This window comes from Streptomyces sp. NPDC042364, from assembly GCF_056437585.1.
This window is the reverse complement of record NZ_JBWKAJ010000020.1, coordinates 1-56,834: the sequence shown is the minus strand read 5'-3', so window position 1 is coordinate 56,834 and position 56,834 is coordinate 1. Positions and strand designations below refer to the sequence as shown.

At 72.6% G+C, this 56,834-nt stretch carries 49 protein-coding genes and 2 pseudogenes (1 of these 51 running past the window's edge); 28 read left to right on the top strand and 23 right to left on the bottom strand.

Translation table 11 applies throughout. From position 1 onward, the window contains the following. Positions 1-463, top strand: the 3' portion of a protein-coding gene (locus AC067N_RS30755; RefSeq protein ID WP_478682166.1) for an L-threonylcarbamoyladenylate synthase. 158 nt of this gene lie to the left of the window's left edge; only the last 463 of its 621 coding nucleotides appear in the window; the start codon falls outside the window, past its left edge; its stop codon occupies positions 461-463. 16 nt (positions 464-479) lie between these two features. On the opposite strand, the gene AC067N_RS30750 is transcribed toward AC067N_RS30755, so the two are convergent. Next, positions 480-1,571, bottom strand: a complete 1,092-nt coding sequence (locus tag AC067N_RS30750; RefSeq protein ID WP_478682165.1) for a DUF6745 domain-containing protein — start codon at positions 1,569-1,571, stop codon at positions 480-482. A 79-nt stretch (positions 1,572-1,650) separates the two neighbouring features. After that, positions 1,651-1,977 (bottom strand): hypothetical protein, encoded by a 327-nt coding sequence (locus tag AC067N_RS30745; protein ID WP_478682164.1) that lies wholly within the window; start codon positions 1,975-1,977, stop codon positions 1,651-1,653. A 267-nt stretch (positions 1,978-2,244) separates the two neighbouring features. On the opposite strand from AC067N_RS30745, the gene AC067N_RS30740 reads away from it, so the two are divergent. The 5 genes from AC067N_RS30740 (at position 2,245) to AC067N_RS30720 (ending at position 7,601) form a co-directional block, all read left to right on the top strand. Further along, positions 2,245-3,213: an STM4015 family protein gene (locus AC067N_RS30740; RefSeq protein ID WP_478682163.1), complete on the top strand. Its 969-nt coding sequence runs from the start codon at positions 2,245-2,247 to the stop codon at positions 3,211-3,213. A 48-nt stretch (positions 3,214-3,261) separates the two neighbouring features. After that, positions 3,262-4,434, top strand: a complete 1,173-nt coding sequence (locus AC067N_RS30735; protein WP_478682162.1) for an STM4014 family protein — start codon at positions 3,262-3,264, stop codon at positions 4,432-4,434. A 70-nt stretch (positions 4,435-4,504) separates the two neighbouring features. Next, entirely contained in the window at positions 4,505-5,311 is an 807-nt protein-coding gene (locus AC067N_RS30730; RefSeq protein ID WP_478682238.1) for an STM4013/SEN3800 family hydrolase, read from the top strand. Next, on the top strand, positions 5,308-6,648 hold the full coding sequence (locus tag AC067N_RS30725; RefSeq protein WP_478682161.1) for an STM4012 family radical SAM protein: 1,341 nt from the start codon (positions 5,308-5,310) through the stop codon (positions 6,646-6,648). Before AC067N_RS30730 ends, AC067N_RS30725 begins: the two co-directional genes overlap by 4 nt. A gap of 8 nt (positions 6,649-6,656) precedes the next feature. Then, a complete protein-coding gene (locus AC067N_RS30720) occupies positions 6,657-7,601 on the top strand; it encodes an STM4011 family radical SAM protein (RefSeq protein ID WP_478682160.1) in 945 nt (314 codons plus the stop codon). Here the strand turns inward: AC067N_RS30720 and AC067N_RS30715 are convergent. Both AC067N_RS30715 and AC067N_RS30710 read right to left on the bottom strand, forming a co-directional pair. Further along, positions 7,553-8,245, bottom strand: a complete 693-nt coding sequence (locus AC067N_RS30715; RefSeq protein WP_478682159.1) for a response regulator — start codon at positions 8,243-8,245, stop codon at positions 7,553-7,555. The genes AC067N_RS30720 and AC067N_RS30715 overlap by 49 nt on opposite strands. Next, a complete protein-coding gene (locus AC067N_RS30710; protein ID WP_478682158.1) occupies positions 8,242-9,894 on the bottom strand; it encodes a sensor histidine kinase in 1,653 nt (550 codons plus the stop codon). The genes AC067N_RS30715 and AC067N_RS30710 overlap by 4 nt, the downstream gene beginning before the upstream one ends. A gap of 258 nt (positions 9,895-10,152) precedes the next feature. Between AC067N_RS30710 and AC067N_RS30705 the strand changes: the two genes are divergently transcribed. The 3 genes and pseudogenes from AC067N_RS30705 to AC067N_RS30695 all read left to right on the top strand — a co-directional run. After that, a complete protein-coding gene (locus AC067N_RS30705) occupies positions 10,153-11,151 on the top strand; it encodes a Bug family tripartite tricarboxylate transporter substrate binding protein (protein WP_478682237.1) in 999 nt (332 codons plus the stop codon). Then, positions 11,148-11,353: pseudogene (locus AC067N_RS30700) on the top strand (tripartite tricarboxylate transporter TctB family protein); the annotation flags it as partial. The gene AC067N_RS30705 and the pseudogene AC067N_RS30700, both read left to right, overlap by 4 nt. Then, a pseudogene (locus tag AC067N_RS30695) lies at positions 11,352-11,519 on the top strand (tripartite tricarboxylate transporter permease); the annotation flags it as partial. The pseudogenes AC067N_RS30700 and AC067N_RS30695, both read left to right, overlap by 2 nt. A 33-nt stretch (positions 11,520-11,552) precedes the next feature. Here AC067N_RS30695 and AC067N_RS30690 read toward each other — a convergent pair. Next, positions 11,553-12,077, bottom strand: coding sequence for a hypothetical protein (locus AC067N_RS30690; protein ID WP_478682157.1), 525 nt, complete (start codon positions 12,075-12,077; stop codon positions 11,553-11,555). A gap of 343 nt (positions 12,078-12,420) precedes the next feature. Here AC067N_RS30690 and AC067N_RS30685 point away from each other — a divergent pair, with 343 nt between their 5' ends. Further along, complete coding sequence (locus AC067N_RS30685) at positions 12,421-14,337, top strand: AMP-dependent synthetase/ligase (protein ID WP_478682156.1); 1,917 nt, start codon at positions 12,421-12,423, stop codon at positions 14,335-14,337. Between the two features lie 164 nt (positions 14,338-14,501). Next, positions 14,502-15,785, top strand: coding sequence for a DUF4032 domain-containing protein (locus AC067N_RS30680; protein ID WP_478682155.1), 1,284 nt, complete (start codon positions 14,502-14,504; stop codon positions 15,783-15,785). A gap of 3 nt (positions 15,786-15,788) precedes the next feature. Here the strand turns inward: AC067N_RS30680 and AC067N_RS30675 are convergent, their stop codons facing one another. Next, positions 15,789-16,676, bottom strand: coding sequence for a universal stress protein (locus AC067N_RS30675; protein ID WP_478682154.1), 888 nt, complete (start codon positions 16,674-16,676; stop codon positions 15,789-15,791). Positions 16,677-16,734: 58 nt separating this feature from the next. On the opposite strand from AC067N_RS30675, the gene AC067N_RS30670 reads away from it, so the two are divergent. From AC067N_RS30670 to AC067N_RS30645, 6 genes are all read left to right on the top strand, one after another. Then, positions 16,735-17,088 (top strand): VOC family protein, encoded by a 354-nt coding sequence (locus AC067N_RS30670; RefSeq protein ID WP_478682153.1) that lies wholly within the window; start codon positions 16,735-16,737, stop codon positions 17,086-17,088. Positions 17,089-17,188: 100 nt separating this feature from the next. After that, the gene (locus AC067N_RS30665; RefSeq protein ID WP_478682152.1) at positions 17,189-18,865 is read left to right on the top strand and encodes an NAD(P)/FAD-dependent oxidoreductase; all 1,677 of its coding nucleotides are present in this window, start codon (positions 17,189-17,191) and stop codon (positions 18,863-18,865) included. 28 nt (positions 18,866-18,893) lie between these two features. Then, positions 18,894-20,387: an ATP-binding protein gene (locus AC067N_RS30660; protein WP_478682151.1), complete on the top strand. Its 1,494-nt coding sequence runs from the start codon at positions 18,894-18,896 to the stop codon at positions 20,385-20,387. After that, positions 20,384-20,734 (top strand): UBP-type zinc finger domain-containing protein, encoded by a 351-nt coding sequence (locus AC067N_RS30655; protein WP_478682150.1) that lies wholly within the window; start codon positions 20,384-20,386, stop codon positions 20,732-20,734. The genes AC067N_RS30660 and AC067N_RS30655 overlap by 4 nt, the downstream gene beginning before the upstream one ends. Positions 20,735-21,067: 333 nt before the next feature. After that, positions 21,068-22,042 (top strand): threonine ammonia-lyase, encoded by a 975-nt coding sequence (locus tag AC067N_RS30650; RefSeq protein ID WP_478682149.1) that lies wholly within the window; start codon positions 21,068-21,070, stop codon positions 22,040-22,042. 84 nt (positions 22,043-22,126) lie between these two features. Next, positions 22,127-23,350: a 4-hydroxybenzoate 3-monooxygenase gene (locus AC067N_RS30645; protein WP_478682148.1), complete on the top strand. Its 1,224-nt coding sequence runs from the start codon at positions 22,127-22,129 to the stop codon at positions 23,348-23,350. A gap of 20 nt (positions 23,351-23,370) precedes the next feature. On the opposite strand, the gene AC067N_RS30640 is transcribed toward AC067N_RS30645, so the two are convergent. The 4 genes from AC067N_RS30640 to AC067N_RS30625 form a co-directional block, all read right to left on the bottom strand. After that, the gene (locus tag AC067N_RS30640) at positions 23,371-26,577 is read right to left on the bottom strand and encodes an amidohydrolase family protein (RefSeq protein ID WP_478682147.1); all 3,207 of its coding nucleotides are present in this window, start codon (positions 26,575-26,577) and stop codon (positions 23,371-23,373) included. A 65-nt stretch (positions 26,578-26,642) separates the two neighbouring features. Continuing rightward, a complete protein-coding gene (locus AC067N_RS30635) occupies positions 26,643-27,146 on the bottom strand; it encodes a DUF6328 family protein (RefSeq protein ID WP_478682146.1) in 504 nt (167 codons plus the stop codon). A gap of 371 nt (positions 27,147-27,517) precedes the next feature. Continuing rightward, on the bottom strand, positions 27,518-28,339 hold the full coding sequence (locus AC067N_RS30630; RefSeq protein ID WP_478682145.1) for a DUF1206 domain-containing protein: 822 nt from the start codon (positions 28,337-28,339) through the stop codon (positions 27,518-27,520). Beyond that, the gene (locus AC067N_RS30625; protein ID WP_478682144.1) at positions 28,339-28,722 is read right to left on the bottom strand and encodes a hypothetical protein; all 384 of its coding nucleotides are present in this window, start codon (positions 28,720-28,722) and stop codon (positions 28,339-28,341) included. Before AC067N_RS30625 ends, AC067N_RS30630 begins: the two co-directional genes overlap by 1 nt. Before the next feature lie 210 nt (positions 28,723-28,932). Between AC067N_RS30625 and AC067N_RS30620 the strand changes: the two genes are divergently transcribed. From AC067N_RS30620 to AC067N_RS30600, 5 genes are all read left to right on the top strand, one after another. Next, positions 28,933-29,856: a MurR/RpiR family transcriptional regulator gene (locus tag AC067N_RS30620; protein ID WP_478682143.1), complete on the top strand. Its 924-nt coding sequence runs from the start codon at positions 28,933-28,935 to the stop codon at positions 29,854-29,856. A gap of 286 nt (positions 29,857-30,142) precedes the next feature. Next, on the top strand, positions 30,143-30,526 hold the full coding sequence (locus AC067N_RS30615; protein ID WP_478682142.1) for a hypothetical protein: 384 nt from the start codon (positions 30,143-30,145) through the stop codon (positions 30,524-30,526). An 86-nt stretch (positions 30,527-30,612) separates the two neighbouring features. Then, positions 30,613-30,927 (top strand): DUF1232 domain-containing protein, encoded by a 315-nt coding sequence (locus tag AC067N_RS30610; RefSeq protein ID WP_478682141.1) that lies wholly within the window; start codon positions 30,613-30,615, stop codon positions 30,925-30,927. 40 nt (positions 30,928-30,967) lie between these two features. Further along, positions 30,968-32,362 carry a CAP domain-containing protein gene (locus tag AC067N_RS30605; RefSeq protein ID WP_478682140.1) on the top strand — a complete coding sequence of 465 codons (1,395 nt, stop codon included), beginning with the start codon at positions 30,968-30,970 and terminating at the stop codon, positions 32,360-32,362. 131 nt (positions 32,363-32,493) lie between these two features. Then, the gene (locus tag AC067N_RS30600; protein ID WP_478682139.1) at positions 32,494-33,666 is read left to right on the top strand and encodes a serine hydrolase domain-containing protein; all 1,173 of its coding nucleotides are present in this window, start codon (positions 32,494-32,496) and stop codon (positions 33,664-33,666) included. A gap of 50 nt (positions 33,667-33,716) precedes the next feature. Here the strand turns inward: AC067N_RS30600 and AC067N_RS30595 are convergent, their stop codons facing one another. Genes AC067N_RS30595 through AC067N_RS30585 form a run of 3 tightly spaced genes read right to left on the bottom strand, consistent with a single transcriptional unit; the run spans position 33,717 to position 37,766 of the window. Then, a complete protein-coding gene (locus AC067N_RS30595) occupies positions 33,717-36,077 on the bottom strand; it encodes a glycoside hydrolase family 65 protein (protein ID WP_478682138.1) in 2,361 nt (786 codons plus the stop codon). Beyond that, positions 36,074-36,832 (bottom strand): HAD family hydrolase, encoded by a 759-nt coding sequence (locus AC067N_RS30590; RefSeq protein ID WP_478682137.1) that lies wholly within the window; start codon positions 36,830-36,832, stop codon positions 36,074-36,076. Before AC067N_RS30590 ends, AC067N_RS30595 begins: the two co-directional genes overlap by 4 nt. A gap of 55 nt (positions 36,833-36,887) precedes the next feature. Continuing rightward, complete coding sequence (locus AC067N_RS30585; RefSeq protein ID WP_478682236.1) at positions 36,888-37,766, bottom strand: ANTAR domain-containing protein; 879 nt, start codon at positions 37,764-37,766, stop codon at positions 36,888-36,890. 101 nt (positions 37,767-37,867) lie between these two features. On the opposite strand from AC067N_RS30585, the gene AC067N_RS30580 reads away from it, so the two are divergent. After that, entirely contained in the window at positions 37,868-38,560 is a 693-nt protein-coding gene (locus AC067N_RS30580) for a nucleoside/nucleotide kinase family protein (RefSeq protein ID WP_478682136.1), read from the top strand. A 365-nt stretch (positions 38,561-38,925) separates the two neighbouring features. Here the strand turns inward: AC067N_RS30580 and AC067N_RS30575 are convergent, their stop codons facing one another. From AC067N_RS30575 to AC067N_RS30555, 5 genes are all read right to left on the bottom strand, one after another. Further along, positions 38,926-40,644 (bottom strand): hypothetical protein, encoded by a 1,719-nt coding sequence (locus tag AC067N_RS30575; RefSeq protein ID WP_478682135.1) that lies wholly within the window; start codon positions 40,642-40,644, stop codon positions 38,926-38,928. 2 nt (positions 40,645-40,646) lie between these two features. After that, complete coding sequence (locus AC067N_RS30570) at positions 40,647-41,549, bottom strand: carbohydrate ABC transporter permease (RefSeq protein ID WP_478682134.1); 903 nt, start codon at positions 41,547-41,549, stop codon at positions 40,647-40,649. After that, the gene (locus AC067N_RS30565; protein ID WP_478682133.1) at positions 41,546-42,466 is read right to left on the bottom strand and encodes a carbohydrate ABC transporter permease; all 921 of its coding nucleotides are present in this window, start codon (positions 42,464-42,466) and stop codon (positions 41,546-41,548) included. Before AC067N_RS30565 ends, AC067N_RS30570 begins: the two co-directional genes overlap by 4 nt. 124 nt (positions 42,467-42,590) lie before the next feature. Next, positions 42,591-43,913 (bottom strand): extracellular solute-binding protein, encoded by a 1,323-nt coding sequence (locus tag AC067N_RS30560; protein WP_478682132.1) that lies wholly within the window; start codon positions 43,911-43,913, stop codon positions 42,591-42,593. A gap of 275 nt (positions 43,914-44,188) precedes the next feature. Beyond that, positions 44,189-45,310: an ROK family protein gene (locus AC067N_RS30555; RefSeq protein ID WP_478682131.1), complete on the bottom strand. Its 1,122-nt coding sequence runs from the start codon at positions 45,308-45,310 to the stop codon at positions 44,189-44,191. Positions 45,311-45,549: 239 nt separating this feature from the next. Between AC067N_RS30555 and AC067N_RS30550 the strand changes: the two genes are divergently transcribed. Beyond that, positions 45,550-46,461, top strand: coding sequence for an N-acetylglucosamine kinase (locus AC067N_RS30550; RefSeq protein WP_478682130.1), 912 nt, complete (start codon positions 45,550-45,552; stop codon positions 46,459-46,461). Between the two features lie 104 nt (positions 46,462-46,565). Continuing rightward, positions 46,566-48,476: a phosphatase PAP2 family protein gene (locus AC067N_RS30545; protein WP_478682129.1), complete on the top strand. Its 1,911-nt coding sequence runs from the start codon at positions 46,566-46,568 to the stop codon at positions 48,474-48,476. A gap of 56 nt (positions 48,477-48,532) precedes the next feature. On the opposite strand, the gene AC067N_RS30540 is transcribed toward AC067N_RS30545, so the two are convergent. The 4 genes from AC067N_RS30540 to AC067N_RS30525 all read right to left on the bottom strand — a co-directional run bounded on the left by AC067N_RS30540 (position 48,533) and on the right by AC067N_RS30525 (position 53,314). Beyond that, complete coding sequence (locus tag AC067N_RS30540) at positions 48,533-50,920, bottom strand: ATP-binding SpoIIE family protein phosphatase (protein ID WP_478682128.1); 2,388 nt, start codon at positions 50,918-50,920, stop codon at positions 48,533-48,535. Positions 50,921-51,099: 179 nt separating this feature from the next. Next, positions 51,100-51,882 carry a peptidoglycan-binding domain-containing protein gene (locus AC067N_RS30535; protein ID WP_478682127.1) on the bottom strand — a complete coding sequence of 261 codons (783 nt, stop codon included), beginning with the start codon at positions 51,880-51,882 and terminating at the stop codon, positions 51,100-51,102. 173 nt (positions 51,883-52,055) lie between these two features. Next, positions 52,056-52,442, bottom strand: a complete 387-nt coding sequence (locus AC067N_RS30530) for a PPOX class F420-dependent oxidoreductase (protein WP_478682126.1) — start codon at positions 52,440-52,442, stop codon at positions 52,056-52,058. A 236-nt stretch (positions 52,443-52,678) separates the two neighbouring features. Then, positions 52,679-53,314 (bottom strand): HAD family acid phosphatase, encoded by a 636-nt coding sequence (locus tag AC067N_RS30525; RefSeq protein ID WP_478682125.1) that lies wholly within the window; start codon positions 53,312-53,314, stop codon positions 52,679-52,681. A 263-nt stretch (positions 53,315-53,577) separates the two neighbouring features. On the opposite strand from AC067N_RS30525, the gene AC067N_RS30520 reads away from it, so the two are divergent. The 3 genes from AC067N_RS30520 to AC067N_RS30510 all read left to right on the top strand — a co-directional run bounded on the left by AC067N_RS30520 (position 53,578) and on the right by AC067N_RS30510 (position 56,410). Beyond that, on the top strand, positions 53,578-54,417 hold the full coding sequence (locus AC067N_RS30520) for an SAM-dependent methyltransferase (RefSeq protein WP_478682124.1): 840 nt from the start codon (positions 53,578-53,580) through the stop codon (positions 54,415-54,417). An 11-nt stretch (positions 54,418-54,428) separates the two neighbouring features. Then, positions 54,429-54,935 carry a GNAT family N-acetyltransferase gene (locus tag AC067N_RS30515; RefSeq protein WP_478682123.1) on the top strand — a complete coding sequence of 169 codons (507 nt, stop codon included), beginning with the start codon at positions 54,429-54,431 and terminating at the stop codon, positions 54,933-54,935. A 98-nt stretch (positions 54,936-55,033) separates the two neighbouring features. After that, entirely contained in the window at positions 55,034-56,410 is a 1,377-nt protein-coding gene (locus tag AC067N_RS30510) for a S1 family peptidase (RefSeq protein ID WP_478682122.1), read from the top strand. Positions 56,411-56,453: 43 nt separating this feature from the next. Here the strand turns inward: AC067N_RS30510 and AC067N_RS30505 are convergent, their stop codons facing one another. After that, entirely contained in the window at positions 56,454-56,624 is a 171-nt protein-coding gene (locus tag AC067N_RS30505; RefSeq protein WP_478682121.1) for a hypothetical protein, read from the bottom strand. Positions 56,625-56,834 lie beyond the last annotated feature (210 nt).

Below are 56,834 nucleotides of genomic sequence, written 5' to 3'. Positions count from 1 at the left end.
CCGCACGATCCGCCGGCTCGACGACCGCCACCACTTCACCCTCGTGTGCCAGAACTTCGCGCAGCTGGGACAGTTCGTGCACGTCGACAACGACGTGTTCCGCGCCGTCAAGGCGTCGACGCCCGGCAGCTACACGTTCATCCTCCCCGCCACCCGTGAGGTGCCGCGCAAGCTGCTCCACCCGAAGAAGCGAACCGTCGGGGTGCGCATCCCCGACCACAAGGCTGCCCAGGCCCTGCTCGCGGAGCTGGGTGAGCCGCTGGTCTCCAGCACGCTGCTGCTCCCCGACGAGGAGGAGCCGCTGACGCAGGGCTGGGAGATCAAGGAGCGGCTCGACCACCAGGTCGACGCCGTGGTCGACTCCGGGGACTGCGGCACGGAACCCACGACCGTGATCGACTTCTCCAGCGGCGAGGCCGAGATCATCCGCAAGGGGGCGGGCGACACCTCACGGTTCGAGTGACCGGTCCCGGCGGGGCTCAGGTCTGGCGCAGCGGCTCGTACTCCTCGGCGCCGAGTCCGAACGTCCAGGCCACTCCCTCGCGGGCCGTCCGCGTGGTGGGCGGCACCCGGAGCCAGTAGGTGCGGCTCGTGCCGTCGGGCTCCGGGGTGGAGTTGACGACCTCCACCATCACCACGTCCTCGTCGCCGGGCAGTTCTATGCGCCAGAGCACGCCCGTCTCGTCGCGGTGCACCGGCTTCGCCCCGGACTCCTCCAGGTAGCGGTCGTAGCCGTAGTGCTCCAGCATGACGCGGCGCAGCTCGGCGTTCTCCTCCGCGCGGATCCGGGCCGGCGTCAGCGCGGCCAGGGAGTCGAGGAAGTCGCCGGGCACCGGCAGCCCGCGCCAGGCGTGCAGGGCGAAGCCGTCGCGGTAGGCGAGCGCGGGGCCGTCGCCGCGGTCCAGACGGCCCGCCTCGTCCCGGTGCAGCTCGGTGGGGCGCTCGGCGACGACCGCCACGTTCTCGTACGGCCACCACCAGCCCGCCGTACGGGCGACCTCGGCGAGTCCGTCGAGGCCGGGGGCGGAGCCGGCCGCGGGCCCGCTGCTCGTGCCGGTCGCGAGTGAACTCCCCGGGCCGGAGCCGGTGGTGTCGTCGAAGGCGGAGAGCCACGCCGCGTCGTGCTGTCCGAGGACGGCGTCCAGCAGGAGGAGCCGGATGCGGGTCTCCTCCTTGCGGTCGTCCGGGGCCAGTGCCTCGACCACGCCGGTGCGGACGCGGTCCACGAGCGGACGGGTGGTCTCCCACAGGTCCGCGCCGGTCGTCCGCCAGTGGTCGCTCCAGCCCGCCGGCCCCAGACGGGTGTGCAGCAGGTCGCGCGCGGCGGCGACCGGTCGGTTGCGGACGGCGTCACGGACGCTCGCGCCGGGAGCGGTGACCGCCTCGCCGGACTCGTCCGGTGTTCCCGACAGCAGGCGCACCGCCTCCAGCGGTGAGCGGGCCCACACGATCCGCCCGGGCTCCGGCAGCCCGGCCCGCCGGTAGGCGAGCCGCACACCCGCCTCGGTCCGTGCCCTTTCGCCCGGTCCCGTGGCCGCCGCCACCGCCCGCCAACTCGTCCGCTCCGTCACGCCGTTCCTCCTGGTTGTCACGATCTCGATGTCCTGTCCCCCCGGCAGCCGCGGGCCGCGGCTGCCCTGCCGCGTCGGTTCAGTCCGCGACGATCCGCACCGAACCCGGCACGTACTCGCGCTGGCGTACGACCCGGTACCAGCCCTTCGGCAGCGATATGGGCGCGTGCTCCTCGTGGACGACCCGGGCGCCCTCCGGGACGTGCAGCAGCATCGGCCCGAAGGCGTTCGTCTCGCGGATCAGGCGGCCGGGGCCGACGACGGCGTGCGCGTGTCCGGTGACCTCGCCGAGGGCGAGGACGAGCCGGCCCCGCCGGTCGCGCGGTTCCGACGTGGCGTCATGCGCCGTGCCGGGCACGGCGGTCTCCGCCAGCGGCACGATGAGGACGTCTCCTTGCCGGTACATGGGTCTCCCTCCCGTCGGGGCACGAGCTGTGCTCCGGATGGAAAGGACCGTAGAGGCGGCCACTGACAATCGCCCCGGACCGGCGTCCGCCGTCCCCGGTTCGCGGTGCCGGTCCACAGGGAACGGGGTCCGCCGTCCGCTCTGTCAGAGGGGCTTGGTAGAACTCCCCTACCCGACGGCGCCGTGTGCGCTCCGGGGAGCAACGGGGGGATCCGCGCCACGAGCCCGGATCCCGCCCACCGACATGGAACGAAGGGGCGGGCACACATGACCATCGGAAGCCACTTGCGGGAGTTCCACGACCTGCCCGTCGTCCGGTTCCCCGACTCGGTGAAGGGACCGGAGGACACGGGTCGGCTGCCCGCTCCCGGGGAGGTGGCCTGGTCGGTCGCCGTGGACGCGTACGACGCCGAGGAGGAGTGGGAGGACGCGTTCGCGCGGTTCCTCGCCGCGATCGACACCACGAGGGTGCGGGCGCTGGTCGTGGGCGCGTGGAGCGAGGCGTACGACAGCGGGCCCGAGAGAGTGATCGAGGCCCTGGTGGCGGCGAAGGACCGGTTGCCCGCGCTGCGCGCGCTGTTCCTCGGCGACATCGTGATGGAGGAGTGCGAGATCTCCTGGATCAACCAGGGCGATGTGGGTCCGCTGCTCGACGCCTTCACGGAGCTGGAGGAGTTCGGTGTGCGCGGCGGTCAGGGGCTGGTCTTCCCGGCGCTGCGTCATGAGCGGCTGCGGAAGCTGACCGTCGAGACGGGCGGCATGCCCGCCGAGGCGGTGCGGGGCGTGGCGGCGAGTGAGCTGCCGGCCCTCGTCCACCTCGACCTGTGGCTCGGCACGTCCGAGTACGGCGGTGACTCCGAGGTGGCCGACCTGGCGCCCGTCCTCGCGGGTACCCGGCTGCCCGCCCTGAGGCATCTCGCCCTGCGCAACAGCGAGATGCAGGACGAGATCTGCACGGCACTGGCCTCCGCCCCGGTGGTGGCCCGCCTCGAAGTCCTCGACGTGTCGATGGGTGTCCTCACCGACGACGGCGCGACCGCGCTGCTCACCGGACAGCCGCTGACCCACCTCACCACGCTGGACCTGCACCACAACTACCTCAGCGCGGCGATACGCGACCGCCTGCGGGACTCCCTGGAGGCCGAGGGCGTCCAGGTGGACGTCGACCCGGACGACGCGGACTCGGACGAGGACGACGACGGCACGGTCTGGCGCTTCGTCGCGGTCGGCGAGTAGCGGCCGGCGGCACAGGGTTCAGGGGGCGGCGAGGTGAGGGGGGTCGGTGTGTCCGGTCGGACCGGTGCGGGTGCGGGACCGGGCCCGTTCAGGTGGGCGGTCGTCGGCAACGGCGAGAACCGCCGGGTCGGGCTGTTCGTCGCGGCGGCCGAGGCCGCCGGGGTGGGGACGCCGCGGGTCGTCGAGTGGCGGGACGTGCTGCGCGACGGCGGCCACGAGTTCGCCGACGACGAGATCGTCCGGCTGGACTCGCCGGGGGAGAACGCCGAGGTGGACCGGCTGCTGCGGGGCGTCGACGATCCGACGCGGGTGGAGGGCTCGGCCACCTGGTACAGGCGTTTCCTGGACGGGGTCGGGTCGTTGCGGGGCGGCGTGCGACTGGACGATCCGGCGGAGCTGGCGGTGCTGTTCGACAAACGGCTGTGCCACGCCCGGCTCGACGCGGCGGGTGTCCCGGTGCCGCCCTCGCCCACCTCGGGGGGCTGCACGGCGGTGCGCGGCTGGGAGGACGTACGGGCGGTGATGCGGGAGCACGGCATGCCGCGTGTCTTCGTGAAACCCGCGCACGGCTCCTCCGCGTCCGGTGTGCTGGCCGTCGAGTCGTCGGCGAGCGGCCGGATCAGGGCCACCACCTCGGTGGAGGTCGCGGCGGACGGCCGGCCGCGCACCCCGCTCCGGCTGCACAACTCGCTGCGGGTGCGCCGGTACACCGACGAGCGGGAGATCGCCGGCATCGTCGACGCCCTCGCGCCCGACGGGCTGCACATCGAGCGGTGGCTGCCGAAGGCGTCCGCCCAGGGCAGGTCCGCCGATCTCCGCGTGCTGGTCGTGGCGGGCCGGGCCACCCACGCCGTGGTCCGCACCAGCCGCTTCCCCATGACCAATCTCCATCTCGGCGGCGCGCGGGGCGATCTGACGTCGGTCGTCGACGCGGCGGGCGACCGCTGGCGCCAGGCCCTCGACACCTGTGAGCGGGCGGCCGCCTGCTTCCCGGACACGCTGAGCGTCGGCGTGGACCTGCTCCCGGCGATCGGCTGGCGCCGGTTCGCCGTCGGCGAGGTCAACGCCTTCGGCGACCTGCTGCCCCGGCTGACCGGTCTGCCGGGCGGCCCGGCGGAGGGCCTGGACACCTACACGGCGCAGATCGCCGCCGTACGGGACCGGTTGCCGTCGGCGCACTCGCACCACCCCCAGTCAAGGAAAGACCATGCACCCTTCTGACACGGCACACCGGCCGCCCGCGGCCGACGTTGAGCCCGCGCCCGACGCCGCGCCCGCGCCCGCGCCCGACATGAACGACGTGGTGGGCCGGGACGACCTGTTGCTGCTCACCCTCGACACCCTCCGGTACGACGTGGCGGCGGAGCTGACGGCGGCCGGCCGGCTGCCGAACCTGGCGGCCCGTCTGCCCGGCGGCGTCTGGGAGAAGCGGCACGCGCCCGGCAGCTTCACCTACGCCTCGCACCAGGCGATGTTCGCGGGCTTCCTGCCGACCCCCGCGGCACCGGGACCGCACCCCCGGCTCTTCGCCGCCCGGTTCGCGGGCAGTGAGACGACCGCGGGCCGCACCTTCGTGTTCGACGGCCCCGACCTGGTGTCGGCGCTCGCGGAGCGCGGCTACCGCACGGTGTGCGTAGGCGGCGTCGGATTCTTCAACAAGCAGGGGGCACTCGGGAGCGTGCTGCCGGGACTGTTCCAGGAGAGCCACTGGGAGCCGGAGTTCTCCGTCGCGTCCCCGACCTCCTTCGAGGCCCAGGTGACCCGTGCCGAGGAGGTGGTGGCAGGGCTTCCCGCCGAGCAGCGGCTGTTCCTGTTCCTCAACGCCTCGGCGCTGCACCAGCCGAACTGGTTCCATCTGCCGGGTGCCACCCGGGAGGCGGGCGACAGCCTGGCCACGCACGCGGCGGCCCTGGAGTACATCGACCGGCACATCGGGCGGCTCTTCGCCGCGATGAGTTCGCGTCGCCGCTGCTTCGCCGTCGTCTGCTCCGACCACGGGACGACCTACGGCGACGACGGCTACACCGGGCACCGTCTGGGCCATGAGGCCGTGTGGACCGTCCCCTACAGCCACTTCTTCCTGGAGCCGTCCGCATGACCCGCACCGCGACCCCCGTCCGCCCGTACCAGCACTACGTGTACGCCTATCCGCACAAGACGGCCTACCGTCGGCTGCCGGAGCGGCCGCGCCTGCGCGACCTGTGGGCCGGTGAGCCGAAGGCGGCCCTGTCGCTGTACGCGCACATACCGTTCTGCGAGGTGCGCTGCGGCTTCTGCAACCTGTTCACGCGGATCGGCGCCCCGGACGGGCTGACCGGGCGCTACCTCGACGCCCTGGAGCGGCAGGCGATCGCCGTCCGGGAGGCCCTCGGCGACACGGAGCCGGTGCGGTTCGCGAACGCCGCGTTCGGCGGTGGCACCCCGACCTATCTGGAGCCCGCGGAGCTGGAACGGCTCTGCGACATCGCGGAGCGGCACATGGGCGCGGACCTGCGGGCGATCCCGCTGTCGGTCGAGGCCTCCCCGGCCACGGCGACGGCCGACCGGCTGTCCGTGCTGGCCGAGCGCGGCACGACGCGGCTGAGCCTGGGTGTGCAGAGCTTCGTCGAGGAGGAGGCGCGTGCGGCCGTACGACCGCAGCGGCGTGCCGATGTGGAGGCGGCGCTGTCCCGGATCCGGGACACCGGCATCCCCGTCCTCAACATCGACCTGATCTACGGCATCGACGGGCAGACGGCGGCCAGTTGGCGGCTCTCCCTGGACGCGGCCCTCGCCTGGCGGCCCGAGGAGATCTACCTCTACCCGCTGTACGTGAGGCCGTTGACCGGTCTGGGCCGGCACGCCGACCCCGCGACCGCGGACCGCGACTGGGACGAGGCCCGGCTGCGCCGCTACCGGGAGGGCCGCGACCATCTGCTCGCCCGGGGCTACGAGCAGGTCTCCATGCGGATGTTCCGCCGCACGGACGCGCCGCCCCAGGGACCGGACGACTACGCCTGCCAGACCGACGGCATGATCGGTCTCGGCTGCGGCGCCCGTTCGTACACGTCGAGGCTGCACTACTCCTTCGACTACGCGGTGGCCATGCGGGAGATCCGGGGCATCATCGACGACTACACCGCCACCGAGGACTTCGGGCGGGCCCTGCACGGACGTGAGGTCGACGAGGACGAGGCGCGGCGCCGTCATCTGCTGCAGTCGCTGCTCCAGGCGCAGGGGCTGGCGGTGGCGGACTACCGGCGGCGGTTCGGTGCCGATCCGTACGACGACTTCCCGGTGGAGCTGGAGCGGCTGGCCTCCCGGGGCTGGCTGGCGGGCACGGGCGGGGACGTGCTCAGGCTGTCCGACGAGGGTCTGGCCCACTCGGACGCCATCGGTCCCGACTTCTTCTCCCCCGCCGTACGGGCCGCGATGGCCGACTACGAGCTGAAGTGACGGCCGCCATGGACCTGACCCTCCTCTACCGCGGCCCGCTCGCCTCGTGCGACTACGACTGCCCCTACTGCCCGTTCGCCAAGCGCCGCGACTCCACGGAACGGTTGCGGGCCGACCGGGCGGCGCTGGACCGGTTCACCGGTTGGGCGCGGGCGCAGACCGACGACCGGCTCTCGGTGCTCTTCACCCCGTGGGGCGAGGGTCTGGTGCGGTCGTGGTACCGGCGGGCGCTGGTCGAGCTGTCGCACGAGCCGCACATCGACCGGGTGGCGATCCAGACGAACCTCAGCTGCCGCACGGAGTGGCTGGCGGAGGCCGAACGGGACACGGTCGCGCTGTGGTGCACGTACCACCCGGGCCAGACCCCGTACGAGCGGTTCCTCGACAAGTCCCGGCGGCTCGCCGCGATGGGGATCCGCTTCAGCGTGGGAGTCGTGGGCCTGCCGGAACATCTGGAGGACGCCCGCCGGCTGCGCGGGGAGCTGCCGGCGGAGGTGTACCTGTGGGTGAACGCCGCCGAAGGCCACACCTACACCGACGAAGAGGCGGCGCTGTGGACCGCCTTGGACCCGTTGTTCCCGTTCAGCCGCCATCCGCACCGGTCCGCGGGCCGCGCGTGCCGTACCGGCTCGACGGTGGTGTCCGTCGACGGTGACGGCACCGTCCGGCGGTGCCACTTCGTCCGGGACGAACTCGGCAACCTCTACGACGGCTCCTACCGCATGGCCCTCGCGCCCCGCGTCTGCCCGCTGGCCGTCTGCGACTGTCATATCGGCTATGTCCATCTGGAGTCCCTGCCGCTGTACGACGTGTTCGCGGGCGGCGTCCTCGAACGGATACCGACCGCCGGGGCCGGGGAGAACGGGCACGGGACGGTGTCCGTGGGGAGCGGTCCCGCGTCCTCTCAGAGCCTCCAGCCGTACCGGCGCTCCGGGCGCCCGGCCACGCCGTAGCGGAGGGAGACGTCCGCGGCGCCGGTGGCGTGGAAGTACTCCAGGTAGCGGCGGGCGCTGACGCGGGAGATGCCGGCCAGGGTGGCGCACTCGGTGGCGGACAGCGTGCCGTCGGCGGACCGGAGGGTGCGTTCGACGAGGTCGGCGGTCTCGACGCTCATGCCCTTGGGCAGGGCGCCGGCCGCAGGCGGCGCCGACGCCCCGGCGAGGACCCGGTCCACGTCGGCCTGGCTCTGCACGACCGCGGTGAGCAGCCGGCCCCGCTGGGCGGCGTACCGCTGGAGCCGGGAGCGCAGCTCCTCGAACTCGAACGGCTTGAGGAGGTAGTCGACGACGCCGTGGCGGACGGCGCCGCGCACGGTGTCGGCCTCCCGCGCGGCGCTGATGACCATGACGTCGCAGTCGTGGCCGGCCGTGCGCAGCCGCGGTATGACGTCGAGGCCGAAGACGTCGGGCAGGTACAGGTCGAGCAGGACGAGGTCGGGGCGCAGTTCGTCGACGGCGGCGGCCGCCTGCTCCCCGGTGCTGGCGACCCCGACGACCCGGAACGGCTCGACCCGTTCGACGAAGGTGCGGTGCACCCTGGCCACCATGAAGTCGTCGTCGACGACGAGCACGTCGATCGCGGCGGGCCCAGGACTCATGGCGTCGCTCCTTCCGCCACCGCGTCGGCGAGGTGGCTGACGGTCATGCGGGCGGTGAACATGGCCCCGTCGGGGGTGTTGGTCACCGAGATCTCGCCGCCGTGGCGTTCGCAGACCAGGCGGGTGAGGGCGAGGCCGATGCCGCGTTCGCCCTCCCGGGCCGCCTTGGTGGTGAAGCCGTGGGAGAACACCTCACGGGCGAGTTCGGGGGCGACGCCGGGGCCGGAGTCGCGTACGACGATCTCCACGCTGGAGGCGTCCTGGCGCAGTTCCACCTCGACCCAGGCCTCGCGGCCGCCGGTCTCGCCGGGTGCTGCGGCGGCGTCCACCGCGTTGTCGACGAGATTGCCGACCACGGTGGCGACGTCGGCGGCGTCCTCCGGGGCGAGTCGGTCGAGCGCGGTGCTCTCGGAGATCCGCAGGCTCACCTTGCGCTCGGCGGCGAGGGACGCCTTCGCCATGAGGAGGGCTGCGACCGCGGTGTCACGGACGCGGCGGCTGAGGGTCATGTCGAGGGACTGCCGGTGACGGCTCAGCGCGCGGATGTAGCGGACGACCTCGTCCTGCTCGCCGATCTGGATGAGTCCCGAGATGGTGTGCAGCTGGTTGGCGAACTCGTGGGCCTGGGCGCGCAGCAGCTCCGAGGAGCTGCGGAAGGAACCCATCTCCCTTTCCAGCCGGGCGAGTTCGGTGCGGTCCCGCAGGGTGGTGACCGAGCCGAGGTGGCGGCCGTCCTTGGTGACGGTCATCCGGTTCATGACGAGGACGCGTCCCCGGCGTATGACGACCTCGTCACCCTTGCCGCCGGGGATCTCCTGCGCCCCCGTGAGCACGTCCCGCAGCCGCCCCTTGACGCCCAGCTCGCTCAGGCTCTTGCCGACGCAGTCCACGGGCAGGTCGAGCAGGCGCAGGCCCACCTCGTTGACGAGGGTGACCCGGGCCTGCGGGTCCAGGGCGACGACGCCCTCGGCGATGCCGTACAGCATGGCCTCGCGGTGTTCGGCGAGGCCGGCGATCTCGCGGGGCTCCAGGCCGAGGGTCTGGCGTTTGACGCGGCGGGCCAGCAGCCAGGAGCCGGCGACACCGAGGCCGCTGGCCACGCCCAGATAGGCGAGGAGGTACGAGGAGGCGCCGCTCAGGCGCTGCCACACGGTCGGTGCGGCCTCGCCGACCATGACGGTGCCGAGCAGCCGGCCGAGGTTGTCGTCGGTGGCGCCGAGCACGGGCACCTGGGCGACCAGCTCACGGCTGTCGTCGAAGGTGAGGGAGCCGGACCAGCCGCGGCCCCGGGCGGCGCCCTCGCCGAGGGGGAGCCGGTCGCCGATGACCGTGGGGTCGGTGGAGCTGACGATCCTGCCGTCCGCGTCGGCGACGGTGACCGAGGTGACGCCCGACTGGGTCTGGGTGGAGTTCACCAGGGGGGCCAGGGCCTCCTGGGGCAGGGCCCGGGCGAGCCCGTCGCGGACCAGGGGGTTGGCGGCCAGTTGCTCGGCGAGGGCGGTGACCCGACGGCCCTCGACCCGGTTGAAGGTGGCCGCGGACTGGGTGAGCGATACTCCCGCGACCGCCAGCAGCACCACGACCACGATGGCGAGCTGGAGGACCAGCATCTCGCCCGCGAGGGTATGGCGGCGGAACTCGGCGACCACGACGGACTCATCTCTCGTGCGGAAGCGACGCCGGGCGGCTCGGGCGTCGGCTCGTGCGGTGGGTCGCACAATGATGGCGCTCGTGCGGGGTCAGGAGAAGAGAGCTGGGAGGAGAGTGCCCATAAGGTGACAGAGGCCGTGACCACAAAGACCACAACCTCCTATGCTTCCGCAACCGGTACACCTTCCCTCCGGATGGGCACGCTGTGTGCCAGGTCGCGTTCCCCCCATCGACACACACGACAGGTGGTGACACCCGTGCGCCTGCGCACCCCTCGGGGGCGGCACGCCCTCGCCCTGTTCGGCGCCGCCGTGCTGGTGTTCGTGGGGCCGCCGCTGCTGACGACCGGCGACGGCGGCGACACCGGCACGCAGATACCCGGCCTGCGCTTCATGGTGCCGAACACACCAGGCGGCGGTTACGACATCACGGCCCGCACGGCCGCGAAGAACGCCGAGGACGCCGGGCTCACCCACGACATCGAGGTGTTCAACCTGCCCGGCGCGGGCGGCACGGTCGGGCTGAGCCGGCTGGTCGCCGAGCACGGCAACGGCAGGCTCGCGATGTCGATGGGCCTCGGCGTCGTGGGGGCCGTCCGCTCCAACGACGCGCCGAAGACCCTCGCCGACACCACCCCGATCGCCCGCCTCACCGAGGAACAGGACGTCGTGGTGGTCGCCAAGGACTCCCCGTACCGGACGATCGACGACCTCGTCGGTGCCTGGAAGGACAACCCCGGCAAGCTCCCCGTGGGCGGTGGCTCGGCGCCGGGCGGGCCGGACCATCTGGCGCAGATGCTGATGGCCCGGGCGGCCGGGATCGCGCCGAAGGACGTCGACTACCTCCCCTTCGACGGCGGCGGTGAGCTGCTCGCCGCCATCCTCGGCGACAAGGTCGCCTTCGGGGTGTCCGGGGTCGGCGAGTACCTGGACCAGATCAGGGCGGGCGAGCTGCGGCTGCTGGCGGTCACCGGCCCCGAGCGCGTGGCCGGGCTGGACGCGCCGACGCTCCAGGAGGCGGGCTACGACGTGAGTTTCACCAACTGGCGGGGCATCGTCGCCCCTCCGGGCCTCACCGACACCGAGCGGCGGAAGCTGACCCGGCTGATCGAGGAACTGCACGACTCGCCGGAGTGGCGGCAGTCCCTGAGGCAGAACGGCTGGGACGACGCCTTCCTCACCGGCGAGAAGTTCGGTGACTTCCTGGACGCCCAGGACGAACGCGTGGTGTCGGTGCTGAAGGAGCTCGGACTGTGACGACGCACCCGGCCGGCGCTCCCCCGGCGCGCGCGGCCGAGCGCCGCTCGTGGCCGCGGGACCACTCGGGGCTGGGCTCCGTGTGCTGCCGCCGGCGCTCGGCGTGCCGGTCCTGACCGACGCGCTCACCAGGGACGTCGGCATCGCCCAGCGCGGGCCCGTCGGCCCGGGAACGGTGCCGGTCGTGGTGGGTGCCTGGCTTCGCGGCGGTCGGCGCGTACGCGGTGGGCGGCGAGGTGATCGACCTGGTTTTCCTGCTGCTCATCGGCCTGATCGGCTTCGGCATGCACCGCTCTGGACCGCCGGTGCTGCCCAGCGTGGTCGGCGTCGTCCTCGGCCCGAACGCCGAGCAGCAGCCGCGGCGGGCCGCCGTGCCCCGTCCGCCGGAGTGGGCGGCCGGGTCAGCCCGCGCCCCGCTCCGCCTCCTCGTGGAGGAACGCGCTGATCTGCCCGGCGAGGCTGTCCCTGGCGGTGGCGCAGGACGGGTCGAGGAGTTTTTCGTCGACGCCGATGCCGCCGGACCACAGATGGCGCTCGGTCCACTCCTCGTCGGCCCGGAGCTGGACCTGGATGTCGAGCTGGAACAGCTGGGCCTCGGGCGCGGCGGCGTACAGCACGGCCGTGGCGCGGCGCAGCGGGTACAGGTCGAAGCCCTCGATGAACTTGGAGTTGCGCCAGTCCAGGAAGGCGCTCTCGCCGTCGGGCCCGGTGCGGATGTCGAGCTGCCCGTCCTCCAGGTGGAGGCCGACGTGGCCGGTGCCGCGGTTCTCCACGGTCACCCGGAACCGGAAGTACGTCAGGCCCTCGGCGGCGTCGTCGGCGCCCCGGGGCGGTTCGGCGGGTTCCAGGCCGTGGACGCGCACACGCAGGCCGGCCAGGTCGCCGTCGTACTCCTGCCAGTCCCCGATCACATTGGGCTCGCGCACCGTCCACCTCTCCACGTCGGCGGGACGACTCCCGCGCTCGCGCGCACCACAGTGCCACACCCGTCGGGCGCCACGGATTCGGGCATCACCGCCGGTCAGACGTGATCAAGCCGTGTGCAGCGACGATTCCCGCCAGGGGGTCCGGGGCGGGGTCACCCACGTGCCGTACATCACGTTCGCCGACCGCTGTGCGGATCCGAGGGGGCGGCCCCGCCCGTTCCGTCATATGGCGACGACTTCCCCATTCCGTGCCCGCGCGTCGGCCCCGTACGCTACGTTCGATCACCGCCGGTCGCCGCACCATCGGCGGGATCGCGCGCAGGGAAGGGCTGGGGAGCAGCGCATGAGCACGTTCGGCATTGCTCCGTCGGCGGTCCCGGTCATGACCGGGGGCCTCGCCGACTCGTTGTTCGAGACGGCGCGGCGTGATCCCGCGTTGCCGCAGATCGCCCGCCGCGAGGCCGACTCCCCGGACACCTGGACACCGCTCGGCGCGGCGGAGGTACGGGACGAGGTGGTGGCCCTGGCCAAGGGGCTGGTCGCCGCCGGGATCCGGCCCGGCAACCGGGTGGCCGTGATGGCCCGGACCCGCTACGAGTGGACGGTGCTCGGCGTCGCGCTGTGGTCGGTGGGCGCGGAGATCGTGCCGATCTATCCGACGTCGTCGCGCGACCAGGTGGAGTGGATCCTGCGGGACGCGGCCTGTGTGGGCGTGGTCGTCGAGGACGAGCAGGGCGTGATGACGGTCGGCTCGGTGTGCGCCAAGCTGCCGCTGCTGCGCCATGTGTGGCAGCTGGACGCCGACGCCCTGCCGCAGCTGGTCGAGATGGGCCGGGACGTGCCGGACGCGACGGTGGACTCGTTGCGCCGCATCGTGATGCCCGACTCGACGGCGGTGATCGCGTACACGTCCGGCACCACAGGTCATCCCAAGGGCTGTGCGCTGTCCCACCGCAGTCTCGCCAGCCCCGTCGACGTACTGCTCGCCGGGTGGCGGCACACCGCGGCGGCGCCCGGGGAGCAGCCGGCGATCCTCGCCTTCCTGCCGTTCTCCCACGTCTACGGTCTGATGATCCAGGGGATGTGCCTGCGCGGCGGGCTGCTGCTCGGCCATGAGCCGGAGCTGAACGAGCAGGCGCTGTCGTCGGCGCTGCTGTCGTTCCGGCCCACGTTCCTGTACGGCGTCCCCTACGTCTTCGAGAAGATCTACAAGAACTTCCTGCGCAAGGCCCAGCAGGCGGGCCGGGGCGCCGTGTTCGAACGCGCGGTGCGCACCGCGCAGGACTACGCGCTCGCCGCCGAGCGGCACCGCCTCGACACCGGACCGGGTCCCGGTATGGATCTGAAGCTCCAGCACGCCTTCTACGACAAGACCGTCTACCGCAAGCTGCGGGCCGCGCTCGGCGGCCGGGTGCGCGGCGGCTGTTCCGGCGGCTCCCCCCTCAACCGCGATCTCGCGCTGTTCTACGCGGGCATCGGGATCCTCGTGCACGACGGGTACGGCCTGACGGAGACCGCGGGGGGCGTCACCGCGCAGCCGGTGGGGCGCGAGAAGTTCGGCACCGTGGGCCGGCCGCTGCCGGGCACCGAGATCCGGGTGGCGCGCGACGGGGAGCTCCTGGTCAACGGGCCGTCGGTGTTCCAGGGCTACGTCAACGACGAGGCGGGCACCCGGGCCGCCCTCCAGGACGGCTGGCTGGCCACGGGGGACATCGGGCGGCTGGACTCCGAGGGCTATCTGTCGATCACCGGGCGCAAGAAGGACATCATCATCACCAGCGGCGGCAAGGGCGTGGCCCCGGCCCCGCTGGAGGAGCAGCTGCGGATGCACCCGCTGATCCACCAGGCGGTGGTCGTGGGCGACAACCGGCCCTGCGTGGGCGCGCTGATCACCCTGGACCCGGAGTTCCTCGCGCACTGGCGGGGAGCGCTGGGTCCCGCGAACGAGCTGATGGGCCCGGAGGCACGGGAGGAGAACGCGCTGCGGCAGGAGGTGCTGCGGGCGATCGCCGCCGCGAACAGCACCGTGTCGCGCTCGGAGTCCATCCGGGTCTTCCGCATCCTTCCCGAGCCCTTCGATCTGGCCAACGGCCTGCTGACCCCGTCGATGAAGCTGCGCCGCGACACGATCGTGCAGCGGTACGCGGCGGAGATCGAGGCGATGTACGCGACCTCGGCGCGGGCCGCCCGCCGCTCGGTGACGGAGGATCTCCCCGGCTGGGACGACGCGGACGACGTCTTCCGCCGACCCCGCCCCTGAGGACTGCCGGGCCGTCCGCCGCGTCCCCGTGCCACCGGCGTCCGTCTCTGCTTCACTCTCTGTTGACGAAACGGTCCTTCAAATGCGGAGATGCTGCGGTGGGGGGCGGTCCGCCGCCCGCCCGTGAGCACCCCGTTCGACCGTGAGACGAAGGCAGAGGACCCATGGCACTGCAGATCAGCGCCACCAATCCGGAGCACCCCGCGCTGCTTCTCGAACTGCCGTGGCACCTGCCCCTGGAGGAGTGGCCGGAGCACCACCTCGTTCCGCTCCCGCGCGGTATCTCCCGGCACGTCGTGCGCTACGCCCGCGCCGGCGACGAGGTGATCGCCGTCAAGGAACTCGCCGAGCGGCCCGCGCTGCGCGAGTACGGGCTGCTGCGCGACCTGGACCGGCTGGGCATCCCGGCCGTGGACGCCCTCGGCGTGGTCACCGGCCGCACCGACGACGCCGGGGAGCCGCTGGAGCCGGTGCTGATCACCCGGCACCTCGGCGGTTCGATGCCGTACCGCTCGATGTTCGAGACGACCATGCGTCCGGCGACGATGCACCGCCTGATGGACGCGCTGGCCGTGCTGCTGGTGCGGCTGCACCTCACGGGGTTCGCGTGGGGCGACTGCTCGCTGTCCAACACCCTGTTCCGGCGGGACGCGGGGGCGTACGCCGCGTATCTGGTGGACGCCGAGACCGGTGACCTGCACGCGCAGCTGAGCACCGGGCAGCGCGAGTACGACCTCGACCTGGCCCGGGTGAACATCAGCGGGGAGCTGCTGGACCTGGAGGCGTCCGGGGCGCTGCACCCCTCGGTGGACCCGATCGACTTCGGCAACGAGATCTGCTCCCGCTACCGCGGGCTGTGGGAGGAGCTGACGCGTACCTCGGTGTATCCGGCCGGCAAGTACCACTACATCGAGCGCCGTATCCGCCGGCTGAACGACCTGGGCTTCGACGTGGCCGAGATGCAGATCGAGCACTCCTCCAACGGCGACACGGTCACCTTCGTGCCGAAGGTGGTGGACGCCGGCCACCACCAGCGGCAGCTGCTGCGGCTGACCGGGCTGGACACCGAGGAGAACCAGGCCCGCCGGCTGCTGAACGACCTGGAGAGCTGGATGGCCACCCAGGACGACTACGCCCCCGGTGATCCTCCCCCAGGCTCTCGGCTTCGCTCGGGCAGGGGGGACCCCCATGGCGCCCGCCCGGAGGTACTGGCCCACCGCTGGGTCCGCGAGGTGTTCCGCCCGACCGTGCGGGCCGTGCCGCCGGAGCTGCGCGGCTCGGTGGACCCGGCGGAGATCTACCACCAGTTGCTGGAGCACCGCTGGTACCTGTCCGAGCGGGCGCAGCACGACATCGGCCTGGACGTCGCCGTGAAGGACTACATCGACAACGTCCTGCCGAAGGCGCGCGCGGTGCCGCCGCCGGTCGACGACGTCACCGCGATGTGAGGCTCACGCCTCGTCGTTCACCCCGTGCGGGACCACCGCCACCGGGCACTGCGCGTGGTGGAGGACACCGTGTGCCACCGAGCCGATGCGGGCGCCGACGGCCGTGCGGCGGGCGCGGCGGCCCACGACCATCAGCTGGGCGTGCCCGGCCACGGAGAGCAGGACCTGGCCGGCGCTGCCGATCTCGACGTGTTCGGTCACCGATACGTCGGGGAAGCGTTCCCGCCAGGGCTGGAGGGCGGCGGCCAGTGCCTTCCTCTCGTACGGTTCGAGGCCGCCCGCCTCGTCGAGCAGCCTCAGCGAACCGGGGCTGTACGCGTACAGCGGCGGCAGTGTCCACGCGCGGACGGCCCGCAGGGCGGCGCCCCGGGCGGCCGCGGTCTCGAAGGCGAACCGCAGGGTGGCGGCGCTGTCCTCGGGTGTGCCGTGCTGGCCGACGACGACCTCGCGTCCGGCTGCCTCGGCGGAGGGTTCGTCACCGGCGCGGACGAACACGACGGGACGCGGGGAGTCGACGAGGACCTGCTGGCCCACGGAGCCGAGGAGGAAGCCGACCACCGCCCCGTGGCCGCGGGAGCCGAGCACCAGGGTCTCGGCGTGCTCCGCCGCTGCGGTCAGGGTCTCGACCGGCGGCCCCTCGACCAGGTCCGTCGAGACCTCCAGGCCCGGGTGCCGCTCGGTGAGGCCGCGAACGGCCTCGGCGAGCGCGTCCCGCGCCCATCCGGCCTGGCCGTCCCGGTCCACGGTGATCGCCTCGTGGGGCTGCCACTGCCAGGCGTGCACCACCCGGAGCGGCGTGCCCCGGCGAACGGCCTCCCGGCCGGCCCACGCCAGTGCGGCGAGGCTCTCGGTCGTACCGTCCACTCCGGCGGTGATCGGGCGCGTCGACATCGGCCACCTTTCTTCGTCTCATCAGGCTGACGGGCCCAGTCTTCACTACCCTCGCCGCATGGACCTGAACTGGGAGCAGGTAGTGGTGGACGCCGCCGATCCGGTGGGCCTTGGCCGCTGGTGGGCCGAGGCCCTCGGGTGGGTGGTCGTGAACGACTCTCCGGAGGAGTACGAGATCCGCCCGGCGCCCGACCGGCTGCCCGGGCTCCTCTTCACCCCGGTCCCCGAGGCCAAGACGGTCAAGAACCGGCTGCACCTCGACTTCCGCCCCGTGGAGCAGGCGGCGGAGGTCTCCCGCCTCCTCGCCCTCGGCGCCCGGCACGCGGACGTCGGGCAGGGGGACGAGACCTGGGTCGTGCTGATGGACCCGGAGGGCAACGAGTTCTGCGTCCTGTCCGGGCGCCGGACCTGAGAGGCGGCCCGCGCGAGTCCGGTGCGGAGGAGACCGCGAAACCGCGCGAATCCGAACATACGAACATACGATGAGCGCATCGATTCGGGGTGGGAGGCATATGACTCAGGCAGCCGGTCCGGCGCGGAACGTGATCCTCACCGTGGATGACGATCCGGGGGTGTCACGCGCGGTGGCCCGGGATCTGCGACGGCGCTACGGCGAGTCGTACCGGATCGTGCGGGCCGAGTCCGGCGAGGCGGCCCTGGAGGCGCTGCGGGAACTGAAGTTGCGCGGCGACCAGGTGGCGGTCGTCCTGGCCGACTACCGGATGCCGCGGATGAACGGCATCGAGTTCCTGGAACAGGCGCTGGACGTGTATCCGGGGGCGCGCCGGGTGCTGCTCACCGCGTACGCCGACACCAGCGCGGCGATCGACGCGATCAATGTGATCGACCTCGACCACTATCTGCTGAAGCCGTGGGACCCGCCGGAGGAGAAGCTCTATCCGGTCCTGGACGACCTGTTGCAGGCGTGGCGGGCGGCCGACCGGACCTGCGTGGGCACGACGAAGGTGGTCGGACACCGGTGGTCGGCGCGGTCCTCGGGCGTCCGGGAGTTCCTGGCCCGCAACCAGGTGCCGTACCGCTGGTTCTCGTCCGACGAGCCGGAGGGGCGGCGGCTGCTCGCCGCGGCAGGCGCGGACGGGCGGCGGCTGCCGCTCGTGGTCACCCCGGACGGTACGCCGCTGGTGGCGCCGGAGGACCCGGAGCTGGCGGAGCGGGTGGGGCTGGCGACGACACCGGCGGAGGAGTTCTACGACCTGGTCGTCATCGGCGGCGGCCCGGCCGGGCTGGGCGCCGCCGTGTACGGGGCGTCGGAGGGGCTGCGGACGCTGCTCGTCGAGCGGTCGGCGACCGGGGGCCAGGCGGGGCAGAGCTCGCGGATCGAGAACTACCTCGGGTTCCCCGACGGGGTTTCCGGCGCGCAGCTCACCGAGCGGGCCCGGCGGCAGGCCGCCAAGTTCGGCGCGGAGATCCTCACCGCCCGCGAGGTCGGCGGTCTGGAGGTGAACGGGGCGGCGCGGACCATCCGGTTCTCCGACGGCTCGGCGGTGGCCGCGCACAGCGTGATCCTGGCGACCGGCGTGTCCTACCGGCAGCTCGACGCGCCGGGCTGCTCCGACCTCAACGGCTGCGGCGTGTTCTACGGCTCGGCGCTCACCGAGGCCGCCGCCTGCCAGGGGCACGACGTCTACATCGTGGGCGGCGCGAACTCGGCGGGGCAGGCCGCGATGTACCTGTCCCGCGGCGCCAAGTCGGTGACGCTGCTGGTGCGCGGGGACTCGCTGACGGCGTCCATGTCGCACTACCTGATCCAGCAGCTCGCGGAGACGCCCCGCATCTTCGTGCGCACCGGCACGGTCGTGGAGGCCGCGCACGGCACCAACCAGTTGGAACGGCTCACGCTGAGGGACGTCGCGAGCGGGCACGAGGAACTGGTGGACGCGCAGTGGATGTTCGTGTTCATCGGCGCCGAGCCGCTGACGGACTGGCTGGACGGCACCGTGCTGCGCGACGAGCGCGGTTTCATCCTGGCCGGGCCCGACATGACCGTCGACGGGAGTCCGCCGCCGGGCTGGGAGCTGGACAGGCCGCCGTACCACCTGGAGACGAATGTGCCCGGCGTGTTCGTCGCCGGGGACGCCCGCTTCGAGTCCGCGAAGCGGGTCGCGTCCGCCGTGGGAGAGGGAGCGATGGCCGTCATGCTCGTGCACCGTTATCTGGAGCAGTCATGAGAAGCGCGCGGGTTTCGGGGAGGCCCTCGTGAGCGGGCAGCCGTCGGCCTGCGACCGGGCGGAGCTGGGCACGCTGTTCCTGTTCGAGAAGCTGTCGCCCGAGCAGTTGGACCGGCTGTGCCGTGAGGGCCGGGTCGAGCGGTTCGAACCCGGCTGGGTCTACCGCGAGGGCGAGCCCGCGACCTGCTTCTTCGTGCTCCTGGAGGGCACGCTGGTGATGTCGCGGCAGGTCGGCGACGACGACGTGGAGCTGAACCGCACCTCGCAGCGCGGGGTGTACGCGGGCGCGTTCCAGGCGTATCTGGGCGACCAGGCGGACCAGGCCCGTTACAAGGGCTCGATGCGGGTCATCGTGCCGTCGCGGTTCTTCATCCTGCCCTCGGCCTCCTTCGCGGAGATCATGCGCGAGTGGTTCCCCATGGCCGTGCATCTGCTGGAGGGGCTGTTCTTCGGCAGCCAGAACACCCAGCGGACCATCGGACAGCGTGAGCGGCTGCTGGCGCTCGGTTCGCTGTCGGCGGGGCTCACCCATGAGCTCAACAACCCGGCCGCGGCAGCCGTACGGGCCACCTCCGCGCTGCGGGAGCGGGTGGCGGGAATGCGGCACAAACTGGGTGCGATCGCCTCGGGCTCGTACCGGCGCGAGACACTGGAGTCGCTGGTCGAGCTCCAGGAGCGGACCGCCGAGCAGGTCTCCAAGGCGGCACCGCTGAGCCCGCTGGAGGCGGCCGACCGGGAGGACGAGCTGACCGACTGGCTCGACGACCACGGCATCGCGGGCGGCTGGCAGCTTGCCCCGAACTTCGTGCAGGCCGGACTCGACACCGACTGGCTGGACCGGGTCGCGGCGGCCGTGGACGAGCACACCCTCGAAGGGGCGGTGCGCTGGCTCAACTACACGGTCGAGACCGAGCTGCTGATGAACGAGATCGAGGACTCCACGACCCGGATCAGCCAGCTCGTCGACGCGGCGAAGCAGTACTCGCAACTGGACCGGGCCCCGTACCAGAACGCGGATGTGCACGAACTCCTCGACAGCACCCTGCTGATGCTGTCCGGGAAGATCGGCGAGCGCATCCGGGTGGTGAAGGAGTACGACCGCACGCTGCCGAGAATCCCGGCCTATCCGGGTGAGCTGAACCAGGTGTGGACGAACCTCATCGACAACGCGGTCGCGGCGATCGACGACACCGGCGGCGAGGGTACGCTCACCGTGCGCACGGCCCGTGACCGGCGCGACCAGCTGCTCGTCGAGTTCCGTGACACGGGAGCGGGCATCCCGCCGGACATCCGCGGCCGCATCTTCGACCCGTTCTTCACCACCAAGCCGGTGGGGCAGGGCACCGGGCTGGGCCTCGACATCTCCTGGCGGATCGTCGTCAACAAGCACCACGGGCACATCGACGTCCACTCGCGGCCCGGCGACACCCGCTTCCAGGTCTTCCTGCCGCTGACGGCTCCCGCACCGGATCTCGACCTGACCCTCGCCCCCGAATCCGAAGCGCCCGAGGAGGCGTCATGAACCTGCCTGCCGGGATCGATCCCGCCGTACCGCCGAGCGGTGACGGCTGCGTGGAGTGCGACGCCGCCGGCGGCTGGTGGTTCCATCTGCGGCGCTGCGCCCAGTGCGGGCACATCGGCTGCTGCGACTCCTCCCCCGCGAAGCACGCCACCGCGCACGCCTCGGCCGCCGGGCACCCCTTCGTCCAGAGCTACGAGCCCGGCGAGACGTGGTTCTGGAACTACGAGACGTCCGAGATGTACGAGTCCGGCCCTGATCTGTCGCCGCCGCACAGTCATCCCGTGGACCAGCCGGCGCCGGGCCCTGCGGGGCGTGTGCCGTCGGACTGGGCGGAGCGCCTGGGATGACCGAGCCGGGCGCCTGGCAGCCCGGGGGTGCGGGTGGCTTTGTCGGGTGCGGGTGGGTTGTGGTTTCTCGCGCAGTTCCCCGCGCCCCTGAAGGATCGGGCCTGCGGCCCGCCCTTCATCCTGAGAAGCACGGGGCGCAGCCCCGGCCGCTTTTCAGGGGCGCGGGGAACGGCGCGATCAACCCCCACCGCCCGCACCCGCCAACGAGAGGCGCACCCCCGAGCCATGAGTCGCGCGACGTCGCTTGACCCGGGCGCCGTGGTGGATCAAGGTCGGGACAGGACACCGGCCCGACCGGCGTCAGCAACGGCAACGTGGAACGGGGTGGGTAACTTGATCGGTCTCTCCGAGATCCGGACGGCGGCCGAGCGGATCGCGGATCACGTCGTGCGGACGCCGACGGTGCGGAGCCCTGGGCTCAGCGAGTTCCTCGGCGTGCCGGTCACCGCCAAGCTGGAGCTGTTGCAGCGCACCGGCTCCTTCAAGGCCCGCGGTGCCACCGCGAGACTTCTCACGCTGACCGAGGCGGAGCGGGCGGCCGGCGTCGTCGCGGTGAGCGGCGGCAACCACGGCATCGCCCTGGCCCACATGGCGGCGGCCGTGCACATCAAGGCGACCGTGGTCATGTCCCGGACCGCACCCAAGCGGTCCACGGGCCTCGTCGAGGCCTCCGGCGCGTCGCTGCGGCTGACCGACGGCATGGCCGAGGCGTTCGCGCTCGTGGAACGGTTGCGGTCAGAGGGCCTCACTCTCGTCCATCCGTTCGACGACGAGGTGGTGATCGCCGGTCAGGGCACGGTCGGCCTGGAGTTCGCCGAGGACGCCGCGGCCGCGGGCGCCGCCGGGGAGGTGACGGACGTGCTCGTCAGCATCGGCGGCGGTGGTCTGATCGCCGGTGTCGCCACCGCGTTCAAGGCGTTGCGCCCGGAGGTCCGGGTCTGGGGCGTGGAGACCGAGGGCGCCACCTGCATGAGCGAGGCCCTGGCGGCGGGCGGCCCCGTCACCGTCGACCTGTCCTCCGTCGTCACCACCCTCAGTGCCCCCTCCGCCTCCCGCCTGACCTACGACCATGTGTCCGCGCTCGTCGAGGACGTCCTCGTGGTGCCGGACGCCGAGGCGGTCCGCGGTGTTCTCGACCTGGCCGAGCACGCCAAGGTGTGGGCGGAGCCGGCCGCCGGCTGCCTGCTGCCCGCCGCCCGGCAGGTCCTGGAACGGGTCGGCGACGGGGCGCGGCTCGGCCTGGTGGTGTGCGGGGGCAACACGACCCCGGCGGACATCACGGAGTGGGCGCGGCGGTTCGGCTTGTGACGCCCGGCCAAGCCGCCTACACCAACCAGGCTTCCTGTCAAGGCAGTTGAAGGTGTCAGCGCGTACACCCGGCATAATGCCCGGGTGACCACCCCCACCGAGCCGTCGCTCTCCCCCACAGCCGGGCACACCCCCGTCGTCATCGTCGGCGCGGGGCCGGCCGGGCTCACCGTCGGCAACATCCTGCGCGCCGCCGCCGTGGACTGCGTCGTGCTGGAGACCGAGAGCCGGGAGTTCATCGAGCGGCGGCCGCGCGCCGGGTTCCTGGAGGAGTGGGCGGTGCGTGCGCTGGAGCGGCGGGGGCTGGCCGACCGGCTAGTGGAACGGGCGTCGGTGCACACCGAGTTCGAGTTCCGCTTCGACGGCGAGCGGCAGCGGTTCCCGTACACGGAGCTGACCGGGCATCACCACTACGTGTACCCGCAGCCGTTGCTGGTGACGGATCTGGTGCGGGAGTACGCGGACGTCCGGGGCGGCGACATCCGCTTCGGCGTACACGATGTGGAGCTGCACGGCATCGACGGCGAGCGCCCCTCGGTGGCGTACACGGATCCGGAGACGGGTGAACGACGGCTGCTGCGCTGCGAGTTCGTCGCGGGGTGCGACGGAGCGCGCGGGGTCACCCGGGCCGCGCTGCCGGCCGGGCACACGACCGTCGCCCGCCATGACCACGGCGTCGGCTGGCTGGCCCTGCTCGCCGAGGCCCCGCCGTCGTCGGACTGTGTGATCCTCGGCGTCCATCCGCGGGGCTTCGCCGGGCACATGGCGCGCAGCCCCGAGGTCACCCGCTACTACCTGGAGGTCCCCGCCGGTGACGACCCGGCGAACTGGCCGGACGAGCGGGTCTGGTCGGAGCTGCACGCCCGGTTGGCGGTGACCGGCGCCGAGCCGCTCACGGAGGGGCACCTGGTCGAGAAGCGGGTAATCGACCTGCACAACCACGTCACCGAGCCGATGGCGTACGGGCGGCTGTACCTGGCGGGCGACGCCGCGCATCTCATCGCGCCGATCGCCGCGAAGGGAATGAACCTCGCACTGCACGACGCCCTGCTGCTCGCGGACGCCCTGGTGGCGTCGGTGGCCCGGGGCGACGACAGCGGGCTGCGCGGGTACTCGGCGGCCTGTCTGCGGCGGGTCTGGCAGTACCAGGAGTTCTCCCAGTGGCTGGCGGAGCTGCTGCACGGCCCGTCGTCCAAGGACCCCTTCCGGGCGGGCACGGCGAACGCCCGGCTGCGGCGCGTCCTGGACTCCCCCGCCGCCGCGTCGACGTTCGCCGAGCTGTTCATCGGCAAGGACACCGACCGATAGGGCCCTTGTGGGGGCAGCCCTCAGGGGGTGTCGCAGCATCCGTCCCTGCGCATCAGCCGGCCCACCTCCAGCCAGTGCTCCTCGCTCTCCGCGGCCATCGCCCGGCGCGCGGTGGGCCGGTACGCGGCCACCAGGTCCTCGGTGGTGTGGCGGGTGCCGCCCCTGAGGACCGACACCGTCCGCACGAGGCTGTCGAAGTCGGTGAAGGGGTCGCCGTCGACGACGGTCAGATCGGCGATCCTGCCCGGCTCCACGGTGCCGAGGTGGTCGTCCAGACCGAACAGCCGGGCCGGCATGACGGTCGCCGTGCGCAGGGTCTCGGCGGGGCTCAGGCCCCCGGCGTGCAGGGCGCGCAGGGCGAGGTGCAGGAAGAGTCCGACGGGCCCGAGCGGCTGGTCGGTGCCGAGGGCCACCAGGCCGCCCGCCGCGAGGATCCGCCGGTAGACGTCGGTCTCGGTGCGCAGCGCGGCGAGTTGGGCGGGCGTCGGCGGGGTGCTCGCGGACTGCCGTACGGAGACGGCGTCCCACGGGGGCATCACGACGGTGACCCGTGGATCGTCGGCGAGGGAGGGGTCCGCCCCGAGGAGCGGTGCGGCGGTGAAGGGCGTGGCGATGAGGGAGAAGCCGACGCCGTGTGCGCTGTAGACCTCCTCCACGTCCTGGAGGGCGCGCCCGGTGGCGGTGACGGCGTGCCCGAACTCCGCGCGCTGGGTGGCCTGGAGGTGGGTGGTCAGGTCCTGGCCGAGCTGGACCCCGGGTGACAGCAGGTGGCTTCCGGTACGGACGCCGAGCCGTTCGTGGGCGAAGCGCGCCGCCTCGCTCATCACCCAGCCGGGTGCCCGGACGTAGGTCTTGACGAAGTCCCAGTCGAGTGCGGCGCCGCGCTCCAGGGAGCGTCTGAGGCCCGGCCCGGTCCGGTGGGCGCGTCCCATGCTGTAGGCGACGCGGGAGCCGTCGAGGAGTTCGCCGGTGGTGAGCAGCCGGGGCCCGGCGAGCCGGCCGGCGGCGACCTCCTCGCGGATGCGGGCCTGTTCGTAGGCGAAACCTCCGAGGGAGACGGCGGTGGTGACGCCGTAGGTGAGCTGCCCGGCGGCCTGGCGGCTGCCGTAGGTGCTGTGCCAGGGGTGGGTGTGGGTGTCCCACAGCCCGGGGAGCACGGTGTGCGCGGAGGCGTCGACCCGTCGGCGGGCGGCTTGGCGGCCGGCGCGATGGGGTTCCACGGCCGTGACGCGGCCGCCGTGTACGACGATGTCGACGTCCTCCCGGACGGTCTCACCGGTGCCGTCCCAGAGCCGCCCGGCGTGGACGACCGTGTCGGCGGGGGTGGCCCGTGAGCGGTCGAGGGGCACGCGGACGGTGCGGGTGCGGCCGTCGGTGATGTCGAGGAGGCGGAGCCGGGTGCCCGACAGGTGGAGGAGGGTGGTGGAGTCGCCGGACCAGGTGGGATGGTCGGCGGGTTCGGTGGTGAGCGTGCGGAGTTCGCCGCGTGGGGTGCCGTCGGCGGCGACGGGCAGCAGGCACAGCGCGGACTCGACGATCACGGCCATCCAGCGGCCGTCTGGCGACCAGACGGGCCCGGAGTCGTAGCGGTCGGCGATGGAGGCATGGGGGGCGACGGCGTGCAGCCGGTCGGCTCCGGTCGCGGTGTCGACGACCCGGATGAGGTTGTAGCCCTCCCGGAAGCGGGCGCCGAGCCGGTTGCGGTCGCACAGGGCGAGGTATCTGCCGTCGGGCGACCAGCTCGGTCTGCCGGGCAGCCCGCCACCGCCGAGAGGTGAGACGAGGACGCGTTCCTCACCGCTCGCCAGGTCGCGGACGACGAGGCGTCCGGTCAGGTCGAGGCAGGCCAGTCGGCGCCCGTCGGGCGAGAGGGCGGGCATGACGCGGCCTCCGGTCGCCAGGGCGGTCTCCTCGCCGGTGGCGAGATCGTGCCGGTACACGCCGAGCAGGCCGTCGCGGTCGTCGGCGTAGACCAGGGAGCGCCCGTCGTGGGACCAGGAGGGCGCGAGGAGGTAGCGGGTCGGCGGGGACTTCCGCAGCCGCTTCGGGGGGCGTCCGCCCGAGGTACCGGCCAGCCAGAGGGCGTTCAGGGCGGCGAACGCGACGCTCCGCCCGTCGGGCGACAGGGCGGGCAGGTGGATGCCGCGCACGGGCCGGACCCGGGCCTCCCCGAGGTCGTACTCCTTGACGCGGTAGCGCGGCCGGTCGACGGGGAGCACGCCCTCGAAGGGGATGGTGTCGGGCTTCTCCGGGTGGTCGGGCCGTACGAGGGTGAACTGGCCGTCCAGGGTGATCAGCAGTGCCCCGTCGGTCGTCCAGCGCGGCGGTACGGGGGCGATGTCGCCGCCGAGGCGGACCGGCTCACCGTCGACGACGAGGGTGCACGAGCCGCCGGGTGAGGCGGTGGTGCGCAGATAGGCGAGGCGGCGGCCGTCGGGGGCGAGGGCGGGCGTCATGATCTGCGCGGCCTCGGTTGCGGTGTGCTCGACGGTGACCGGGCCGGTGCCGTCGGCGGCCACGGCGGCGACGGTGCGGGACTCGACGCCCGTGCCCGCGGCGGAGGTGACGACCCTGGCCCGGACGAACAGCAGACGGCTGCCGTCGGGCGACCATGCCGGGTCGAAGTCCTCCCACCCGCCGTCCTGGAGGGGCCCGTCCTGGCCGGCGAGGCCGGTGACACGGGTGATGTCCCCGGTGGCCAGGTCAAGGACGTGGATGCGGTACGGGCTGCCCGTGACGGGGTCGCCGCCGCGTTCGGAGCCGAAGGCGAGCCTGGTGCCGTCGGGCGACCAGGCAGGGCCCCGGTCGTCCCAGGGGCCGTCGGTGCGCTGCCGCAGGCCGGAGCCGTCGGGGCGCATGGTCCACAGGTGGAAGCCGCCGCCCTGGTAGGCGCAGAACGCGACGAGGGAGCCGTCCGGGGAGTACGTGGGCCGGTTGGGCTCCAGTCCGGCCGGGGTGAGGGGAACCGCCTTGCCGCCGCCTCGGGGCAGGGACCACAGACCGCTCTGGACCTCGGCGATCAGGGTGTCGCCGCCGGGTGCGAGGGTGGCCGAGCCGTTGGTGGCCCGGGTGAAGGTGAGGGCGAGACCGGCGGCGGTCGCGGCGCGGTCACGGGCGGCGGCGGGTGTCGACGTGGCCGCGGCGCCGAGGACCGCTGCGGCGCCTGTGGCGGCGAGGAGCTGACGCCGGGTCGGGGAGGGAGTGGCGCGGCTGTGGTCAGGGTCCATGGCAGGTCACGCTTGCGCACCGCGAGCCCTGGGGGCAACAGCACCGTTCACGCCGGTTACGGACGTCACCCGCCCGCGTGACGGCGGCGGATCCACGCCGGCAGCACGAACCAGCACAGCAGGTACCAGACGAGCACACACGCGACCAGCCAGGACACATAGCCCTCGTCGGAGGCCACGCGCAGGACCAGCAGCAGTGCGGCGGTCATCGTGGCCAGCAGCAGGACCAGGCCGACCACGGTCAGCCGCGCGGCCCAGAGCACGGCGGCCGGTTTGATGCGGCGGCCGGCGACGATCCGGTGGAAGGAGACGGGGCCGATGAGGGCGCCGGTGGCGGCGGCCCCGAGGACGACCGTCACGATGTAGATGGTCTGCTCGGTCTGCGCGAGCCCCGCGTAGCGCGGCGTGAACACGACGGTGAGCAGGAAGCCGAAGAGGATCTGCACGCCGGTCTGGGCGACCCTCACCTCCTGGATGAGTTCGCCCCAGCGGCGGTCCGCGCGCTCGTCCGCGGTCTCGTCCCGGCCTCGCTCCGGAGTGGCGTATCCGTTGTCGGTCCCCTCGGGCACGGCGTCCTCCAGGCTCGGTGGGTGTCCCCTTCCTGGATGGCGCCGCGCCCGGCACGGGCAAGCCGGAACAGTCGCCACTCCACCCGCACGAGTGAACCCACTCGGCGGATCGGTCCCGGGAGCCCGGATCGCGCCCGGCACTCTCGCCCGGCCGTGGACCGGGCTCCACCCGGACGTCCCGGCCCCGCCGTCGCCGGCACGGGGTCGGCTGCCCAGGGCGGTGCGGGCGCCCCGGCGGCACCCGCACCGGACGGCCTCGACAGGGGTGCGGGCCGGCCGCCCCGCGACGCCGCGCCGGCACGGGACGGGGGATCCCCGATCTGCGAGCCGTACGTCGGCCCTCCCCGGCCGGGTGTTCACATGGGCGAATCTCAGACCCGGCGCCAGCGCGCCATCGCGAAGGAGAACAGCCCGAACAGGACCAGGCCCGCCGCGACACAGGCCAGGAGCGCCGGTCCCGCGGGTGTGTCGGCGAAGGAGCGAAGGGTGTCGTCGAGGCCCTTGGCCTTGTCCGGTTCGTAGTCGACGGCGGCCCGGACCGCGAAGACGCCCGCCGCGGCGAACACCACGCCCCGCGCGGCCCCGCCGCCCACCCCGGTGATGTCGACGGCACGGCGGGTGCGGCGCGACATCTCACCGAGCCGCAGGTGCTTGTGGTACGAGCGCATCACGGCCCGTACGGCGATCCAGACGCCCGCGACGATCACCCCGGCGCCCGCCGCGCCCACCAGCCACTGGCCCCCGGGGAGTTCCAGCGCGCGGGCCGTCACGTCCTTGGACTGCTCGTCGCTCGAGCCGCCTCCCCCGCCGCCCGAGCCCGCCGCGAAGGTCAGGACCGAGTAGGCGACGAAGGCGTAGAAGACGAACCGCGCGGCGGAGGCCAGCCGCTTGGTCCACTTGCGGCCGTCCGGGCCCGCCGCGCCGAACACCGCCTCCGACAGCCGCCACAGGGCCATGCCGACCACACCGACGCCCAGGGCCCACAGCAGGACCGAGCCCAGCGGCTTCTCGGACATCTCCTCCAGCGCTCCCTGGCGGTCCGCCTGATGCGAGCCCTCGCCGAAGGCGATCTGCAGGGCCAGTGCCCCGAGCAGCAGATAGATGACTCCGCGCGCCGTCAGCCCGGCTCTGGCCGCGCCCTCCGTCGCGGAACCGCGGGCGGCTCGCCCGCTTCCCACCCCCACAGCCGTCATCAGCCCTCCCGTCGTCCTTCGAGCCGCAACTGCAGGCTCACTTCCTGGTCGCCGGCGTCCACACCCACCTGACGCACCGCATAGCTCTCCTCCAGGGCCGCCCGCAGCGTCCGTACGGCGGGCGGGCTGCCCTGCACATCGACGGTGACAGGGCCGGCCAGCCGCGCGGCGGGTTCCTCGGCGCCGGGAGGAACGGCCGCCGTGTCGTAGGTGCCGGCCCACACGGTGGGCCGGTCGCCTGCGGTCTCGTGCGGCGGGTCCTCGGGACGCCGGTCCGACTCGAAATGGGCACACAGGCACGCGAAGACGCGCTCGGCGTCCTGTGCGGAGCAGTCGCAGAGCACGACCTCGACCTGTGACACGGGCAGACGGGGCAGAGTCACGAGCCTTCTCCCTGGTGTGGACGACAGGGTGCGTGTACCCCCATGGTGTGTCCGAAACGGGGTCGCCGCAGGTCGCGCACCGGCCCCCCTCCCCGGAGCGGTGTCGTCGCGTACCGGGCGCCCGGGCCGAAGGGTGTCCTGGGACGCCCCCGTGAGCGCGCCGGCCGTCGGCTATGTTGAGTGGTCGTGGGAGACGAAGGAGACGCACGGGTGCCATCGCCGCAGCAGGCACGTGCACAGGCATCAGCGATCACGTCCGGGCGGACCGCCGAGGAGGCCGAGCCCTCGCCCACGGCCCGGCTCAGGGAACTGTTCGACGGGCCCCGGCTCTCCCCCGGGCAGCGGCGCATCGCCCAGTACCTCATCGAGCACATCACCGAGGCCGCGTTCCTGTCGATCACGGACCTGGCCGACCGCGTCGGTGTCAGCCAGCCCTCGGTGACCCGGTTCGCCGCCGCCGTCGGCTTCAGCGGCTACCCCGCGCTGCGGGAGCGGCTCCAGGCCATCGCGCTCGCCACCCTCGGCAGCGCGCCGGGCACGCCCGCGCCGGACCGCAGCAACGAACTCCAGGCCGCCGTGGACGCCGAGATCGAGAACCTGGAGAACCTGCGGCGCGACTTCGCCGACCCTGGCCAGGTGATCGAGGTGGGCCGCGCCCTGTCCCGCTCGACCCCGCTGACCGTCCTCGGCCTGCGGATCTCCGGCGCCCTCGCCGAGTACTTCGCCTACGCCGCCCGCCGTATCCACCCCGACGTCCGGCTCGTGACCAAGGGCGGCACGGTCGCCTACGACGCCCTGCTGCAGTCCCGTGAGGCGGGGGGCACCTGGGTGCTGGCGTTCTCCATGCCCCGGCACGCGCAGGAGACGCTCACCGCGTTGCGGGTCGCGCGCACGGCCGGGCTGAAGGTGGCTCTGGTGACCGACCTGGGGTTCGGGCCGCTGGCGGACGAGGCCGACGCGGTCTTCGCCACCGGGACCGGCTCACGCCTGGTCTTCGACTCCTACGCCGCCCCGGTCATGATGTCGTCGGCGCTGCTCCAGGCCATGACGGACGCCGATCCGGAACGGACCCAGGCGCGCCTGGAGGCGTACGAGCAGGTCTCCGAACAGCAGCAGTTCTTCCTCAGGGACTGAAGCCCTCCCCATCCCACCGGCTCCCACCGGCTCCCACCGGCAGGGGACTATTCACATCTTTTCCGGCATGAATTTTTTCATGCTCTTGCAAACTCATCGGTATATATAAATACTGCTCCCGGATCGCGGCCCGGTGGGACTCCGGGGCGCGTCGTCCGCCCGGGACCGTCCGCTCCTACCCGCCACGGCGCCCCGGGTGCAGCGGCCCCGGCCATCCCCTAGACCGGGGCCGCCCAGACTCCACAGTCGGACTTTTTCGCGTCGATGCAAGACCGGAGCGTTGAACATGGCCCTCACCACCTCGCCGATCCGCACGGACTGGCCGTGCCAGGTCAAGACACCCGGTAGCTACGACTGGGAGCGGTCCGCGGCCAAGTGGCTGCGCGAGCTGGTGCCGGCCCGTTACGGCAGCTACCCGGCGATGATGCGGCACCCCGTGCTGCTCGCCCGGCACGCCCAGATCCAGGTCCAGCACGAGATCCGGGTCGCCCGCACCGCCCTGCAGACCGCCCGTTCCGAGCTGCCCAGCCTCGGGATGTCCGAGTCGGTCATCGAGCACACCATCAAGATGTACGCCGCCGAGGTCATGCAGCTGAGCCACATCGCCCGCTCGATCCGGGCCGTCAGCCAGGCCCTGGTGGACCACCAGCACGCCCGCGCCTCGCACTGACACGTGTGCCTCGGACACGATAGGCGGCGCCCGTGCCGGGAAGACGATGAGAAGGTACGGGTACGTACGAGCGAGGGGCGGGACCGATGGACTCCTGGACCTGGGGTGTGATCGTCGCGGTCGTGGTGGCCGGGGCCGCCGTCCTCGGCGTGGCCGTGTGGCTGCTCCTGCGGCTGGTGCGCACCCGGCGTGACCTCCAGCGGGCCGGGCTTCCCACCGGCCCCAAGTGGGTCTTCTGGGGTGCCGTCCTGTATCTGGTCCTCCCGACGGACGTGCTGCCCGACCCGGTGTACCTCGACGACATCGGCGTCCTGCTGCTGGCTCTGAAGTCGCTGCGCACCGGACGGCAGGAGGCGCTCGCCGAGCGCGGGGACGGCGCGGGAACCGCCCTGCGGGGGTGAGACGTTGTCGGGCTGACGGTCACTGCGACGGACGGCCCCGATGATCGAGCTGGTATCCGGGGGCAATGTGCCCCTGCCGCACGGCACCCTGACGATCAGGGTGCCCGGCCCCTTCGACGTCTGCGCCCTCGTCACCGACGACACGGGCAAGGTCGGCGGCGACGCCGACTTCGTCTTCTACAACCAGCCCACGGCGCCGGGCGCCCGCCTCTCCGGCGGCGGCTGCCTGGCGGTGGATCCGCGGGCGCTGCGGCCGGGAGCGACCCGCCTCACCGTGGTGATCAGCCCGGCCGAACCGGACACCCCTCTCGGCGGCCTGCCGGCCCCGACCCTGTTCGTCGCGGGCGCCGACGGCCGCGCACTCGCCCGCTTCACCCCGCCGAGACCCAGGCGGGAGACGGTACTGCTGCTGGCGGAGCTGTACCGCCGGGGGCCCGGCTGGAAGCTCCGGGCCCTGGGGCAGGGCTACGCGGACGGACTGGCCGGTGTGGCGAGGGACTTCGGGGTGGACGTCGTGGACGACGCGGCAACCGCACCCCGCAGGCCGTCCGGCGCGGCGCCCCCTCCCGGGCCCGCCACGGTGAGCGGAGCGGCTCCCCCGTACGGGCGCGCCCACCCCTCACCGGCCCGCACCGCGCTCACGGTCCCACCGGCCGCCTTCACCGACGGCTTCCTCGACCTGGTCAACTCCGCCCGGACCTCCGCCGGTTCCCCGCCCGTATCGCTCAGTCCCCGCCTCACGGCCGCGGCCCGGGAGCACGCCGGCGCGATGGCCGCCCGGGGCCGGCTCGCCTCGGAGGGTGCGGACGGGCTCTCCGTGCACCAGCGGGTCACCGCCGGGGGATACCGCTATCTGACCGTCGGCGAGCATCTGGTCTCCGGCCCCCGCACCCCGGCCGAGTTCGTGGACTACTGCCTCTCCGACCCGCAGGCCCGGCGCACCCTGTTGGTGCCCGAGTGCAGCGAGGCCGGTCTCGGCCAGGCGGCCGACGCGCGCTCGGGCACCGTCTTCTGGACGGCACTCTGGGCCCGGCCCTTCTCCGCCGAAGGGCTGCGGCGGACGGCCGGCGAGGTGCTCGTCCTCACCAACGCCAGGCGAGCCGCCGCGGGTCTGCCGCCGCTCGCCTCCGACCCCCTGCTCACCGTCGCGGCCCAGGCGCACTGCGACGACATGGTGGCGCGGGCCTTCTACGCCCACACCTCCCCCGACGGCGGCGAACCGTGGCACCGCGCGGCGGCGGCCGGCTCCACGCGGCGGTCGATCGGGGAGAACATCGCGTGCGGACAGCGTTCCGCCGCCGAGGTCGTGGACGGATGGATGAACAGCCCGGGACACCGCGCGAACATCCTCAAGCCCGACTTCACCCATCTGGGCGTCGGATTCACCGGGGGCGGCGCCGCGGGCACCTACTGGACGCAACTCTTCGGCGGCTGAAACCGAACCCCCGCGCCTTTCCCTCTTTCGGGTCGCTCAACTCGGCACCCTCAGCGGCTACTTGACTCTCCGTGACCACTGGTCTCCAATGCACCCTGTCGATGGACAGAAGGCGACGGGAGACGAATCAGATGGTTACGAGATCGGTGGGCCCCCGCGCCGCGGTCCTGGGCGCGGTCGTGTTGTCCCTCCTGACGGTCCCCGCACAGGCGGCCACGCCGCTCCCCGGGCCCGGGGCCGCGGAGCGGCCGGACGCCACGGCGGCCGTGGCCCCGTCGGCCGCCCCGGACACGGCGGAGCTGCGCAGAGTGCTGCGTACGGCGCTGTCGCAGGGCGCGCCGGGCGCGTTCGCGCGGATCGACGACAACGGAAAGGCCATCCGTCTGACGGCGGGTGTCGCCGACCGGGGCACCGGACGGGCCATGAGCACCGGGGACCGGATCCGCGTCGGCAGCGTCACGAAGACCTTCACGGCGGTGGTGCTGCTGCAACTGGTCGACGAGGGCAAGCTGAGACTCGACACCTCGGTGAACACCTATCTGCCCGGGCTGCTGCCCGACAAGCGGATCACCGTGCGTCATGTGCTCAGCCACCGCAGCGGTCTCCACGACCACGCCAGCACCCTCTTCGCCCGCCCGGTCCAGGGCTTCGAGAGCGTGCGCAACCGGGTCTACACCTTCCGTCAGCTGATGAACATGTCGCTCGCGAAGCCGCTCACCGGCAAGCCGGGCGCCGCCTACTCGTACTCGAACGCGAACTTCGTCGTGGCGGGCATGCTCATCAAGAAGTTCACCGGGAAGTCGGTGGCGACGGCGTACCAGGAGCGCATCATCAAGCCGCTGAAGCTGACCGACACGTACTACGTCCATCCGAAGAACACGATCCCCGGCCGGTTCGCGCGCGGCTACATGACCGCCGACTCCTCCGGCCGGAAGATCGACTCGACGCTGCAGACCGTGTCCTGGGCGCAGAGCGCGGGGGCCCTGGTGTCCAGCGGCAAGGACCTGAACACGTTCCTCTCCGCGCTGATGCGGGGCGAACTCACCTCCGCCGCCCAGCTGAAGCAGATGCTGCGGTGGACACCGGTGAACAGCACGCAGGCGTACGGGCTGGGACTGCGCCGCCGCGACCTGTCGTGCGGGATCTCGGTGTACGGGCACACGGGCACCGTGCAGGGCTACTACAGCTGGGCGTTCACCTCGAAGTCGGGCAAGCGCAGTCTGACGTCGTTCGCCAACACCTCCAACAACGGGACGGTGTACACCACCATGAACCGCACGCTGGACGCCGCCTTCTGCGGCTGACCCCGAAGAGGCGGACGCCCGGCCGACGGCGAGCCATGGCGTCCGGTGTCTCAGGCCTTGCGCCTCCTGCGGTGGCCGGGGCGCCGGTGCGGCGGCTGCTCCGGGGGCGGGCCGACCGGTTTCGCGGCCGGGATCTCCCGCCGCAGGGGCTTCTCCCCGTCGAGGGTGACCGGCTCGCCGTAGTGCCGGATGGTGAGGGAGTCGCCGCCGCGCAGCTCGTACGTGGCGTGGCGGGGCCTGATCTCGACGCGCAGGCAGGTGTCCCGCAGCCGGAGGCCGAAGGCGAGCCTGCTCAGCCGCTCGGGGAGCCGGGGGGCGAAGTCGACGGTCGGCCCCCGGTGGCGCATTCCGCCGAAGCCCGCGACCAGCGCCGTCCAGGTGCCGGCGAGGGAGGCGATGTGCAGACCGTCGCGGGTGTTGCTCTCCAGGTCCCGGAGATCCATCATCGCCGCCTCGGCCAGATAGTCGTAGGCCAGTTCGAGATGGCCGACCTGGGCGGCGACGACCGCCTGGCAGCAGGCGGACAGGGAGGAGTCGCGGACGGTGAGCGGCTCGTAGTAGGCGAAGTTGCGGGCCACCTGGTCCTCGTCGAAGCGGTCGCCGCACTTGTACATCGCGAGCACCAGGTCGGCCTGTTTGACGACCTGTTTGCGGTAGAGGTCGAAGTACGGGAAGTGCAGCATCAGCGGGTACTGGTCGGGGCGGGTGCCGCGGAAGTCCCAGCGCTGGTGGCGGGTGAACCCGGCGTGCTGCTCGTGGACGCCGAGTTCCCGGTCGTACGGGACGTGCACGGCATGGGCGGCGTCCCGCCAGGCGGCGCTCTCCTCGTCGTCGACGCCGAGCAGCGCGGCCCGCTCGGGGTGGCGTTCCGCGGCGTCCGCGGCGGCCAGGAGGTTCGCGCGGGCCATGAGGTTGGTGTACGTGTTGTCGTCCACGACGGCGCTGTACTCGTCGGGGCCGGTCACCCCGTCGATGTGGAACGCGCCGTGGGGGTCGTGGTGGCCGAGGGAACGCCAGAGCCGGGCCGTCTCCACGAGGAGTTCGAGGCCGGTGTCGCGTTCGAAGTCGGTGTCGCCGGTGGCGGCGGTGTGGCGGACCACGGCGTCGGCGATGTCGGCGTTGACGTGGAACGCGGCCGTGCCGGCGGGCCAGTACGCGGAGCCCTCCGAGCCGTCGATGGTCCGCCAGGGGAACGCGGCGCCCTTCAGGCCGAGTTGAGCGGCGCGGTCGCGGGCGGCGGGGAGGGTGTCCTGCCGCCAGCGCAGGGCCTCGGCGACCGCGCCGGGAGCGGTGTAGGTGAGCAGGGGCAGGACGAAGGTCTCGGTGTCCCAGAAGGCGTGGCCGTCGTAGCCGGAGCCGGTGAGGCCCTTGGCGGGGAGGGCGCGTCGTTCGGCGCGGGCGCCCGCCTGGAGCACGTGGAACAGGGCGAACCGTACGGCCTGCTGGATCTCCTCGTCGCCGTCGACCTCGACGTCGGCCCGGGCCCAGAAGTCGTCCAGGTAGGCGCGTTGTTCGTCGGCGAGGCCCTGCCAGCCGCCGTACGCGGCGGCGGAGAGCGCGGCGTCGACCTGGTCGGCGACGGCGGGCAGCGAGCGGGTGCCGGACCAACCGTAGGCGACGAGCTTCTCCACGCGCAGGGTCTGACCGGGCTCCAGCACGGTCGTGGCGGTGAGGCGGGCCACGTCGTCCCTGCTCTCACCGCGGGTGGTGATCTCGCCGGGTCCGGTGACGATGTGGTCGGCGGCGGCGCCGACCCGCAGTCCGGTGCGCCGGGTGCGGTGGACGAGCCTCAGCCGGGGTCCGTCCGCGAAGTGCTCCTCCGGTTCCAGCGGCGCCCTCAGCGCGACGGCGGCCCGGGGATCACCGTCGCGTTCCGGGAGCTGCTCGTTGGCCACCAGCTCCGACTGGACGACGACGCGGGCCTCGCTGTCGACGGCCTCGACCTCGTAGGCGACGGCGGCGATCGACCGCTGGGTGAAGGACACGAGACGGGTGGAGCGGACGCGGACGGTCGTCCCGGTCGGTGAGGTCCACTCGCAGGTGCGCCGCAGCAGGCCCGAACGCAGGTCGAGGACGCGCTCGTGGGAGCGGAGGCGGCCGTAGCGCAGGTCGAAGGGCTCGTCGTCGACGAGCAGGCGGATGATCTTGCCGTTGGTGACGTCGATGACCGTCTGCCCGGACTCCGGGTACCCGTAGCCGGCCTCCGCGTACGGCAGCGGGTGCGTCTCGTGGACGCCGTTGAGGTAGCTGCCGGGCAGGCCGTGCGGTTCGCCCTCGTCGAGGTTGCCGCGCCAGCCTATGTGGCCGTTGGACAGGGCGAACACCGACTCGCTCTGCGGCAGGAGGTCCGGTTTGAGGCGCCGTTCGCGCAGGGCCCAGGGGGCGACGCCGTACGACCGGTGGATGATCACGCCCAGTCCCCCAGTTCCGTCAGGTCCCTTACGACGACGTCGGCGCCGTGGGCGCGCAGGGCGTCCGCCTGGCCGACGCGGTCGATGCCGACGACGTGTCCGAAACGGCCGGCGCGTCCGGCGTCCATGCCGGCGAGGGCGTCCTCGAAGACGGCGGCCTCGGCGGGTTCGACGCCCAGGTCGCGGGCGGCGGCGAGGAAGGTGTCCGGAGCCGGTTTGCCGGGCAGCCCGCGCTCGGCGGCGACCACGCCGTCGATCCGCACGTCGAAGAGGTGCTCGGCGTCGATGGAGCGCAGGACGTCCCGGCAGTTGGCGCTGGAGGAGACGACCCCGGTCAGCAGGCCCTGGGCGCGGGCCTTGCCGATGTAGCGCAGGGTGCCCTCGTAGGCCTCGACCCCGTCGGTGCGGATGAGCTGGAGGAGCAGGTCGTTCTTGCGGTTGCCGAGGCCGTGGACGGTGGGAGCGTCGGGCGGGTCGTCGGGGCCGCCCTCGGGCAGGTGGATGCCCCGGGAGGCGAGGAAGGTGCGGACGCCGTCGGCGCGGGGGCGGCCGTCGACGTACTCGTCGTAGTCGCTGCCCCGGTCGAAGGGCCGGAAGGAGTGGCCGTCGCGTCGGCGCAGGAACTCGTCGAACGCCTGCTTCCACGCCGCGGCGTGCACGACGGCGGTCCTGGTGATGACGCCGTCGAGGTCGAAGAGGCAGGCCCGGATGGGTTGGGGGAGGCCCAGTTCCGTCGGTTCGGTCGTCTCTGTCATGGAAGTCAGGTTCCCCGTGCGGCGGGGGTCAGTGGGGGAAGATCGCGGAATCCGGTCAGCGGCGGGTGGCGCGGCTGCCGCCGTGGGCGCGGCCGAGGGCGTGGAGGTGCTCCAGGGCATCCAGTACGACGGTGCGGTCGTACCAGGACAGCCATGCGCCTGCCTCGGCGCCCACCACCGTCAGCGCCCTGAGCTGGGCGGGCGTCAACTCCTGGACGGGTCTGTCGAGATGGGCCGAGACCATGCCCACGCAGAGACCGGACGCGTTGGTCAGGGGCACGCTGTGGCAGGCGCGGCTGCCCGCGAGCAGGATCGCCTCCCGGGCGTCCTCGGTGAACACCGGATGCGTCGCCACGTCCCGGACCGTCACCTGGGCGATGTCGCGGGCGGCGAGTGCGCAGGAGGTGCCCTCCTCGCCGACGAACGCGAAGAAGTCGACGAAGTCCGCGGTGAGGCCGGTGTGCCGCTCGATGCGCAGTCCGCGCTCGGCGCGGTAGGCGATCTGGACGTTGCCCATGTCGGTGCCGACGACCGCGAGGGTCTGACTGAGCACGGCGGTCAGGACCGCGCTCCGGTTGCCTCGTCCGGCGCGGCGGTCGCGGCCCTCCTTGAAGGTGAGGGAGGGCTCCGCGCGCCGGGCCCGGCCGGGGAACCACAGGGCGCCGGGCCCCTCGGGTCCGGGCGCCCTCAGGACTGCCTCGGCGAGCGTGCGCAGCTTGACGTTGTACTGCTGCGAGGCGCGCTGGAGCAGGGCGAATGCGGTCTCCGCGTCGGGCAGCGCATAGCGTTCCCGCAGGATGCCCTGGGTCTGGGCGATCAGTGGGCGGCCCTCCACGCTGATGCGCAACTGCCGGATCTCCGCCCGGAGGCGGGCAACTTCCTCCCGCATGGCCTCCACGTCGCCCACCGCCCCGGGCTCGTGCTCCTCTCCCATGGTCACCTTCCGCTTCCTCACGTGTCACGCTTCGGACAACAGCATGGCTCCCCTGCCCCGTCCGGGCCCGGACAGGCCGGATTCGGTCTACCGTCGTCCGCATGTCGCTGACCTTCGACGACCTGCTGGAGCGGGCCGCCTCCCTCGTCCGCCCCGGTCGCCGCGCCCTGCTGGGGATCACCGGCAGTCCCGGAGCGGGGAAGACCACGCTCGCCGAGCGGCTGACCCGGGAGCTCAACGGCGCCGGGGAGGCCTGGGCCGCCCATGTCCCGATGGACGGCTTCCACCTCGCCGACGCGGAGCTGGACCGGCTGGGCCGCCGGGACCGCAAGGGCGCGCCGGACACGTTCGACGCGGCCGGCTACGCGGCCCTGTTGCAGAGGCTGCGCGACGACGAGCCCGACGTGGTGTACGCGCCGGCCTTCGAGCGCACCCTGGAGCAGCCGATAGCCGGGGCGATCCCCGTGCCGCCTGGCGCCCGCCTCGTCGTGACGGAGGGGAACTACCTGCTGCTGGAGGAGGGGGCCTGGGCCCGCGTCCGTGCCCGGCTGGACGAGGTCTGGTTCTGCGGGCTCGACGAGACCGAACGCGTGCGGCGCCTCGTCGCCCGTCACGAGGAGTTCGGCAAGGGCCACGACGAGGCGGTCGCCTGGGTGCTCGGCACGGACCAGCGCAACGCCGATCTGGTGGCGACGACACGGGAGCGGGCGGACCTGGTGGTTCCGGGGACCGCGATGCCGGCGGCCGGCGCGGCGGTGCCGGGAGGCGTGGCTCAGAGCTCCGAACAGAAGTAGAGCCCGGCTCGCGACGCCTGGCACGCACGCTCGCCGCGTTGCCGAAAGCCCCTGGTAGCCCCGCTACAAGGAGCTTCCGGCGCCTTGCGATCGCACGCACCCGACGCCGCGAGCCGATCGGACTCCACTCTTGTTCGGAGCTCTTAGGGCCCTTCACCATGGGCGTCCGGTCAGGTCGCGTGGTCCGGTGGCGTGCGTCGCAAGGCCCCGGACAGCCCTCGTGGCGGAGCCGCCCGGGCTTTCCGGCAACGCGGCGACGTGCGGTGCCGGATCGCACATCACGCCGTACGGACGCCGTACGGACGCCGTACGGGCCGCCGCCGACGGGAGGCGGAGGCCCGGACCGGTCGGTCGGTGGGTCGGAGTCACACGACGGGTTCGGTCCTGCCGGCGCGCAGCGCGACGGTCAGGGTGTGCGGGCCGAGTCCGCCGATGTAGACGCGGTTCCCGGTCGTGGCGTCGGTGCCGCCGACCACGGTGTGGTCCTGACCCGGGTCGTACCGCAGCACGTCGCTCCGGTCCGGCCCGGCGAGCGGTTCGCCTGCCTCGGTGCCGGCCTCGACCCGGATCTCGTCGTCACCGACCCGGTAGGTCATCGGCCCGGTCGTCAGGCACCAGCGTCCGTCGCCGATCGGCACGGCGCCCTCAGGCACGCCACCCGGCCTGAAGGTCAGTTCGAGGGCCCAGGGCACCCGGGGTCCGCTGATGTCGATCCGCAGGTCGGCGCCGTCCTCCCGCAGGTCCACCTCGACGCGGGTGGTGTGGGAGACCTCGTCCCGGGGCCGGTCCGGGAAGGCCATCGCGGCCGAGAAGCGTCCCTCGTCCACCAGCCGGTAGAGGCCGTCGTCCCGCCTCCGTTCCGCCGGGAGCGGCTGGTAGTAGGCGGCGGTGAGGGTTTCGGTGAGCCGGTACCGGTTGTCGGCGGGCTGCTCCACCTCGGCGGCGCGGAACGGGCCCAGGTCGAAGAACCCCCGCGAGAGACGGACCGCGTCGAGGACCGCGTCGCCGGCGAACAGGCGCAGGAAGGTGGGGTTGCAGGCGAGGCCCGAGCGGATGCGCCGGTGCCCGGGCACGTCGGAACCGCCGTACACCACCGTGTGCGCGTGGGCCGAGGCGCGTGCGGCGAGGCGTGCGGTGGTGAGGTACCGGTCGCGGGGAAGTGTCTCCGCGGCCGGGGCCGGCAGGGTTCGGCACAGGTCCGGGGTGAGGAGGGTCTGGGCGAGCAGGTCGGGGTCGTCGATGCCGCCGTCGGCCGCCAGCAGTGCCGCCCGGCTGAAGTCGCCCCGGCCGGTGCGGATCGCGAGCAGCCGGTAGTGCGGCAGATAGGGCGCCAGCGGGAACGGGTGGTACTGGTCCTGCCGTCGTGAGTGGACGGTCTCCACCGTGCCGTCCGGCCTGATCAGGTCCAGGGTCGTGGCGAGATTGCGGACCACGGCGTCCAGCAGGTCGGCGCGGCCGAGCACCTCGGCCAGGAGCAGCAGCGACGGGTTGGACACATGGGCCGCGTAGTTGGCGCTCCGTTCCGAGTACAGGCCGTCCGCGTCGATGTCGACGCCCTCGGCGAGCCACTCCTCGACGCGGTGGAGCAGCCGGTCGTCCGGGAACGACCGGTGCAGCCGGGCCAGCGCCGCGCACAGCTCCCAGCGGTGGTTCGGGGTGTGCACTCCGCCGGTCAGGAGACTGCCCGTGGCGGCGCCGGCGATCTCGGCGAGCGCGGCCGTGACGTCCCGCAGTTCCGGCCCGGCGTCCGCGGCGAGGAGGTGCGCGTCGCACACGTCGTTGACGGTGAACGCGGAGTCGGGCGGTGACTGCACGTTGTCGCCGCCGGCGAAGAGACCGGTGGCGGTCTGCGCGGCCTCCAGGGCGGCGAGGTGGGTCATCGCGGCGGCGACGGCCTGATCGCTGCCGTGGAGTGCCGAGTCCGGGGAACGATAGGCCGCGACGAGGGTCTTCACTCGGCGGGCCAGCGCGCGGTGGGGCACACCGGCGGGTTCCTCGCCGGGGTGGGCCGCGAGCGGGGCGGCCTCGCGGTCGGCGGCGCGGGCCGCCGCGCGGACGAAGTCGTGGTCGATCGGGGTGGGCAAGGTCAGTCCTTCAGTCCGGCATTGATGTCGGCGTTCATGACGTAGCGCTGGAAGACCAGGAAGACGAGGATCAGCGGGATCATGGAGATGACCGATGCGCCGAGCAGCACAGACCAGTTGATGTTCTGCGCGCCGACGATGCTCTGGATGCCGATCTGCACGGTGAACTTGTTGGGGTCGTTGAGCATCAGCAGCGGCCAGATGTAGTCGTTCCACCGCCACTGGAAGGACAGGATGGCGAGGGTGAGCATGATGGGCCGGGAGAGCGGCACCATGATCCGCAGGAAGATCGAGAGTTCACGCGCGCCGTCGATGCGTGCGGCTTCCACGAGTTCGTCGGGAACCGTCAGGAAGAACTGGCGGAACATGAAGCATCCCGTCGCGGTGAGCACGGCCGGGAGGATGATGCCGCCGAACGAGTTGTACAGGCCCAGGTCGCGGACCACCAGGAACGACGGGGCGAGCATGACCTCGCCCGGCAGCATCGTGGTGGCCAGGATGCAGATGAAGAAGGCCTTGAGCCACCGGTTGTCGTACTTGGCCAGCGCGTAACCGGTGCAGCAGCTGACTCCCACCGTGAGGATCGTCGTGATCACACACACGATGGCCGTGTTGATGAAGTACTGGGAGAAGTTGGCACTGCGCCACGCCGTCAGGTAGCCCGACAGGGTGGGGTCGTCGGGAACCAGCGACAGCGGATAGGAGAACAGGTCGCTGGCCGGCTTGAGGGAGCTGAGGATGAACCACAGCACCGGCAGCCCGTACAGGCACGCCAGGATCCACAGCAGTGCCGTCGCGGGCACCGCCCGCCGCAGCCCGCCGGTGGCCGCCTTGCGCGGCGCCTTCTTGGAGACGACCCGTCCGGGCCCTGCGTCGACCGGGCGTGGCATGTCTGTGGTTGTCATCGGTTCTCCACCCGCCGGTTGACGATCAGCTGGATGATCGCGACGGCCATCAGGATGAGCATGAGCACGAAGGACGCGGCGCTCGCGTAGCCGATCTGGCCCCGTTTGAAGCCGGTCTCGTAGATGTACTGGACGAGCAGGTTGTTCGATGTGCCGGGCCCGCCGTTGTTGAGGGCGACGAACACCGGGTACTCCTTCATCGCGTTGATCGTGTTGAGCAGGATCACGATGAACGAGGTGGGCGCGATGCTCGGGAGCGTGATGCTGAAGAACTGGCGCCACGGGCCGGCGCCGTCGAGCGACGCCGCCTCGTAGTACGACACCGGCACGTTCTTGATCGCCGCGATGAACAGCAGCATCGTGAAGCCCGTCCACATCCAGGACGCCGCCATCACCACCACCAGCAGCGACAGGTCCGCGTTCGACTGCCATGGAACGGCACTACCGCCGAGTTCGCCGATGACGTAGTTGACCAGTCCGAAGTTCTCACCGAACAGCCACCGCCACAGGACGCCCACGACGATGGGCGACAGCAGCCATGGGATGAAGAAGATGACGCGGGCGACCGACGAACCCTTGGCGTGCTTGCTCACCACCAGGTTGGCCGCGAGCAGTGAGAGCGCGAAGTTCAGCGGGACGAAGAGCACGGTGTACAGCAGCGTCCGGGTCAGCGCGTGGTAGAAGGCGGAGTCCCCGGCCAGGTTGCTGTAGTTCTCCAGTCCCGTGAACCGGGGAACCCCCACACCCGTGTAGTCGGTGAACGAGTAGACGAGCCCGATGACCGCCGGCCAGACGAAGAACAGCGAGAAGAGCACGACATTGGCCGAGATGAGGACGAGCGGCGCGAGCGTGTACTTGCTGCGTCTCCTGGGCGGGCTCACGGACACGTCCGAGGCGTCCGAGGCGCGTTTTGTCATGTTCCTGGCTCCGTGCTGGTGGATGGGGTTCCGGTGGGCTCGGGCCATGAGCCCGGCATCGCGGGGGCCCGACGGTCCCGGGCGGCGGCGTCCCGCTCCCGCCGCCCGGGACCGTCGTCCCGCGTCAGCCGCCGACCTGCTGGTTGTAGCCGGCCACGATGTTCTCCAGGGCCTTGTCGGCCGACTGCTCGCCGTTGATCGCCTTGCCGAGTTCCGTCTTGGTCGGGTCCTCGGTGAGGCTCTTGCCGTTCAGCACCCACTGCGTCTGCGCGCTGTTGAAGTAGCCGGAGATCGGGTCGTAGAGCGGGATCGACTCGTTGTAGAGCTTGAACGCCGCCTGGGCCGCCTCGGACTTGAAGGGGTACTTCGGGTTCAGACCGCTCTCGACCGGCAGGAAGCCGGAGGCCTCGCACAGCGCCCGGTAGTGGTCCGGCTCGTACAGCCAGGACAGGAACTTCTTCGCGGCGGCGGCCGCGTCGGCGTTGTTGTTGAAGCCGACCGTCATGCCGCCGCTGTTGACGTCGCTGGCCTGCACCGGCTGGGCGGGGGTCGGGACGCTCGCCCACTCGAACTTCTTGATGCTCTCCGCGAAGGCGGGAACCTGCCACACACCGGACCAGTAGGCGACGACGTCACCGCTCTGGAACATGGCCGACGGGTCGGCGCCGCTGGTCCACACCGACTTCGGCATGGTCTTGTCGTCGTTCCAGCCCACGAAGGTGTTCACGGCCTTCTTGGTCGCCGCGTCCACCGAGAACTTGCCGGAGTCGTCCGCGTGGACGTACTTGCCGCCCATCTCGTACACCATGGCGCGGAGCCGGGACGGCGACTGGTCGAAGGTCAGGGAGTACTTGGCCTTCGTCTTGTCGCGGACCTTGTTCGCCGCCTTGATGAACTCGGTCCAGGTCCAGGTCTTCTGGGGCGAGGTCGGGTAGGAGACGCCGGCCTTGTCGAAGAGCGACTTGTTGATGAACATGCCGGACGCGGTGACGTCCGAGGGGATGGACAGCACCTTCCCCGACTTGTCCTTCGCCAGGAAGTTGGCGTTGATGTTGTTGCTCTTCTTGTCGGCGATGGAGCTGAGGTCGATCAGCTTGTTCGACCAGATCGGGTCCAGCGCCGGGACGGCCGCCACGTCGGGCAGGGAGTTCGCCTGCGCGGCGTTGTGCAGCTTGGCCGTGTAGCCGTCGTAGGGGATGTTGACGAGCTTGACCTTGACGCCGGTCTCCTTCTCGTACTGCGCCACCATCTTCTTCCAGCCCGCGTCCTGCCCCGGAACCGTGGAGATCCAGAACGTCAGCGACTTGGAGGTCCCGCCCGATTCGGATCCCCCGCCGCAGGCCGAGAGCAGCAGGCCGCCCGCCGTGGCGACGGCAGCGAGGGGAACCAGGCGGCGTATTCCGCCGCGGCCGAGTCGGCGGGAGCGCCGCACACCCACAGTGATCATCTTCGTTCCCTTTTTCGTCGTAGGGGACAGAGCACGGCGCCGACCGAGGCGGCACGGGTGCAGTTTGCAGGAGGGGTTGCCTTCCGGGGGCGCGGCCTCGCCCGGCCGCGTCGTCCTCGCGGGGCCAGATCCCCGGCCGTTCCGGCCGTCACGCACGGGCTCGCCCTCGTGCGGTTGCCGTACGTCTCGTACGGGCGGGAGACTCGCCCCAAGTCGGCGTCCCGGCCGACCTAGAAAGCGCTTGTCCGGACATTGGCAGATGTCGGTGGAGTCCGTCAATCCTCCACCCGCACCCCTCCGGTCACGGTTTGGATTCCTCGGGCCACCGCCAGCCGACTGGCCCCCACGACGGTGCCGCTCTCGCCCAGCGCGCTGCTCACCACCTCGGTGGGCCAGCTCAGCCGGGCCAGTTCGGCCCGCACACCGGGCAGGAGCTGGGGGTTCGCGCCGACGGCACCGCCCAGGACGATCAGTCCGGGATCGAGCACGGCGGTGGCCGCGGCGGCGAGTCTGCCCACGTCGGCGGCGTGCCGGCCCACGACGTCGCAGGCCCTCGGGTGACCCTCGTCGGCGAGGCCGAAGAGCCGCTCGGCGGAGCGCGGACAGGGCCCGTCGGCGTCCTGCCAGGCGGCCGACGCCCGCCGGAGCAGGGACCCCGCCCCGAGGTGCGCCTCCAGGCCCTCGTGCCGCGGTTCGCGGTCCTCGTCCCACGGGTAGGGCAGCCGGGCCACCTCACCGGCGGCGTGGTTGGCGCCGCGCAGCACCTGGCCGCCGATGACCACGCCGAGGCCGATGCCGACGCCGATCCGCAGGTAGCCGAAGGTGTCCCGGCCGCGGGCGGCGCCCTCGTGGAGTTCGGCGAGCGCGGCGCAGTTCACGTTGTTCTCGAGGTGGACCGGGACACCCGGCGGCAGGGCGACGGACATGGCGTCGAAGACGGGGCCCGCCTTGGCGGTCGCCGGGCGCTCCCCGCCGCCCTCCCGGCCCCGGGTGGTCACGTCGCCGACCGCCACCACGACGGCCCGCAGCGGGGCGCCGGGCGGCAGCTCGGCGAGGACCTCGCTGACGACGCCCGCGGCGTCGGGCCGGGAGCCGGCGCCCTCGGCGAGCAGGGTTCCGTCCAGGGCGCAGCCACGCACCCGGGTGCGGCTCGGGCCCAGGTCGACGGCGAGGACGGCGCCGGCCGCGGCGCCGAGGGCGTAGACGGCGGCGGAGCGGCCGGTGCCGCCGGAGGCGGTGCCCGAGCAGGCGGCGAGGCCGGCCGCCTCCAGCTCGGCCACGGCGGACGAGACGGTCGGCTTGGACAGGCCCGCCGCGGCGGCCAGTTGGGGGCGTGTGGCGGTGCACGTCGCCGCCAGTACGGCGAACACGGTGCGGGCGCTCTCGCTCAGGTACATGCTCTCCCCAGTCGTGCCGCGGCGGTCCGCACGGGTCGTGCGGCATCCGGGTCCGAACCTCTTGACGCTCCCTAATTCGTTAGTTAATTTCCTAACGAAGTCAAGCGGTACTCGCCTGCCGCACCAGCAGAGGCCCGTCCCGGGGCTTCCCGAGCACCCCCCACAGACTTTTCTGTGTCCAGGCACGGTTCGCCCGCCGTCGCAGCGCCATCGCAACGCAACGACGAGAGAGGCCTTCCGTGCAGGACTTCAGGCCCGCGATCGGTATCGACGTGGGCGGCACCAAGACCCATCTCCGTGCGGTCACGGGGACGGAGAACGTGGCCGACCACGTCCGTACGAGTCGTGGCTGGCGGCCGCACGACCCGGCGGCGGCCACCGAGTGGCTCGCCGCGCTGGTCGAGGAGGTGCTGCCCCCGCCGGTCGCCCCGGCCGCCGTGGCGGTCGGCGCGCACGCCTGCGAGACCCCCCGGCAGTGCGCGGAGATCCGCCTCGCCCTGGAGGCACGGCTTCAGGTGCCGTGCCTGGTCGTGGGGGACGCCGAACTGCTCGTCCCGGCCGCCGGGCTCGACAAGGGCGCGGGGCTCGTCGCCGGCACCGGTTCGGTGGCGGTCGGCCGCCTCGCCGACGGCACCCCGGTGCAGGTCGGCGGCTGGGGCGCGGTCCTCGGGGACGAGGGCGGCGCCGCCGGCCTGGTCCGCGAGGCGGCCCGCGCCGTCTGGGCGGCGCACGACCGCGGGGAGGCCCCTGACCCGCTGGCCCGGCTGCTGGTCGCCTCGTTCGAGGTGGGCGAGGTCCCGGCGCTGGGCGCGGCCCTGGAGAGCGCCACGGACGTGTCCGCCGAGTGGGGCAGGCACGCCCCCGTGGTGTTCGAGGCCGCCGAGCAGGGCTCCGTCCTCGCCCACCGGGTGATCGACGACGGAGGCCGCGCACTCGCCTCCCTCGTCGAGCGGCTGGCCGCGCGCGGCGTCCCCGTCGACGACGTGGTGGTCGCGGGCGGCACGATCCTCTCGCGACCCGCCCTGTACTCGGCGTTCGCCGTCGCCCTGACCCACACGCTCCCCTCGGCCCGGCCGCAGCCCCTGCGCGTGCCGCCGGTCGAGGGGGCGGTGGCACTCGCACGATCCCTCCTTCGACCGGTCAGCTCCTGATCATCCTGATCACCGTCCGGTCGCCGACCGGACATGAACCGGTCATACGTCAACTCCACGCTCAGCCCGCACGATCACCCCATCGCGAAAGGAGCGGCACCCCCATGCCGTCATCTGCCGGGCACCACACGCTCAACCGGCGCGTCTTCCTCAGGAACTCCCTCGGCGTCTCGGCCGGCCTGCTCGCCGCTCCGACCCTCGCGAGCCTGTGGCAGGCCCCCGAAGCCAAGGCCGCCACCGCGTTCGCCGCGTTCGTGGACGACTACACCACCAACACCACGGCGAACCTCACGCCCGAGACCAACGCCGTGGTCCGCGCCCTCGGCGGCTTCGCCGCTGTCTGGAAGAGCGGGGGCGCCTGGAACACCGGCGCCCCGCTGCTGCCGGAGATCCTGCGCGCCAACATGCGCTACTGCGCCCGGATCACCGCCCGTCGCACGGATGCCCAGGCCCGTCAGGCGTTCATCACCGACCGGCAGCACCAGAGCTACTCGGTGATCTCCGGCCTCGGCCCGCTCGCCGACCTCTACAAGGCGGGCGCCAAGGCGGTCACGGCGATCACCTCCGCCCCGGACGGCATCCCGCCGGGGAAGATCAGCGACTCCGTCCCGGCCGACGCGCCCCCCGGGTCGGCGAACGGCGCCGGGTCGACCACCTCCGAGCTGGGTCTGGTGGCCCAGCTGGTGAACACGGTCCGCGGACCGTTCGCGTCGAGCAACCCGGCCAAGTTCTCGTACCAGTACCCGCGGCCCTGGCGGATGAACGAGAACAGCGAGGTCGTCGACACCGGCGCGAAGGACGAGTTCGGCTTCCCGGTGTACGAGTCCGAGGTGATCGTCGCCCCGCAGCTGCTGCGCCAGCGCGGCGAGAACCCGGCCGAGGACGGCGGCTTCCCCAGTGGCCACACCAACGCCCTGCACCTGGCGGCCCTGGCCTACGCGTACGCGATACCGGAGCGATTCCAGGAGATGGTGACCCGGGCGTTCGAGGCGAGCCACGACCGGATCGTCTCCGGCATGCACTCGGCGGTCGACGTCCTCGGCGGCCGGGTGATGGCCACGGCACTGGCGGCCGCCACGCTCGCCGACCCGAAGAACGCCGGGCTGAAGGCCGCCGCGCGCAAGCAGGCCGCCGAGTACTTCCAGGCGAGGACCGGCACCACGGCCGACACCCTGTTCGCGTACGCGCACTCGGCCGGCACCGACACCGACCCGTACGCCGACCGGATGGCCAACGCCCGGCTGGTCGAGCCCAAGCTGACGTACATCCTGACCCGGCGCGGGCGCTCGCAGGAGCTGACCGTACCGAAGGGCGCCGAGGTGCTGCTGGAGACGCGGCTGCCGTACCTCGACGCGGCCCAGCGGCGTGAGGTGCTGCGCACCACCGCGCTGCCGTCCGGGTATGTGCTGCTGGACGGCTGGGAGCAGTGGGGGCGGCTCAACCTGTTCGCGGCGGCGGACGGATACGGCGCCTTCGACACCGACGTCACCGTCACGCTGGACCCCGCGCTCGGCGGATTCCACACCGCCGACACCTGGCGCAACGACATCTCGGGCCCGGGCGGCCTGGTCAAGCGGGGCGGCGGAACGCTCACGCTGACCGGCGCCAACCGGTACACGGGTGGAACCACCGTGGAGGCAGGTGTGCTCGCGGCGGGCTCGAAGGACGCCCTCGGCCGCGGTGACGTGCGGGTGGCGGGCGGCACGCTCGGCACGGGCGACCGCACGGTGCGGGTGCGCGGCGGCTACACGCAGGCCGGTGTCCTCGACGTGACGCTGGACCGGGGCGCCGACCCTGCCCTCGTGGTGGACGGGGTCGCGGTCCTGGAGCGGGGCAGCGAGCTGGTGGTCCGCTTCGACGCCGCGCAGCCACCGCGGCCGGGCAGCACGGTGGCGGTCATCGGGGCGGGGTCCCTGCGGGGCCGGTTCTCCGAGGTCACGGTCGCCGTCGAGGGCTGGACGGCCGAGCAGGTGTGCGACCGACACGGGGTGTCGGTGCGTCTGCGGAAGAAGTAGCACCTTGCGGTGGTGAGCTGGTCAGGGGGCGGCGGATGCCGCCCCCTGCCGTCGTCTCACAGTGCCGGCGGCAGCGCCTGTTCGGCCCAGATGGTCTTGCCCGCGCCGCTCGGCCGGCTGCCCCAGCGGTCGGTGAGCTGGGCGACGAGGAGCAGGCCGCGGCCGCCCTCGTCGAAGGTGCGGGCCCGGCGCAGATGCGGGGAGGTGCTGCTGCCGTCGGACACCTCGCAGATGAGGGTGCGGTCGCGGATGAGCCGTAGCTGGATGGGGGCGCCGCCGTAGCGCATGGCGTTGGTGACGAGTTCGCTGACGACGAGTTCGGTGACGAAGACGGCGTCCTCCAGGCCCCAGCGCACCAGCTGGTCGGTGGCGAGCCTGCGCGCGTCGGCGACGAGCGAGGGGTCGTCGGCGAAGTTCCAGACGGCCACCTGTTCCGCGTCGAGGGCGCGGGTGCGGGCGAGCAGCAGGGCCACGTCGTCGGCCGGGGTGTCCGGCAGGAGGTCCCTGAGCACGTTGTCGCAGGCGCCCTCCAGGCTGCCGACCGGCCCGGTCAGGGCGGCGCGCAGGGCGGCGGTGCCGGTGTCCACGTCCCGGTCCCGGGCCTCCACGAGGCCGTCGGTGTAGAGGGCGAGGACCGAGCCCTCGGGCAGCTCCAGCTCCGTCGACTCGAAGGGAAGCCCGCCGACGCCCAGCATCGGTCCCGCCACCACGTCGATGACGTCCACGCCGCCGTCGGGCCGTACCACCACGGGCGGTACGTGCCCCGCCGAGGCGATCGAGCAGACGCGGGCCACCGGGTCGTACACCGCGTACAGGCAGGTGGCGCCGATCTCTCCGCCGCCGCTTTCGTCGCCCGCCGCGAGGTGCTCCACGAGGTCGTCGAGGTGGGTGAGGAGTTCGTCGGGCGGCAGGTCGACGTCGGCGAGCGCCCACACCGCGGTGCGGAGCCGGCCCATGGTGACGGAGGCGTGGATGCCGTGTCCGACGACGTCGCCGACGACCAGGGCGACGCGGGTGCCGGACAGCGGGATCACGTCGAACCAGTCGCCGCCCACCCCGGCCTGCGACAGCGCCGGCAGATAACGGGAGGCGAACTCGACGGCCGCCTGACCCGCCACCGTACGCGGCAGCAGGCTGCGCTGGAGGGCGAGCGCGGTGGTGCGTTCGCGGGTGTAGCGGCGGGCGTTGTCGACACAGACGGCGGCGCGGCTGGTCAGCTCCTCGGCCAGGGCCACGTCGTCCCGGTCGAAGGCGTCGGGGCGTTCGGGGGTGAGGCTCCGTACGAACACGGCCACGCCCAGGGTCGTGCCGCGGGCGACGAGCGGTACGGCCATCAGGGACAGGTCCCGTTCCTCGGCCTCCCGCAGCTTGGCGGAGCGGGCGTCGTGCCGGGCGAACCACGCGTCGAGGTCGCGGTCGCCGGTCCGGGTGAGGACGGCCTCGCCGGTGCGCAGGGCGCGGGCGGGCGGCGAGAAGGGCGGGTAGAGGTCGGCGGAGCCCAGGCGGACCGCCGCCTCGGGGACGCCGGGGGTGCCGGAGTGGTGGGCGGCCCGGTGCAGTTCGAGATCGCCGTCGACCGGGCCCCTCCGGGGCTCCTCGCCCCGGAGCACCGACTCCAGGAGGTCGACGCTGGCGAAGTCGGCGAGCCGGGGTACGACCAGCTCGGCGAGTTCGCGGGCCGTCCGGACCACGTCGAGCTTGGTGCCGATGGACCCGGCGGCCTCGTTCAGCAGGGCCAGGCGCTGGCGTGCCCAGTGCTGCTCGCTGCTGTCGAACGCGGCGAGGGCGGTGCCGATCAGCGCTCCGCCGTGGTCCCGCACCGGCCACATCTCGAGGTTCCAGGCGTGCGTGCGGCGGCCGGACGGTGAGCGGGTCCAGCTCTCGTAGTGGACCGGCCGGCCGGTCTCCACGACGGTCTCCAGATGGCGCAGGAAGGCGCGGCTGTGGTCGGCGTCCTCCACGGTCTCCGGGTAGTACCGGTTCCGGAACTCCGCCTCCGGCCGGCCCATGCCCCGGCACGCCGCGTCGTTCATCCTCAGGTACCGCTGCCCGGTGTCGAAGACCGACATGGACAGGGACGCCTGCTGGAAGGCCAGCTCGCCGAGGGCCCGCTCGGCCGGGTCCGGACTCGCGACCACGACGAACCCCCGCCGGGCGTCGCCGGCCAGCAGCGGGACCATCCGCAGGCCCACCTGCCGCGGCCGGCCGTCCCGGTGGCGCAGGGTCAGCACCGCCTCGCCGTGCGCGAGCAGCGCCCGCCGGGCCGCCGTCGCGTCCCCCTGGGCCAGGTCCGACGCCGGCCGGCCGGTGACGTCGGCGGCGGTGTACCCGGTGAGCCGGCGCGCGCCCTCGCTCCATCCGGAGACGAGGCCGTGGGCGTCGACCACCGCCATCGCCTCGTCGGCCGTCACGGCCCGCGGCCCGCCGGACGCCTTCGTCACCATATGGCCAGGATGGTCCGATCGCGGCAGGGCAACAACCCGGATGCGCCGGGGACGAGCCGGGTCCGGCCCCGCCGCGCGGGGCGACGTCGCAATCCCCACCGAACCGGGAGGCCCTCACCTGTTCAAGATCCCTCAGCCGAGACCTGCCTCACCCGTCCACAACCTCCCGGGACAGAACATTAGGCCGTGGTGCGGGATTCGAGGTCCTTGCGGGTGTCGTCGCCGTACACGCCGGTCTCGTCCCCGCGGATGCCGTACCAGAGCTGGAACCGGGCGACGGCCTCCCTGAGGACGACGTCGTACTCGCCCGAGGTGGGGCCGTTGTCGTACACGTTGGGGATGCGCCTCAGCCGCTGCTGGAGTTCGGAGACCTCGGGGCCGCTGTCGCCCTCGCGGAGGGTGCCGGGGCCGTCGGGGTCGGCGGCGGCGTCACGTTCCGGGGCGGAGGGCTCGGGCGCGGGCGCGGAGGCGGCCGGCGCCGAGGGGGTGGGGGTGATGGGCCGGGCCTCGGGCCTGGTGTCACCGCCGGGTACGAGGAGTGCGGCGCCGAAGCCGAGGAGGGCCGCGGCTCCGATGCCGACGACGACGGCCGCCCGTTTGAGGCCCGCTCCCCCGTCGGGTGCCGGGCGCTTCCGCCCGCGTCGCTCACCGCGCGGGGCGGCGCCGGTCGCGAAGTCCTCGCCGGCCCTCACCGGGGGGAGTTCCTCGGTCTCGTACTCGTCCGTCCGGGGCAGGAGCCGCTCCGGCGCGGGTTCGGTGGCCGGCGCCGCCGGCCGGTTCGCGGCGGGTGTCGGGGGTACGGCGACGGTCTCGTACTCCTCCTTGGGGGCCGTCGTCCCCTTGTACAGCTCGAACTCACGCAGCAGCTCCGCCAGGGCCTCGGTCCGGCGGCGGCGCATGACATACGTGGGCTCGATCGTGGGACGCTTCGTCGTCTGCCCTGGTTCGGGCGGCATCGACACGCTGTTCTCCTTCCGTGGAAAGCGGTCTCCCGCCATCCCCGTGAGGAGATACGGGAGGACCGCGCGGAGGGTTCAGCTCATCGGCCGCCCGCCGGTTCACCGGGGAGCACGGCGACGGTCTGCACCACGCGGAAGGCGGCGGCCTGTACCTCGCGCGTCAGGGCGTCAGGGCGTCAGGGCGTCAGGGTGATGCGTACGCCGACGGTGCCGGTCGAACCCCGGCGGAGGCGGCTGCCCAGGAGGGTGAGGCGGCCGAGGAGGCCGTATTTGCGGGCGATGAGCCGGCGGTAGGCGGCGGAGCCGGTCGCGTCGAGGATCTCGGCGCGGGCGGGGACGGATTCCCCGGTGGGGTTGCCGCGTACGTCGCAGGGGCCGACGAGGACGTCGGCGCGGTTGCGGATCCGCTTGACCTTCCAGGAGTCGGCGACCGTCCAGACGCCGAGCGCGTCACCGTCCCGCACCACCCACACCGGGGTGGGAACGGCGGTGCCGTTCTTGCGGTAGGTGGTGATCAGCAGGTACTTGCCCGCGCCGAGGGCGTCGAGTGTGGTGTCGGCCATGGGCGGAGTCTAGGGCTCGGGGGAGCGCCGGGCGGAAGTCCTCGTACGGGGCGACTCGGGCTTTCGCCCGGGGCGCCGAGAGGGCGTGCCGGGCGTCGGGGGGGGAGACGGGAGTCGGACCACAGCCCCGAGGGCCCTTCTGACGGATCTCCGCGGGAGAAGGGCCCAGGTGTACGGCCGCCGGTGACGAGCCGGCGGCCGTAGCGCGATGAGCGGCCGGCGAGGACGTCGCGGCGTCAGTCCAGCAGGCCGTCGTAGTCCGGGAGTTTGAACGTGCGCTCGGCGTGGCCGCCGACGAGGTCGGTGGTGTTGTTGCCGACGTTGGCGATGATCGTGTAGCCGTCCGACTCGATGTCCGCCCGGGAGGCGGTCTTGTAGGCGGAGACCTCCTCGAAGAGGTCGGGCAGGTCGCGGACGTAGAGGCCGTCGACGGGGTAGCCGACGGTCTTCAGGTTCCACTCGGTGATGCTCTCGATGATGCCCGGGCGGGCGGTGACGAAGAAGACGGCGACCCCGCGGGACTTGGCGTACCGGGCCAGCTGGAGCGAGGGCTTGAGCGCCGGGGTGGGCAGCTTGTACCAGGGCGTGTAGTGCGTCTCCAGGGTGGTGTTGTCGATGTCGAAGACGATGGCGAGCCCGCGCCCGGACGTGTTCGCCGTGCGCTGCTGCACGTAGGGCGTCGCCGTGTCGATGACGGCCTTCACGTCCTTCTGCCAGGTGGCGTAGTCGACCTCGGCGGCCGCGGCGGCGCTCACCACGGCCCGGCTCGGGGCCGCGGCCGCAGGCACGGCGGCGGTCAGCGAACCGCCCAGACCCAGGACGGCCACCGCGGCGACCGTCGTGACGCGGCGTCCCACACCGCTAGCTGTCATGTTCGTCCCCTTCGCATGTGAAAGCGGCGAGGTCGTTCGAACCGTCGCCGCACTCGTCATGGTCATGCCCATCAGTGGCCGGGAGACTACCTGAGAGTTACTGATTGGTAGAGGGGTCTCGACGATCGAAAAACCGCGGAGCCGGGGCGGGGACGGCACCCCGTTCGCCGTGAAGATCGCAGAAGGCTCGGCAAAGCCCAACCAACGGGTCTACATTGCCCGTTGACTCTGCTTACGCCACAGAAGATCCAGGAGCTGAAGCCGTGACGGACAACCCGGCAGCCTCGGCCTTCCCCTCCTCCTCGCTGAACAGCCGTATCGTCACCACCCGGCCGGTCGCGGCGCGGATCTGGAACTACTGGCTCGGTGGCAGGGACTACTACGAGGTCGACCGGAAGGCCGGGGACGAGATCAGCCGGATGCATCCGAGCATCCACGACTACGCCCGCGCGGACCGGCAGTTCCTGGGGCGGGCCGTGCGCCATCTGGCGGCCGACGTGGGCATCCGGCAGTTCCTGGACATCGGCGCCGGGCTGCCGACCGCGGACAACACCCACGAGGTCGCCCAGCGCGTCGCGCCGGACGCGCGTGTCGTCTACGTCGACAACGATCCGCTGGTCCTGGTCCACGCCCGCGCCCTGCTGACCAGTTCGCCCGAGGGCCGCACGGACCACGTCGACGAGGATGTGCGCAATGTCGACTCGGTTCTCCGGCACTCCTCGCGGATCCTGGACCTGAGCCGGCCGGTCGCGCTGATGCTGCTCGACGTGATGGCGTTCGTCGGCGACGACGAGGACCCCCACGGCATCGTGCGCCGTCTGATGGACGCCCTGCCCGCGGGCAGCCATCTGGTGCTGTCGCACACCATCACCGGCCCCGGATGGGCCGATGTCGACGCCGCCGCGGCCTGGTGGAACGCGCACGGCACCCCGCGGCTGAACCAGCGCGCCCCGGAGGCCGTCGCCCGCTTCTTCGACGGGCTGGACCTCCTCGAACCGGGCGTGGTGTCGTGCACGCGCTGGCGCCCGGAGACCACCGGCGACGGCTCCGGGGAACCGGAGGAAGTCGCCATGTACTGCGGAGTGGGGGCCAAGCGCCGATGACGACCGACCGGGTGAGACTCCAACTGGACGTGACCGACTTCGACCTGGCCCGCTTCCAGCCGTACGTCGACAAGTGCCGGACGTCGGGCATCCGGCTGACCACGCTCTCGGAACTCGGCGACACCCCGGAGCACCGCCGCGCGTTGTACGCGCTCAACAAGGAGTGCTCGGCGGACATCCCGGGGCGCGGCCCGTTCCACGGCTACGCGGAGTACCACCGGCTCCGCTTCGAGGTCCCCGCCTACGATCCGCGCGGAGTCGTGCTGGCCCTCGACGGCGAGCGGTGGGTCGGGATGGCGGCGACCTCGGACCGGCGCGGGTCCGGGTTCGTGTTCAACGAGATGACGGGGGTGCGGGCCGGTCACCGGGGCCGGGGCCTCTCCGTCGCGATGAAGACGTTCGGCCTCGGCTTCGCCGGCCTGTGCGGGGTCAGCCTCGTCCGCACGGTCCACCACCCCGGCAACACCCGGGCGATCGCCATGAACCGGACGTTGGGGTATGTCGACGCCGACTGGTGAACACGTGCCCGTCACCGCACGTATAGGAGAAGGGCGCTCAAGGACCGGACGCCCTCGCGGTGTTGACGCCGTGCCGTACGGGGTTCGGGAGCCAGGTAATGAGGCACGCACGACGACGAGTCGTGAAGCGAGTGGCACGGCTTACGGCCGTGGGAGGACTGCTCTGCGGAGGCCTGATGGTCACCCAGGCGGCGATGGCGACCGAACCCGTCACCTCGCCGCCCGCGGCCCGCAGTTCGGTTCTGGCGGCCTCCGGCACGGCCACGGGACTGGTGAGCAGGCTCGGCTCCTCCCGTACGGCGGGCTCCTGGATCGCCGACGACGGGCGGCCGGTGGTCGCGGTCACCGACGAGGAGGCGGCGGCCGAGGTGAAGGAGGCGGGCGCCCGCCCCAAGATGGTCGAGTACAGCGCCGAGGAGCTGAAGTCCGCCACCGCGGCCCTGCGTTCGGCTCCCCGCGTACCGGGCACCTCCTGGGCCATCGACCCCACGTCCAACGAGGTCGTGGTGCGCGCCGACAGCACCGTCTCCAAGGGGGACTGGGCCAGGCTGACGGACCTGGCCGAGGGGATCGGCGGCTCGGTCCGGATGGAGCGCACCAAGGGCGCCTACACGATGCGGCTCAACGGCGCACAGCCGATCTTCGGTACCGGCGGGCGCTGCTCGATCGGCTTCAACGTCACGGACGGGGAGAACGCGTTCATGCTGACCGCCGGGCACTGCGGTCCGGCGGGCTCGGTGTGGTTCTCCGACAACCAGGGCCGGGAGGAGATCGGCCGGACCGTCGAGACGAACTTCCCCGGCGGTGACTTCTCGCTGGTGCAGTACCTGAAGGACGCGCCGAGCAACGCGAGCAACGTCGTCGCCGTCGGCGACGGGCGCGGGGTGCGCATCACGGGTATCGGTGACGCGGCGATCGGCCAGCGGGTGTTCCGCAGCGGCAGTACGACCGGTTTCCGCAACGGCGAGGTCACCGGCCTCGACGCGACGGTCAACTATCCGGAGGGCACCGTCTCCGGGCTCATCGAGACCACGGTGTGCGCGGAGCCCGGCGACAGCGGGGGCCCGCTCTTCTCGGAGGGTGTGGCTCTCGGGGTCACCTCGGGCGGCAACGGTGACTGCTCACAGGGCGGCACCACCTTCTTCCAGCCGCTCAAGGACGCCCTGGACGAGTTGAACGTCCAACTGGCGGGTGTTCCCCAGGCGCAGGCGACCGCCGGTGCCGACGCCCCCTCCGACGACGAGGCCCAGCAGGGCGCGGCCGCGCCGGGTGCCGTGGAGCCGGGAGCGGTGGGGCCGGTCGACGCCTCCGGCGCCGCGTCCGATCTGGTCGACCGCCTCGCCGACCCGCGCAACCTGGGTCCGGGCCTTCTGGTCGTCGCCGGCAGCCTGGTCGCCCTGGCGGCGACCCGCTTCATCCGTACGGAACAGGACCGGGCGGCCTACCGCCGTCAGTATTCGCAGAGCTGGAGCTGAGCGCCCCGTCACGGTCAGCCACGAGGGGGTCGCGGCCGGAGAGCTACTGGGCCGCGGCCCATTCGAGGACGAGCCGCTCGTACTCGCTCCGCTGCTCCCTGTTCAACGTCCCGCCGCTCCGGAACCAGAGTGCCCGGATCTCCTCGTTGACCTCGGCGGCCGTTCGTACCGGTCTTTCCGCTCTTTCCAGGACGACATCAGGGGTAGTGGACATGGTGTAAACCATATGTCGTCGAACGTGAAGCCCGTGTGAGTAAAGGTCCCACTTCAGACATTACGGACCGTGAAGCTGATCACTCCGTGTTCAGGGCCTTGGAGCTCCGAACAAGAGTGGAGTCCGATCAGCTCGCGGCGTCCGGTGCGTGCGATCGCAAGGCGCCGGAAGCTCCTTGTAGCGGGGCTACCAGGGGCTTTCGGCAACGCG

Bases quoted from the DNA above. Each gene is read 5' to 3' on its own strand.
- AC067N_RS30745 (WP_478682164.1), bottom strand. From the start codon at position 1,977: ATGTACCGGCAAGGAGACGTCCTCATCGTGCCGCTGGCGGAGACCGCC.
- AC067N_RS30740 (WP_478682163.1), top strand. From the start codon at position 2,245: ATGACCATCGGAAGCCACTTGCGGGAGTTCCACGACCTGCCCGTCGTC.
- AC067N_RS30730 (WP_478682238.1), top strand. From the start codon at position 4,505: ATGAACGACGTGGTGGGCCGGGACGACCTGTTGCTGCTCACCCTCGAC.
- AC067N_RS30725 (WP_478682161.1), top strand. From the start codon at position 5,308: ATGACCCGCACCGCGACCCCCGTCCGCCCGTACCAGCACTACGTGTAC.
- AC067N_RS30720 (WP_478682160.1), top strand. From the start codon at position 6,657: ATGGACCTGACCCTCCTCTACCGCGGCCCGCTCGCCTCGTGCGACTAC.
- AC067N_RS30715 (WP_478682159.1), bottom strand. From the start codon at position 8,245: ATGAGTCCTGGGCCCGCCGCGATCGACGTGCTCGTCGTCGACGACGAC.
- AC067N_RS30685 (WP_478682156.1), top strand. From the start codon at position 12,421: ATGAGCACGTTCGGCATTGCTCCGTCGGCGGTCCCGGTCATGACCGGG.
- AC067N_RS30680 (WP_478682155.1), top strand. From the start codon at position 14,502: ATGGCACTGCAGATCAGCGCCACCAATCCGGAGCACCCCGCGCTGCTT.
- AC067N_RS30675 (WP_478682154.1), bottom strand. From the start codon at position 16,676: ATGTCGACGCGCCCGATCACCGCCGGAGTGGACGGTACGACCGAGAGC.
- AC067N_RS30670 (WP_478682153.1), top strand. From the start codon at position 16,735: ATGGACCTGAACTGGGAGCAGGTAGTGGTGGACGCCGCCGATCCGGTG.
- AC067N_RS30665 (WP_478682152.1), top strand. From the start codon at position 17,189: ATGACTCAGGCAGCCGGTCCGGCGCGGAACGTGATCCTCACCGTGGAT.
- AC067N_RS30655 (WP_478682150.1), top strand. From the start codon at position 20,384: ATGAACCTGCCTGCCGGGATCGATCCCGCCGTACCGCCGAGCGGTGAC.
- AC067N_RS30640 (WP_478682147.1), bottom strand. From the start codon at position 26,577: ATGGACCCTGACCACAGCCGCGCCACTCCCTCCCCGACCCGGCGTCAG.
- AC067N_RS30630 (WP_478682145.1), bottom strand. From the start codon at position 28,339: ATGACGGCTGTGGGGGTGGGAAGCGGGCGAGCCGCCCGCGGTTCCGCG.
- AC067N_RS30615 (WP_478682142.1), top strand. From the start codon at position 30,143: ATGGCCCTCACCACCTCGCCGATCCGCACGGACTGGCCGTGCCAGGTC.
- AC067N_RS30610 (WP_478682141.1), top strand. From the start codon at position 30,613: ATGGACTCCTGGACCTGGGGTGTGATCGTCGCGGTCGTGGTGGCCGGG.
- AC067N_RS30605 (WP_478682140.1), top strand. From the start codon at position 30,968: ATGATCGAGCTGGTATCCGGGGGCAATGTGCCCCTGCCGCACGGCACC.
- AC067N_RS30600 (WP_478682139.1), top strand. From the start codon at position 32,494: ATGGTTACGAGATCGGTGGGCCCCCGCGCCGCGGTCCTGGGCGCGGTC.
- AC067N_RS30590 (WP_478682137.1), bottom strand. From the start codon at position 36,832: ATGACAGAGACGACCGAACCGACGGAACTGGGCCTCCCCCAACCCATC.
- AC067N_RS30585 (WP_478682236.1), bottom strand. From the start codon at position 37,766: ATGGGAGAGGAGCACGAGCCCGGGGCGGTGGGCGACGTGGAGGCCATG.
- AC067N_RS30580 (WP_478682136.1), top strand. From the start codon at position 37,868: ATGTCGCTGACCTTCGACGACCTGCTGGAGCGGGCCGCCTCCCTCGTC.
- AC067N_RS30570 (WP_478682134.1), bottom strand. From the start codon at position 41,549: ATGACAACCACAGACATGCCACGCCCGGTCGACGCAGGGCCCGGACGG.
- AC067N_RS30565 (WP_478682133.1), bottom strand. From the start codon at position 42,466: ATGACAAAACGCGCCTCGGACGCCTCGGACGTGTCCGTGAGCCCGCCC.
- AC067N_RS30560 (WP_478682132.1), bottom strand. From the start codon at position 43,913: ATGATCACTGTGGGTGTGCGGCGCTCCCGCCGACTCGGCCGCGGCGGA.
- AC067N_RS30555 (WP_478682131.1), bottom strand. From the start codon at position 45,310: ATGTACCTGAGCGAGAGCGCCCGCACCGTGTTCGCCGTACTGGCGGCG.
- AC067N_RS30545 (WP_478682129.1), top strand. From the start codon at position 46,566: ATGCCGTCATCTGCCGGGCACCACACGCTCAACCGGCGCGTCTTCCTC.
- AC067N_RS30540 (WP_478682128.1), bottom strand. From the start codon at position 50,920: ATGGTGACGAAGGCGTCCGGCGGGCCGCGGGCCGTGACGGCCGACGAG.
- AC067N_RS30530 (WP_478682126.1), bottom strand. From the start codon at position 52,442: ATGGCCGACACCACACTCGACGCCCTCGGCGCGGGCAAGTACCTGCTG.
- AC067N_RS30525 (WP_478682125.1), bottom strand. From the start codon at position 53,314: ATGACAGCTAGCGGTGTGGGACGCCGCGTCACGACGGTCGCCGCGGTG.
- AC067N_RS30510 (WP_478682122.1), top strand. From the start codon at position 55,034: ATGAGGCACGCACGACGACGAGTCGTGAAGCGAGTGGCACGGCTTACG.
- AC067N_RS30505 (WP_478682121.1), bottom strand. From the start codon at position 56,624: ATGTCCACTACCCCTGATGTCGTCCTGGAAAGAGCGGAAAGACCGGTA.